Annotated in this window: 47 protein-coding genes and 1 pseudogene (1 of these 48 running past the window's edge); 20 read left to right on the forward strand and 28 right to left on the reverse strand. The window is 69.7% G+C overall.

Annotated elements, in window-relative coordinates; genetic code table 11:
• Positions 1-468 precede the first annotated feature (468 nt).
• Positions 469-672 carry a DUF1737 domain-containing protein gene (locus tag ACEUEL_RS14335; RefSeq protein WP_405706804.1) on the reverse strand — a complete coding sequence of 68 codons (204 nt, stop codon included), beginning with the start codon at positions 670-672 and terminating at the stop codon, positions 469-471.
• A gap of 17 nt (positions 673-689) precedes the next feature.
• Positions 690-1,574 carry an HpcH/HpaI aldolase/citrate lyase family protein gene (locus ACEUEL_RS14340; RefSeq protein ID WP_405706807.1) on the reverse strand — a complete coding sequence of 295 codons (885 nt, stop codon included), beginning with the start codon at positions 1,572-1,574 and terminating at the stop codon, positions 690-692.
• 621 nt (positions 1,575-2,195) lie between these two features.
• Between ACEUEL_RS14340 and ACEUEL_RS14345 the strand changes: the two genes are divergently transcribed.
• Together ACEUEL_RS14345 and ACEUEL_RS14350 are read left to right on the forward strand one after the other, a co-directional pair.
• A complete protein-coding gene (locus tag ACEUEL_RS14345) occupies positions 2,196-3,371 on the forward strand; it encodes an NAD(P)/FAD-dependent oxidoreductase (protein WP_405706809.1) in 1,176 nt (391 codons plus the stop codon).
• A gap of 235 nt (positions 3,372-3,606) precedes the next feature.
• Positions 3,607-4,512, forward strand: coding sequence for a DUF429 domain-containing protein (locus ACEUEL_RS14350; protein WP_405706811.1), 906 nt, complete (start codon positions 3,607-3,609; stop codon positions 4,510-4,512).
• A 17-nt stretch (positions 4,513-4,529) separates the two neighbouring features.
• Here ACEUEL_RS14350 and cysC read toward each other — a convergent pair whose 3' ends face one another.
• Positions 4,530-6,470, reverse strand: a complete 1,941-nt coding sequence (gene cysC / locus ACEUEL_RS14355; protein WP_405706814.1) for an adenylyl-sulfate kinase — start codon at positions 6,468-6,470, stop codon at positions 4,530-4,532.
• A gap of 10 nt (positions 6,471-6,480) precedes the next feature.
• Positions 6,481-7,287: a sulfate adenylyltransferase subunit CysD gene (gene cysD / locus ACEUEL_RS14360; protein WP_405706816.1), complete on the reverse strand. Its 807-nt coding sequence runs from the start codon at positions 7,285-7,287 to the stop codon at positions 6,481-6,483.
• A gap of 137 nt (positions 7,288-7,424) precedes the next feature.
• Here cysD and ACEUEL_RS14365 point away from each other — a divergent pair, with 137 nt between their 5' ends.
• From ACEUEL_RS14365 to cysW, 7 genes are all read left to right on the forward strand, one after another.
• Positions 7,425-7,739 (forward strand): DUF2849 domain-containing protein, encoded by a 315-nt coding sequence (locus tag ACEUEL_RS14365; RefSeq protein ID WP_405706818.1) that lies wholly within the window; start codon positions 7,425-7,427, stop codon positions 7,737-7,739.
• Positions 7,740-7,782: 43 nt separating this feature from the next.
• Positions 7,783-9,438, forward strand: a complete 1,656-nt coding sequence (locus ACEUEL_RS14370; RefSeq protein WP_405706821.1) for a nitrite/sulfite reductase — start codon at positions 7,783-7,785, stop codon at positions 9,436-9,438.
• Positions 9,425-9,943, forward strand: a complete 519-nt coding sequence (locus tag ACEUEL_RS14375; RefSeq protein WP_405706824.1) for a DUF934 domain-containing protein — start codon at positions 9,425-9,427, stop codon at positions 9,941-9,943. Before ACEUEL_RS14370 ends, ACEUEL_RS14375 begins: the two co-directional genes overlap by 14 nt.
• Positions 9,940-10,695, forward strand: a complete 756-nt coding sequence (locus ACEUEL_RS14380) for a phosphoadenylyl-sulfate reductase (RefSeq protein WP_405706826.1) — start codon at positions 9,940-9,942, stop codon at positions 10,693-10,695. The genes ACEUEL_RS14375 and ACEUEL_RS14380 overlap by 4 nt, the downstream gene beginning before the upstream one ends.
• 172 nt (positions 10,696-10,867) lie before the next feature.
• Positions 10,868-11,893: a sulfate ABC transporter substrate-binding protein gene (locus ACEUEL_RS14385; protein WP_405706829.1), complete on the forward strand. Its 1,026-nt coding sequence runs from the start codon at positions 10,868-10,870 to the stop codon at positions 11,891-11,893.
• Positions 11,894-12,099: 206 nt separating this feature from the next.
• On the forward strand, positions 12,100-12,909 hold the full coding sequence (gene cysT / locus ACEUEL_RS14390; RefSeq protein ID WP_405707571.1) for a sulfate ABC transporter permease subunit CysT: 810 nt from the start codon (positions 12,100-12,102) through the stop codon (positions 12,907-12,909).
• Entirely contained in the window at positions 12,906-13,829 is a 924-nt protein-coding gene (gene cysW, locus ACEUEL_RS14395; protein WP_405706831.1) for a sulfate ABC transporter permease subunit CysW, read from the forward strand. The genes cysT and cysW overlap by 4 nt, the downstream gene beginning before the upstream one ends.
• Positions 13,830-13,900: 71 nt before the next feature.
• Here the strand turns inward: cysW and lpdA are convergent, their stop codons facing one another.
• The 6 genes from lpdA to zapE form a co-directional block, all read right to left on the reverse strand.
• Positions 13,901-15,304 (reverse strand): dihydrolipoyl dehydrogenase, encoded by a 1,404-nt coding sequence (gene lpdA / locus ACEUEL_RS14400; protein ID WP_405706833.1) that lies wholly within the window; start codon positions 15,302-15,304, stop codon positions 13,901-13,903.
• 41 nt (positions 15,305-15,345) lie between these two features.
• Positions 15,346-15,987 carry a LysE family transporter gene (locus ACEUEL_RS14405; RefSeq protein WP_405706835.1) on the reverse strand — a complete coding sequence of 214 codons (642 nt, stop codon included), beginning with the start codon at positions 15,985-15,987 and terminating at the stop codon, positions 15,346-15,348.
• Positions 15,988-16,032: 45 nt separating this feature from the next.
• Positions 16,033-17,280, reverse strand: coding sequence for a 2-oxoglutarate dehydrogenase complex dihydrolipoyllysine-residue succinyltransferase (odhB, locus tag ACEUEL_RS14410; RefSeq protein WP_405706837.1), 1,248 nt, complete (start codon positions 17,278-17,280; stop codon positions 16,033-16,035).
• Between the two features lie 69 nt (positions 17,281-17,349).
• A complete protein-coding gene (locus ACEUEL_RS14415) occupies positions 17,350-20,316 on the reverse strand; it encodes a 2-oxoglutarate dehydrogenase E1 component (protein ID WP_405706839.1) in 2,967 nt (988 codons plus the stop codon).
• A gap of 323 nt (positions 20,317-20,639) precedes the next feature.
• The gene (mdh, locus tag ACEUEL_RS14420; protein WP_405706841.1) at positions 20,640-21,605 is read right to left on the reverse strand and encodes a malate dehydrogenase; all 966 of its coding nucleotides are present in this window, start codon (positions 21,603-21,605) and stop codon (positions 20,640-20,642) included.
• A 307-nt stretch (positions 21,606-21,912) separates the two neighbouring features.
• Positions 21,913-23,127, reverse strand: coding sequence for a cell division protein ZapE (gene zapE / locus ACEUEL_RS14425; protein ID WP_405706843.1), 1,215 nt, complete (start codon positions 23,125-23,127; stop codon positions 21,913-21,915).
• 265 nt (positions 23,128-23,392) lie between these two features.
• Between zapE and ACEUEL_RS14430 the strand changes: the two genes are divergently transcribed.
• The 3 genes from ACEUEL_RS14430 (at position 23,393) to ACEUEL_RS14440 (ending at position 27,339) form a co-directional block, all read left to right on the forward strand.
• On the forward strand, positions 23,393-24,019 hold the full coding sequence (locus ACEUEL_RS14430) for a GNAT family N-acetyltransferase (protein WP_405706845.1): 627 nt from the start codon (positions 23,393-23,395) through the stop codon (positions 24,017-24,019).
• Between the two features lie 94 nt (positions 24,020-24,113).
• On the forward strand, positions 24,114-26,609 hold the full coding sequence (locus ACEUEL_RS14435) for a DUF3772 domain-containing protein (protein WP_405706847.1): 2,496 nt from the start codon (positions 24,114-24,116) through the stop codon (positions 26,607-26,609).
• A gap of 121 nt (positions 26,610-26,730) precedes the next feature.
• The gene (locus ACEUEL_RS14440; RefSeq protein WP_405706850.1) at positions 26,731-27,339 is read left to right on the forward strand and encodes a CAP domain-containing protein; all 609 of its coding nucleotides are present in this window, start codon (positions 26,731-26,733) and stop codon (positions 27,337-27,339) included.
• A gap of 6 nt (positions 27,340-27,345) precedes the next feature.
• Here ACEUEL_RS14440 and ACEUEL_RS14445 read toward each other — a convergent pair whose 3' ends face one another.
• The 5 genes from ACEUEL_RS14445 to ACEUEL_RS14465 all read right to left on the reverse strand — a co-directional run bounded on the left by ACEUEL_RS14445 (position 27,346) and on the right by ACEUEL_RS14465 (position 34,875).
• Positions 27,346-28,506: a GNAT family N-acetyltransferase gene (locus ACEUEL_RS14445; RefSeq protein WP_405706852.1), complete on the reverse strand. Its 1,161-nt coding sequence runs from the start codon at positions 28,504-28,506 to the stop codon at positions 27,346-27,348.
• The gene (locus tag ACEUEL_RS14450) at positions 28,503-29,912 is read right to left on the reverse strand and encodes a lipopolysaccharide biosynthesis protein (protein ID WP_405706855.1); all 1,410 of its coding nucleotides are present in this window, start codon (positions 29,910-29,912) and stop codon (positions 28,503-28,505) included. Before ACEUEL_RS14450 ends, ACEUEL_RS14445 begins: the two co-directional genes overlap by 4 nt.
• A 96-nt stretch (positions 29,913-30,008) precedes the next feature.
• Entirely contained in the window at positions 30,009-31,121 is a 1,113-nt protein-coding gene (locus ACEUEL_RS14455; RefSeq protein WP_405706858.1) for a CobW family GTP-binding protein, read from the reverse strand.
• 398 nt (positions 31,122-31,519) lie between these two features.
• Positions 31,520-32,953: a D-alanyl-D-alanine carboxypeptidase family protein gene (locus ACEUEL_RS14460; protein ID WP_405706860.1), complete on the reverse strand. Its 1,434-nt coding sequence runs from the start codon at positions 32,951-32,953 to the stop codon at positions 31,520-31,522.
• Between the two features lie 134 nt (positions 32,954-33,087).
• Entirely contained in the window at positions 33,088-34,875 is a 1,788-nt protein-coding gene (locus ACEUEL_RS14465; protein ID WP_405706862.1) for a glucan ABC transporter ATP-binding protein/ permease, read from the reverse strand.
• Positions 34,876-35,030: 155 nt separating this feature from the next.
• On the opposite strand from ACEUEL_RS14465, the gene hisE reads away from it, so the two are divergent.
• The gene (gene hisE, locus ACEUEL_RS14470) at positions 35,031-35,447 is read left to right on the forward strand and encodes a phosphoribosyl-ATP diphosphatase (RefSeq protein ID WP_405706864.1); all 417 of its coding nucleotides are present in this window, start codon (positions 35,031-35,033) and stop codon (positions 35,445-35,447) included.
• Between the two features lie 158 nt (positions 35,448-35,605).
• Entirely contained in the window at positions 35,606-36,187 is a 582-nt protein-coding gene (locus ACEUEL_RS14475; protein ID WP_405706867.1) for a YqaA family protein, read from the forward strand.
• Between the two features lie 142 nt (positions 36,188-36,329).
• On the opposite strand, the gene ACEUEL_RS14480 is transcribed toward ACEUEL_RS14475, so the two are convergent.
• Together ACEUEL_RS14480 and ACEUEL_RS14485 are read right to left on the reverse strand one after the other, a co-directional pair.
• Positions 36,330-36,458, reverse strand: a complete 129-nt coding sequence (locus ACEUEL_RS14480; RefSeq protein ID WP_405706869.1) for a hypothetical protein — start codon at positions 36,456-36,458, stop codon at positions 36,330-36,332.
• Between the two features lie 136 nt (positions 36,459-36,594).
• Positions 36,595-37,590, reverse strand: a complete 996-nt coding sequence (locus tag ACEUEL_RS14485; protein WP_405706870.1) for a tyrosine recombinase XerC — start codon at positions 37,588-37,590, stop codon at positions 36,595-36,597.
• A 347-nt stretch (positions 37,591-37,937) separates the two neighbouring features.
• Here ACEUEL_RS14485 and ACEUEL_RS14490 point away from each other — a divergent pair, with 347 nt between their 5' ends.
• The gene (locus ACEUEL_RS14490) at positions 37,938-40,139 is read left to right on the forward strand and encodes a primosomal protein N' (protein WP_405706872.1); all 2,202 of its coding nucleotides are present in this window, start codon (positions 37,938-37,940) and stop codon (positions 40,137-40,139) included.
• A gap of 21 nt (positions 40,140-40,160) precedes the next feature.
• Here ACEUEL_RS14490 and ccrA read toward each other — a convergent pair whose 3' ends face one another.
• Positions 40,161-41,447 carry a crotonyl-CoA carboxylase/reductase gene (ccrA, locus tag ACEUEL_RS14495; protein WP_405706874.1) on the reverse strand — a complete coding sequence of 429 codons (1,287 nt, stop codon included), beginning with the start codon at positions 41,445-41,447 and terminating at the stop codon, positions 40,161-40,163.
• Between the two features lie 252 nt (positions 41,448-41,699).
• On the opposite strand from ccrA, the gene ACEUEL_RS14500 reads away from it, so the two are divergent.
• Positions 41,700-43,748 (forward strand): protein meaA, encoded by a 2,049-nt coding sequence (locus ACEUEL_RS14500; RefSeq protein ID WP_405706876.1) that lies wholly within the window; start codon positions 41,700-41,702, stop codon positions 43,746-43,748.
• 110 nt (positions 43,749-43,858) lie between these two features.
• On the opposite strand, the gene ACEUEL_RS14505 is transcribed toward ACEUEL_RS14500, so the two are convergent.
• Together ACEUEL_RS14505 and ACEUEL_RS14510 are read right to left on the reverse strand one after the other, a co-directional pair.
• Positions 43,859-44,272 (reverse strand): OsmC family protein, encoded by a 414-nt coding sequence (locus tag ACEUEL_RS14505; protein WP_405706879.1) that lies wholly within the window; start codon positions 44,270-44,272, stop codon positions 43,859-43,861.
• A 142-nt stretch (positions 44,273-44,414) separates the two neighbouring features.
• Entirely contained in the window at positions 44,415-44,930 is a 516-nt protein-coding gene (locus ACEUEL_RS14510; RefSeq protein WP_405706881.1) for a hypothetical protein, read from the reverse strand.
• Positions 44,931-45,435: 505 nt separating this feature from the next.
• On the opposite strand from ACEUEL_RS14510, the gene ACEUEL_RS14515 reads away from it, so the two are divergent.
• Together ACEUEL_RS14515 and ACEUEL_RS14520 are read left to right on the forward strand one after the other, a co-directional pair.
• On the forward strand, positions 45,436-45,681 hold the full coding sequence (locus tag ACEUEL_RS14515) for a hypothetical protein (RefSeq protein WP_405706883.1): 246 nt from the start codon (positions 45,436-45,438) through the stop codon (positions 45,679-45,681).
• 9 nt (positions 45,682-45,690) lie between these two features.
• Complete coding sequence (locus tag ACEUEL_RS14520) at positions 45,691-46,635, forward strand: AEC family transporter (protein WP_405706885.1); 945 nt, start codon at positions 45,691-45,693, stop codon at positions 46,633-46,635.
• A 25-nt stretch (positions 46,636-46,660) separates the two neighbouring features.
• On the opposite strand, the gene mdlC is transcribed toward ACEUEL_RS14520, so the two are convergent.
• Both mdlC and ACEUEL_RS14530 read right to left on the reverse strand, forming a co-directional pair.
• On the reverse strand, positions 46,661-48,289 hold the full coding sequence (mdlC, locus tag ACEUEL_RS14525) for a benzoylformate decarboxylase (RefSeq protein WP_405706887.1): 1,629 nt from the start codon (positions 48,287-48,289) through the stop codon (positions 46,661-46,663).
• Between the two features lie 114 nt (positions 48,290-48,403).
• A pseudogene (locus ACEUEL_RS14530) lies at positions 48,404-48,889 on the reverse strand (glutamate--tRNA ligase family protein); the annotation flags it as partial.
• Positions 48,890-48,985: 96 nt separating this feature from the next.
• Between ACEUEL_RS14530 and ACEUEL_RS14535 the strand changes: the two are divergent.
• The gene (locus ACEUEL_RS14535) at positions 48,986-49,429 is read left to right on the forward strand and encodes a hypothetical protein (RefSeq protein ID WP_405706889.1); all 444 of its coding nucleotides are present in this window, start codon (positions 48,986-48,988) and stop codon (positions 49,427-49,429) included.
• Between the two features lie 17 nt (positions 49,430-49,446).
• On the opposite strand, the gene ACEUEL_RS14540 is transcribed toward ACEUEL_RS14535, so the two are convergent.
• From ACEUEL_RS14540 to sdhC, 5 genes are read right to left on the reverse strand one after another with little or no spacing between them, the layout of a single operon-like run.
• Positions 49,447-50,463, reverse strand: a complete 1,017-nt coding sequence (locus ACEUEL_RS14540; RefSeq protein ID WP_405706890.1) for a glutamyl-Q tRNA(Asp) synthetase — start codon at positions 50,461-50,463, stop codon at positions 49,447-49,449.
• Between the two features lie 20 nt (positions 50,464-50,483).
• A complete protein-coding gene (locus ACEUEL_RS14545) occupies positions 50,484-51,266 on the reverse strand; it encodes a succinate dehydrogenase iron-sulfur subunit (protein ID WP_405706892.1) in 783 nt (260 codons plus the stop codon).
• Positions 51,267-51,311: 45 nt separating this feature from the next.
• Positions 51,312-53,147 carry a succinate dehydrogenase flavoprotein subunit gene (gene sdhA / locus ACEUEL_RS14550; protein WP_405706894.1) on the reverse strand — a complete coding sequence of 612 codons (1,836 nt, stop codon included), beginning with the start codon at positions 53,145-53,147 and terminating at the stop codon, positions 51,312-51,314.
• A 4-nt stretch (positions 53,148-53,151) separates the two neighbouring features.
• Positions 53,152-53,547, reverse strand: a complete 396-nt coding sequence (gene sdhD, locus ACEUEL_RS14555) for a succinate dehydrogenase, hydrophobic membrane anchor protein (RefSeq protein WP_405706896.1) — start codon at positions 53,545-53,547, stop codon at positions 53,152-53,154.
• Between the two features lie 15 nt (positions 53,548-53,562).
• Entirely contained in the window at positions 53,563-53,961 is a 399-nt protein-coding gene (sdhC, locus tag ACEUEL_RS14560) for a succinate dehydrogenase, cytochrome b556 subunit (protein WP_405706898.1), read from the reverse strand.
• Between the two features lie 351 nt (positions 53,962-54,312).
• On the opposite strand from sdhC, the gene ACEUEL_RS14565 reads away from it, so the two are divergent.
• A complete protein-coding gene (locus tag ACEUEL_RS14565; RefSeq protein ID WP_405706900.1) occupies positions 54,313-55,479 on the forward strand; it encodes an alpha/beta hydrolase family esterase in 1,167 nt (388 codons plus the stop codon).
• On the opposite strand, the gene ACEUEL_RS14570 is transcribed toward ACEUEL_RS14565, so the two are convergent.
• On the reverse strand, positions 55,455-56,459 hold the 3' portion of the coding sequence (locus ACEUEL_RS14570; protein WP_405706902.1) for a MaoC family dehydratase. The gene runs 45 nt beyond the window's last position; only the last 1,005 of its 1,050 coding nucleotides appear in the window; the start codon falls outside the window, past its right edge; it ends in the stop codon at positions 55,455-55,457. The genes ACEUEL_RS14565 and ACEUEL_RS14570 overlap by 25 nt on opposite strands.

Raw genomic sequence — 56,459 nt, forward strand, 5'->3', positions numbered from 1 at the left:
CTCCCGGAGATAACAGCGCCCGCAAGGACCCCGCCGCCTACGTCTCTCTTCCTTCTTCCAAACCTGTCAAACAGCCGGCGCCCGGAAGCGCCATGAGGCTTTCGCCTCTCCTATATGGGGACATCTCATCCCCACACCCTAAGGATAAACCCTCGGGCCGACCAAAACCCCTCGCCCGGCGAAGCCGGTCAATCCTGACCATTCGTCGTGAGGAGCTTCGGAGGAGCGCCAACCGGCCGTGCCGCGGCGCCCCGTCGATGGGGCGGTTTATAGGGGGGACCGCTCGTCCCTGTCAACACCCGTCGGCAGGAAAAATGACAGGCTGACGACGCTGTGAACAAGTCCCGCCATTTTCGTAAGAATGACTGACTTACCAATCACTTGGCGCCGCCGCGCCCGGGTCCGGCCGTTCTCGCCCCCGTTCCGGCCGCGAAAATCCCCGCCCGCCGGGCCCCCTCAGCGATTCGATCAGTGATCGGACAGAACCACCTCCTCGGACCACTCCCCGTCCACCTCCTTGACGATCGCCTGGCCGCAGATCACGCGGCCTTTCACCGGGTCGAAGGTGAGGGTCGGGTTCCCCTGCAGCTGCCAGCCCTTGTTGAGCGCGGCGGAGACCCGCTTGCAGAACGCCACGTCGTCCGGCCCGGTCAGGTAGCGGTAGAGCTTCATCGGCATTCCCCCAGCGTTCAGCCCCGCGCCGCGATGGCGTCGGCGAGCGCGATGCGCTTGCGGGCCATCTGCGCGTGCATGATCTCGAACATCCGCCCCTCGATCTGCACCACGCCCTTGCCGGCGTTCTCGGGCAGGTCGAACACCGCGACCAGCTTGCGCGCCTGCGCGATCTCGTCGGGCGGCGGCGAGAAGGCGGCGTTGCAGGGCTCGATCTGGTTGGGGTGGATCAGCGTCTTGCCGTCGAAGCCGAGCTCGGCCGCCTCCGCGCATTCGCGCCCGAAGCCCTCCTGGTCCTGGAAGGCGTTCCACACCCCGTCGACGATCTCGACCCCCCCGGCCCGCGCCGCGAGGATGGTGTGCGAGAGCCAGGCCAGCATCGGCGCCCGCCCGGGCACGATGCGCGTGCCGGTCTCCTTGGAGAGATCGTTGGTGCCGAGCACGAACATGGAAAGCCGGGTCTTCGGGTTGCGGGCGGCGAGCGCGATATCGAGCGCGCGCAGCACGCCGAGCGGCGTCTCGATCATCGCCCAGACCCGCAGCCCCGGCGCCGCGCCGAGCGCCTCGAGCTTATGGCCGAGAGCGATGAGCGTCTCGGGATCGGAGACCTTGGGGATCAGCACCGCGTCGGGCCCCGCCGCCACCGCCGCCGCGAGATCCTCCTCGAACCAGGGCGTATCGGTGCCGTTGGTGCGGATCACCACCTCGCGCGGGCCGAACCCGCCCGCCGTCACCGCCGCGGCCACCTGCGCGCGGGCCGCGGCCTTGGCATCGGGCGCCACCGCATCCTCGAGATCGAGGATCAGGCTGTCAGCGTTGAGCGTGCGGGCCTTCTCCAGCGCGCGGGCATTGGAGCCCGGCATGTAGAGCACGCTGCGGCGGGGGCGGATGGTCGAGCTCATGGGTCTTGATTCCGGCTTGGTCACGTTGGCGAGCATGTTCCGCAAATTTCGCCGCTTGGCGAGAGGAACATAGGGAGCAGAAGGGACGGCCGGCACACCCGGCGGTGTCTCCGGCGCCTTCCTGCCGCCGGTTCGCGCCGTCAGGCCCGGCCCTGTGCCGGGCACCCACGACTTGCCGCAGGGTTGTGCGGGACAGACATGGATGCCGGGACACGCCCGGCCATGACGAACATGAGCCGCAAGGCCTGCCTCTCCCCGCATCAAGCGCTGCGGCTGGCCGCCTCCTCCCCGTGTCATCCCGGATGGACGGAACGGCCGAGCCGGGACCGTCCCTCATCCCCGGGCTTGACCCGGGGACCCAGCCGATCCACCGGAGCCGAGGGACAGCGGGGTGGCCGGGACACGCCCGGCCATGAGGGCGAGAGCGCGGTTATCGCCGAGCCGCACGGAACGACGGGTCGGCCTCCGGGGAGCGCCGCCGCCGCGTCTCGACGGATACACCGCATGGCGCCCCGCCGGGCAGCCTCCCCGTCCCTCCTCCACCCCGACGGATTTCGCCCTTGCCGACGGCACCGCTCTGGCGGCACATCGGGGGCGCGAGCGCAGCACAGGCAGGCCGAGATGAGTGCAGACGAGACTTTCGACGTGGTGATCGTCGGCGGGGCGATCATGGGAGCGATGACCGCCTATTTCCTCACCCTCGACCCGGCCTTTTCCGGCCGCGTCGCGGTGATCGAGCGCGACGCCAGCTTCGCGCACTCCTCCACCACGCTGTCGGCCGCCTCGCTGCGCCAGCAATTCTCGATCCCCGAGAACATCCGCATGTCGCTGTTCGGGCTCGATTTCATCCGCACGGCGCGCGAGCGTTTCGGCGAGGAGGGCGAATGGGGCTGGCACGAGGGCGGCTATCTCATCCTCGCCAGCGCCGCCGGCCTGCCGATCCTCGACGCCAATCACCGCGTGCAGAAGGCCGAGGGCGCCGATATCGACCTGCTCGATGCGCAGGCGCTGGCGCGGACCTTCCCCTGGTTGCGGGTGGAGGATCTCGCCGCCGGTGCCTATGGCCGCTCCGGCGAGGGCTGGTTCGACGCCCACGCCTATCTCGCCGCCGTGCGCCGGGCGGCGAAGCGCCAGGGCGCGGTGCTGATCGACGGCGAGGTGAGCGCCATCGAGCGCGCGGCCGACCGCATCACCGGGGTTGTGCTGACGGACGGCCGCCGCATCGGCTGCGGCGCGCTGGTCAACGCCGCCGGTCCGCGCGCAGGGCGTGTAGCGGGGCTCGCCGGCATCGCCCTGCCGGTGGAGGGGAAGAAGCGCTGCGTCTTCGTCGTGCATTGCCGCACGCCGCTGCCGGGCCTGCCGCTGCTGGTGGACCCGACCGGCTTCTACATCCGCCCCGAGGGCGCCTATCATATCTGCGGCGCCCCTCCGCTCGGCGACGACCCGGACGCGGACGGCGATTTCGAGGTCGACTGGTCGGTGTTCGAGGAAGGCATCTGGCCGAACCTCGCCCATCGCATCCCGGCGATGGAGGAGCTGAAGCCCGTGCGCGCCTGGGCCGGGCATTACGAAATGAACCTGCTCGACCACAACGCGGTGATCGGCCCGCATCCCGAGGTGGCGAACTTCTATTTCCTGAACGGCTTCTCCGGCCACGGCCTGCAGCAGGCCCCCGCCGCCGGCCGCGCCATCGCCGAATGGATCACCCATGGCCGCTCGGTCTCGCTCGACCTCGCCGTCTTCGGCTATGAGCGCATCGCCGCCGGCCGGCCCCATGCGGAGCTGAACATCATCTGAGGCGGCCGCGCGGCAGGCTCGTCGCGGCCCGCACCGTGCGATGCGTCATCCCGGCCCCTCGGGTCTTGCCTTTGGCAAGCCCAAGGGCAGGCTCCGCGAAGCGAAGAGCCGGGATCGTCCGCCGGAAACCCGCAAGCGCTTCGCGAGCGATCCCGGATCGGCCCGCGGGCCGTCCGGGATGACGACATCTTGAGTCAGCATGTCCTCGCCTGCGGACGAAGAGGGAACCCCCGCCATGAGCCTGCTGCGCATCGCCGGCGTCGATGGCTGCCCCGGCGGCTGGGTCGCGGTGCGGGCCGAGATCCGGCTCGGCCCCGCGGCGGGGCCGGCTTCGGCCGGCGCGGGCGACGCGGCGGGGAGCGAGATGGGGGCGCCATCCCCCTTCCCGATCCGCCTCGCCGGCCCCGCTGGACGGACTGGTCATTCTGCACTCACTGTCCACCTCACTGCACTGACCATCCACGCCGTGCGGCTGACCCGGTTCGCTGAATTGTTCGAGAGCGAGGAGGCCCCGCAGGTCGTCGCCGTCGACATGCCGATCGGCCTGCCGGCGCGCACCGGCGCCAGGGGGCGCGCCCCCGAGCGGTTGGTGCGGCCCTTGCTCGGTGAGCGACAATCGAGTGTGTTTTCAATACCTTCGCGGGCAGCGGTCGAGGCCGGCGTCGCGCCCGGCGTGCCGGAGGACGAGCGCTACCGCAACGCCTGCGCCATCGCGCGGGCGACCTCGGAGACCGGCAGGGCGGTGGCCAAGCAGGGCTTCCACATCTTCCCGAAGATCGCCGAGATCGACGCGCTACTGCGGGAGAGGCGACAACTCGTTGATATCGTTTACGAATGTCACCCGGAAGTGGTGTTCTGGGCGATGAATGGCGGCGCGCCGCTGCCCCTCGCCAAGAAGGTGGCGAACCGCCCTCACCCGCCGGGGCTCGAATTTCGGCGCAAGCTTCTGGAAGACAAGGGTTTTCCGCCCGAACTCGTGAGCGCGACGGCGGCCCGGGCGCTGCGCGTCGGGCCCGACGATCTCGTCGACGCCGCCGCAAGTGCCTGGACCGCCTGCCGAATTGCCGCCGGGGTGGCGCTCGGCTTCCCCGACCCGCCGGAACGTGACGCCCACGGCATGCCGATCGCGATAAGGGTCTGATCCTTATCGCTATTTTGTCAAAGGCCGGCGTCGTCCGAACTGGTGCGGGCCGCCGCGATCACGCCCGCCTCGGCCAGCAGCCGCTCCAGCCGCTCGACCCCGGCGGCGACGTCCAGCCGGTCGGTCTCGATCACCAGCTCGGGCGCGACCGGGGCCTCGTAGGGCGCGTCGATGCCGGTGAAATCCTTTATTTCCCCGGCTCTTGCGCGGGCATAGAGCCCCTTGGGATCGCGCGCCTCGCACACCTCCAGCGGGGCGGTGACATGCACTTCGAAGAAGCGCTCGCCGACGATCTCGCGAACCCGCTGCCGCGCCGCGGCGGACGGTGACACCGCCGTCACGAGGACGATATTCCCGATGTTCTTCAGGACGTTGGCGACCTCGGCGAGGCGGCGGTTGTTCTCGGCGCGGTCGGCCTCGGAGAAGCCGAGATCGGCATTGAGGCCCGTGCGCAGCGTATCCGCATCGACCAGCGCCGGCTGGCCGCCGCGGTCGAACAGCCGCCGCTCCAGCGCCTTGGCGAGCGTCGACTTGCCCGAGCCGGACAGCCCCGTCAGCCACACCACCGCGCCGGAATGTCCATTTCGATCAAGGCGTTCGCGGGTCGAAATGGCGGAGGCGACCGGCGTGACGTTGCGCGCCGGCCGCGCCGCCTCGGCCCCCGCATCGGAAACCGAGATGACCAGCCCGCCACCGGCGATGCGCCCGCCGAACTCGAGCGCGATGCGCCCGGTCAACGGGTTGACGCCGTGCGGATCCGCCGCGATCGGCCGCGACAGCGCCAGCTCGATCTCCCCAACCTGATTGCGGCCGATGGCGCTCGCCTCGAAGGCGGAAAGCGCACCGGGATCAACCACATCGTGGATCACCGCCACGGTGGCGCGGGTCTCGGAAGTGGCGAGCCGGGCGGTCACCACGGTGCCCACCGCCAGCGGCTCGTCGGCCAGCCAGAACAGGCGGATGCGCAGCCGGCGCGCCGTGCGCGGCCGCGCCGCCGGGGTCGACAGGATCTCGCCGCGCTCGACGAAGATCTCTCGATCGAGCGTGATGCCGGTCGACGCACCGGCCCCCACCGAACGTGGAGCCTCGCCCGGCGCCGGCACCGGCCAGGTCTCGATCGAGCGCACCCTCGCGGTCTTGGCGGAGGGCTGGAACACCACCTCGTCGCCGACATTCAGCGTACCGGTCTCGATGCGGCCGGCAACGATGCGGCGGTCGTCGAATTTGTAGACCGCCTGCACCGGCATGCGCAGCGCCAGATCCGCCGGCGCGCGGGCCGGATCGAAACCGTCGAGCGCGGCCAGCACGGTCGGCCCGCCATACCACGGCGCCGGCACCGAGGCCGCCGAGACGCCGTCGCCGTCGCGGGCGGAGATCGGGATGACCGCCGAGGCCCGGACGCCGAGATTGTCGAGATAGGCGACGATTTCGTTCTCGATCGAGCGGAACACGGGCTCCTGCCAGCCGACGCGGTCCATCTTGTTCACCACCACGGCGACCTGCTTCACGCCGAGCAGGTGCAGCAGATAACCATGCCGCCGGGTCTGGTCGCGCACGCCTTCGGCCGCGTCGATGAGCAGCAGCGCCGCATCCGCCTGCGCCGCGCCGGTGATCATGTTGCGCAGGAACTCGGCGTGGCCTGGCGCGTCGATCAGAACGATGTCGCGCGATTCCGTCTTGAAGCGGATCTGGCTGGTGTCGATGGTGATGCCCTGGTCGCGCTCGGCCTGCAGGCTGTCGAGCAGGAACGACCATTCGAACGGCATGCCGCGCCGGGCGGAGATCGCCTTCAGCGAGTCCAGCTTCTGCGGGGTTATCCCGCCCGTCTCGAACAGCAGCCGCCCGATGAGGGTCGACTTGCCATGGTCGACATGGCCCACGATGACGATGCGCACCAGCGGACGGCTGTCCTCGGCGGTGGAGGAGCGAACGGCGTTCAGGTTCACGACGGTGGTCATGGCGTTGCCCTCACAGATAGCCGGCGACGCGCAGCCGCTCGAAGGAATCTTCGGCCTCGTGGTCCATCGCGCGGCCGGAGCGCTCCGGCACCGTGGTCTCGGCGAGTTCCGCGAGGATCTCGTCCACGGTCGATGCCGTGGAGGCGACGGGGAAGGTGATGTCCTTGTCGCCGAGCGAGCGGTACCGCTTGCCATCGCGCGAGAAATACAGCGGAATGACGGGAATTTGCTCCCGCTTGGTGTAGGCCCAGATATCGAGCTCGGTCCAATGCAGGATCGGGTGGACCCGCAGATGCGCCCCTGCCGGGAGCGTCGCGTTGAAATGGTCCCAGAACTCGGCCGGCTGTTCGCGCACGTTCCAGTCGCCTTCGAGGCCACGCGGGGAGAACACGCGCTCCTTGGCGCGGGTCGCCTCCTCATCGCGCCGGATGCCGGCGACGACCGCGTCGAAGCCGAATTTCTCCAGCGCCAGCTTCAGCCCTTCGGTCTTGCGGGCGGCGGAGCGCGTGGCGGGCGGCAGCGTGGGATCGATGCTCTCCAGCGGCGGGCAGGGCTCGACGCGCATGTCGAGGCCCCATTCGACCGATTTCGTATCCCGGAAGTCATACATTTCGGGAAACTTCTTGCCGGTATCGACATGCATGACCGGGAATGGCACATGGCCGAAGAAGGCCTTGCGCGCCAGCCAGATCATCACGTTGGAGTCCTTGCCGAGCGACCAGAGGAGCGCCATCCGCTTCATCCGGGCGAACGCCTCGCGGAAGATGTAGATGCTTTGGGCCTCGAGCTCGTCGAGACGTTCGTCGGCAGTGGACATGATGAGACCTGCGTTTCGGTCGTCGGTCACCCGCGGACCTAAATACACGTAAATTTCGTGCAATTTTTTCTTTTGCACGTTCTAAAATGGTGTTATGTGTCGATGACCCATCCGTCAACAGGAAATTGCCGCCGCCCATGACCTCGCCCCTGCAGCAGAAGATCAAGATCACCGGGCCGGTCGCGGTGACCGCCAACCGCCTGGGCGATGGCGCCGTGGTGTGGCGGACGACCCGCGGCGACTGGTCGACGCAGCTCGCCGACGCGGCGATCGTCACCACCGCGCCGGATGCGCTGAGCCTGCTGGAAGGCGCGCAGAAGCGCGACATCGATGCGGTCGGCGCCTATATTGCTCCCGTGCTGCGCGGCGACGACGGCTCGGTGCGGCCGGGCAACCTGCGCGAACAGATCCGGGTCGCCGGCCCCACCTTCGACCTGCCCGGCGCCGCCTGACGTGCCGAGCGGCACGTCCCGATAACGCAGAGAAACGCCTGCCATGTATGTCTACGACGAGTTCGACCGCACCTTCCTCGCCGAGCGCGTCGCGGAATTCCGCGACCAGGTCGAGCGCCGCCTCTCCGGCGCGCTGAGCGAGGACGAGTTCAAGCCGCTGCGGCTGATGAACGGCGTCTATCTGCAGCTCCACGCCTATATGCTGCGCGTCGCGATCCCCTATGGCACGCTGTCCTCGGCCCAGCTTCGCCGCATGGCGCATGTCGCGCGGACCTATGACCGCGGCTACGGCCACTTCACCACGCGCCAGAACATCCAGTTCAACTGGATCAAGCTCGAGGACCTGCCCGAGGCGATGGCCTCGCTGGCCGAGGTCGGCGTGCACGGCATCCAGACCTCCGGCAACTGCATCCGCAACGTCACCACCGACCAGTGGGCCGGCGCGACGCCGGAGGAGGTGGACGATCCGCGCCTGTGGGCCGAGATCCTGCGCCAGTACTCCACCGCGCACCCCGAATTCTCGTATCTGCCGCGCAAGTTCAAGATCGCCATTACCGCCGCCGGCCATGACCGCGCGGCCATCAAGGTCCACGATGTCGGGCTGCGGCTGCATCGCGGCGAGGCGGGCGAACTCGGCTTCGAGGTGCTGGTGGGCGGCGGCCTCGGGCGCACCCCCTTCATCGGCAAGTCGATCAAGCCGTTCCTGCCGGCGCAGCACCTGCTGAGCTACATCGAAGCGATCATGCGGGTCTACAACCAGTTCGGCCGGCGCGACAACATCTACAAGGCGCGCATCAAGATCCTGGTCCACGAGATCGGCGCGGAGGCTTTCGCGGCCGAGGTCGATAAGGAATGGGCCTCGATCCGCGACGGCGCGCTGAAGCTCGATGCGGAGATGATCGCCGACATCCGCCGCCGTTTCGTCTATCCCGATTTCGCCCCGCTCGCCGACGACCCGGCAGAACTGACCGCCGCGCTCGCCGATGCCCGCTTCGCCGAATGGCACCGCAACTCCGTGGCGCGCCACAAAGTGCCGGGCCACGCCATCGTGACGATCTCGCTGAAGCCGGTCGGCGCGCCTCCGGGCGACGCCACCGCGGAGCAGATGGACGTCGTCGCCGACCTCGCCGATCGCTACGGCTTCGGCGAGATCCGCGTCGGCCACGAGCAGAATCTCTGCCTTCCCTATGTCGCGCAGAAGGACCTGCCGGCGCTGTGGCATGCGCTGGACGCGGCCGGCCTCGCCACGCCGAACGTCAATCTGGTCAGCGACATCATCGCCTGCCCGGGCCTCGATTACTGTGCGCTGGCCAATGCCCGCGCCATTCCGGTGGCGCAGGAGATCGCCCGCCGCTTCGCGGACCAGGAGAAGGCGCGCGGCATCGGCCGGCTGCACGTCAACATCTCCGGCTGCATCAATGCCTGCGGCCACCACCATGTCGGCCATATCGGCATTCTGGGCGTCGAGAAGAACGGCCAGGAATTCTACCAGATCACCATTGGCGGGCGCGCCGACGAGCAGGCCCAGATCGGCACCCTGCTCGGACCAGCCGTGCCCTACGAGCAGGTCCCGGGCCTGATCGAGGACATCGTCGACGCCTATATGGAACTGCGGTCGGGTCCGCGCGAACTCTTCGTGGACACCGTGGCGCGACTTGGCGTCGAACCCTTCAAGGAGCGCGTCTATGCCACTCATTGAGAACGGCCGCCGCATCGAGGACCGCTTCGTCCGCGTCGCCGATGACGAAGCCCTGCCCGAGGGCGTTGCGGTGCTGGTGAGCGCCGACCGGCTCGTGACCGAAGGCGAGGCGCTGTTCACCCGCGGCACACCGATCGGCGTGGTCTGGCCGAACAACCGGCGGATCGAGGAGATCGCGCCGTGGCTCGACCGTCTCGCGCTCGTCGCTCTGGTGTTCCCCATCTTCCGCGACGGGCGCGCCTACAGCCAGGCCCGGCTGCTGCGCGAGCGCTTCGGCTGGCGCGGGCCGCTGCGCGCGACCGGCAACGTGCTGCGCGACCAGTTCCTGTTCCTCGTGCGCGCCGGCTTCGACCAGTTCGCCGTCACCAAGGAGGCCGATGTCGAGGCCTTCAACCCGGAAGTCCACAGCCACACGGTGTTCTACCAGCCGACCGGCGACGGGCGCCCGAGCCTGCTGCGGAGCCGGCTCGGGAGGGTCGCCGGACGCCGCGAGGCCGCGCGATGACCCAGGCTCTCTCGCCCGCGGATCTGGCGGCGGCGGGGCGGACCTCCCCGGCGTCTCCGGTCGATCCGGAGATCGCCGCTCTCGATTTGGCGCTGGCCGACGCGACGCCGACGCGCATCATCGCCGCGGCGGCCGAGACCGTTGGGACGGGGCGGCTGTGCCTGGTTTCCTCCTTCGGGACCGAGGCGGCGGCGCTGCTTGCCTATGTCGCGGAGGTCGACCGCTCGATCCCGGTCGTCTTTCTCGATACGGGCTGGCTGTTCGAGGAGACGCTGGCCTATCGCGACGACCTCGCCGCCCGGCTCGGCCTCACCGATGTGCGCTCGATACAGCCCGACCCGGCTGCGCTGGCAGCGAACGATCCCGGCCGCGACCTCTGGTTCTCCGACCCCGATGCCTGCTGCCGCATCCGCAAGGTGGAGCCGCTGGCGCGTGCCCTGAAGGGGTTCGACGGCTGGCTGAACGGGCGCAAGCGCTATCACGGCGGCACCCGCGCCGCGATTCCTGTCGTCGAGCGCGACGGCGCCCGGCTGAAGTTCAATCCGCTCGCCAATGCCGATCGCGAGGACATCGAGGGGGTCTATGAACGCCTCGGCCTGCCCCGGCATCCGCTGGTCGCGAAGGGGTTCGGCTCGGTCGGCTGCATGCCCTGCACCAGCCGGTCGGAAGCGGGCGAAGGCGTGCGCGACGGTCGCTGGCGCGGCCGCGGCAAGACCGAATGCGGCATCCACACCATGGCGCTCAAGGGCTGAGCGGCGGCGCCGCGCCTCGATGGGCTGCGTCACGCGCCAATTCTACAGCTAGAAAGCGTTATAAGATATAAATCTACTATAGATATGTATTTTATGTTGACTTGCGTCCCGGGCATGTGAAAACTCCAGGCAACCTGAAGCGCCGTCACGGCCGCCAATCGAGGAGAGATCCATGAACCGCCTGTTCGCCCGCCGCGATCTGGCCCGCTTCGCCACCGCCGCGCTGGTCGCGGTGACGCTGGCCCCGGTCGCCGCCCGCGCCGCCGACGTCAATCTGCTGAACGTCTCCTACGACCCGACCCGCGAGCTCTACGTGCAGGTCAACAAGGCCTTCGGCGAGAAGTTCAAGGCCGAGGCCGGCAAGACCATCGAGATCAAGCAGTCGCATGGCGGCTCGGGCAAGCAGGCCCGCTCGGTGATCGACGGCCTCGAGGCCGATGTGGTGACGCTGGCGCTCGCCTATGACATCGATGCCATCGCCGACAAGGGCTTCCTCGCCAAGGACTGGCAGGCCCGCCTGCCGCAGAATTCCTCGCCCTACACGTCGACCATCGTGTTCCTCGTGCGCAAGGGCAACCCGAAGGGCATCAAGGACTGGGACGACCTGCTGAAGCCGGACGTCAAGGTCGTCACGCCGAACCCGAAGACCTCCGGCGGCGCCCGCTGGAACTACCTCGCCGCCTGGGCCTATGCCCTGAAGCACAACGGCAATGACGAGGCCAAGGCCAAGGCCTTCGTCGCCAACCTGTACAAGAACGTGCCCGTGCTCGACACCGGCGCGCGCGGCTCCACCGTCACCTTCACCGAGCGCGGCGTCGGCGACGTGCTGCTCGCCTGGGAGAACGAGGCGTTCCTGTCCAAGAAGGAGTTCGGCGAGGACAAGTTCGACATCGTCGTGCCCTCGCTCTCCATCCTCGCCGAGCCGCCGGTCGCGGTGGTCGACAAGGTGGTCGACAAGAAGGGCACCCGCGCGGTGGCCGAGCAGTACCTGAAGTTCCTCTACACCAAGGAGGGCCAGGAGATCGCCGCGCAGAACTTCTATCGCCCGCGCGACCCCGAGGTCGCCGCGAAATTCGCCAAGGTGTTCCCGAAGGTCGATCTCGTGACCATCGACGACCCGGCCTTCGGCGGCTGGCGCAAGGCGCAGAAGACCCATTTCGAAGACGGCGGCGTGTTCGACCAGATCTACGCGAACTGACGCCCTCTTCCCCACGCGTTCCCGAGAGCGATCCCGACAGCGATCCGCTCGACTTGCGCCGGACCTCCCGCGGGTCCGGCGCTTCTTTGCTGAAAATCGACCCGACGCCACGGAGCCGGAGCTTGAGCGACCTCACCTTGTCCGACCGCCTTCCGGAGGGGGCGTCGCCGCGCCCGGTCGCCCGGTCGTGGCGGGCCTACAGCATCATCCCCGGCTTCGGGCTGACGATGGGTCTCACCGTGTTCTGGCTGTCGCTGATCGTGCTGATCCCGCTCGGCGCGCTGTTCCTGAAAACGGCCGAACTGACCCCCGAACGCATCGTCGCCATCCTCACCGCGACCCGCACGCTGAACGCGCTGAAGGTGTCGTTCGGCCTGTCGCTCGCCGCCGCGACCATCAATCTCGTCATCGGCGCGGTCATCGTCTGGGCCCTTGTGCGCTACGACTTTCCGGGTCGACGCCTGCTTGATGCGCTGGTCGACATTCCTTTTGCCCTGCCGACCGCGGTGGCCGGCATCGCGCTGACCACGCTCTATGCCGAGAATGGCTGGATCGGCTCCTGGTTCAGCCTGATCGGCGTGAAGATCGCCTTCACCCCGCTCGGTATCCTCATCGCCATGGTCTTCATCGGCCTGCCCTTTGTGGTGCGGACCGTCCAGCCGGTGCTGGAGGATCTCGACCATGAGCTGGAGGAGGCGGCCGCGACGCTCGGCGCCTCGCGCTGGACCACCATCCGCCGCGTGGTACTGCCTGCCGTGCTTCCCGCCGTCCTCACCGGCTATGCGCTCGCCTTCGCCCGTGCCGTCGGCGAATACGGCTCGGTGATCTTCATCGCCGGCAACCTGCCGAACGTGTCGGAAATCGCGCCGCTGCTGATCGTCATCCGGCTCGAGGAGTTCCGCTACGCCGACGCGACGACGATCGCCTCGGCGATGCTGGTCGCCTCCTTCCTGCTGCTCTTCGTCATCAACGCGCTGCAGCGCTGGTCGCAATCCCGCACCGGGAGGCTTGCATGAGCGCCGTACTCGACAGCGGCCTGCGCGAGGCCGAACTGCCCTTCACCTCGGCGCTGACGCCCCCCGCGAGCGCGCAGTCGCCGGGCGGGCGCGACGATATACGCGGCGAGGCGGCGGGCGTGAAATGGGCGCTCGTCGCCCTCGCCGCCCTCTTCATCGGCCTGTTCATCCTGCTGCCGCTGCTGAACGTGTTCGTGCAGGCGTTCTCCAAGGGCTGGAACGCCTACGTCGCCGCGCTCATCGATCCGGACGCGCTGGCCGCCATCGAACTCACCCTGCTGGTGGCGGCGGTCTCGGTCACCGCGAACACGGTGATGGGCCTCGTCGTCGCCTGGGCGATCACCAAGTTCAGCTTTCCAGGCAAGAGCGCGCTGATCACCCTTATCGACCTGCCCTTCTCCGTGTCGCCGGTGGTGGCCGGCCTCGTCTATGTGCTGCTGTTCGGCGCGCAGGGCTATTTCGGCCCCTGGCTCTCCGATCACGGGATCAAGATCATCTTCGCCTGGCCGGGCATCGTGCTGGCGACCGTCTTCGTCACCTTCCCCTTCGTCGCCCGCGAGCTGATCCCGCTGATGCAGGAGCAGGGCACCAGCGAGGAGGAGGCGGCGGTGACGCTCGGCGCCTCGGGGTGGCGGATCTTTTTCCGCGTGACGCTGCCCAACATCAAATGGGCGCTGCTCTACGGCGTGCTGCTCTGCAATGCGCGGGCGATGGGCGAGTTCGGCGCGGTCTCGGTGGTCTCCGGCCATGTCCGCGGCGAGACCAACACCATGCCGCTGCACGTCGAGATCCTCTACAACGAATACCAGTTCCAGGCGTCCTTCGCCGTCGCCTCGCTGCTCGCCTTCCTCGCGGTGATCACGCTGTTCGCCAAGACCGTGCTGGAAGCGCGCCTCGGCGGGCAGTCGCGCGGCCACTGATCGTCGCACGGCGCACAAACAAAAAGGCCGGGCACCCGCCCGGCCTTTTGCATGGGTCGCGACGCTCGCGCTCACATGTGGATGGAGCGCTTCTCCACCGCCATCGCCGCTTCCTTCACCGCCTCCGAGCGGGTGGGATGGGCGTGGCAGGTGCGGGCGAGATCCTCGGAGGAACCGCCGAACTCCATCAGCACCGCCGCCTCGTGAATCAGTTCGCCGGCCTCGACGCCGATGATGTGGACGCCCAGCACGCGGTCGGTCGCCGCATCCGCCAGCACCTTCACGAAGCCGTCGGTCTCGTCGTTCGCCTTGGCGCGGCCATTGGCGAGGAAGGGGAACTTGCCGACCTTGTAGGCGATGCCGGCGTCCTTCAGTTCCTCCTCGGTCTTGCCGACCGCCGCCACTTCCGGCGAGGTGTAGACCACCGCGGGAATGACGTCGTAGTTCACGTGCCCCGCCTGCCCGGCGAGGAGCTCGGCGATGGCGACGCCCTCGTCCTCCGCCTTGTGCGCCAGCATCGGCCCGGCGATGGCGTCGCCGATGGCGAAGATGCCGGGCACGTTGGTGCGGAAATAGTGATCGGTGACGATGCGCCCGCGCTTGTCGGTCTCGACGCCGAGCGCCTCCAGCCCCAGCCCCTCGGTGTAGGGCACGCGGCCGATGGCGACCAGCACGACGTCGGCCTCCAGCGTCTCGGCCGTGCCGCCGGCGGCGGGCTCCACCGAGACCTTCAGCGTATCGCCCGAGCTGTCGACGCCGGTCACCTTGGCGCCGAGCTTGAACTCGATGCCCTGCTTCTGGAGGATGCGCTGGAAGGACTTGGCGACATCGAGGTCCATGCCCGGCAGGATGCGGTCGAGGAACTCGACCACGGTCACCTGCGCGCCGAGCCGGCGCCACACGCTGCCGAGCTCCAGCCCGATCACCCCGGCGCCGACCACGATGAGCTTGCCCGGCACCTTGGGGAGCGCGATCGCGCCGGTGGAGGAGACGACGCGGGTCTCGTCGATGGCGATGCCCGGCAGCTTCGCCACATCCGAGCCGGTGGCGATGACGATCGCCTTCGCCTCGATGGTCTGCTTCGAGCCGTCCTCGGCCGTCACCTCGACCTTGCCGGGGGCAAGGATGGCGGCGGTGCCGCGATAGGGCGTGATCTTGTTCTTCTTGATCAGGAAGTCGACGCCCTTGGTGTTGCCCTCGACCGCCTTGTCCTTGAACGCCAGGAAGGCGGCGTGGTCGAGCTTGGGCGGCTCCACCACGATGCCGAGCTTGGCAAAATTATGCGCCGCCTCCTCGAAGAGATGCGAGGCGTGCAGCAGCGCCTTCGAGGGAATGCAGCCGATGTTGAGGCAGGTGCCGCCGAAGGTGGCGCGCTTCTCCACCACCGCGACCGAGAGCCCGAGCTGCGCCGCCCGGATGGCGCACACATACCCGCCCGGGCCGGTACCGATGACGATGAGATCGTAGGAGGACATTGGCGGTTCCTTTGGGCGGTGCCGTGACGTCTCGTGAGGGATCAGCCGGCCTTCTGGACGGCGAGGCGCATGCCGAGCAGGACGAAAGCCGCCCCGGTCACGCGGTTGAACCAGCGCCCGCACGCCTTGAAGCGACGGCGCACGGCAGGATTGGTGAAGAACAGCGTGACCGCGGCGAACCACAGGATCAGCGCGCTGGCCATGCCGATCCCGTAGAGGAACGAGATGGCGACCGGCGTCTCGGGGCTGACCAGCGTGGCGAACAGCGAAAGAAAGAACAGGACTGGCTTCGGATTCAACGCATTGGTGAGGAACCCAGCGCCGAAACAGGCCGGCAGCGACATGACGCGCCGCCCGTCGGCTTCGGCGGCGAGCGCCCCCTCGTCGATGTCGAGCGGCTTCTCGAAGAACGATTTCACGCCGAGATAGAGGAGATAGGCGACGCCGAGCCACTTGATCAGCGCGAACAGCGCCAGCGATTTCGACACGATGAGCCCGAGGCCGAGCAGCGTGTAGCTGATGTGGAACAGCAGCGACGCGCCGATGCCGAAGCTGGTGACGAGCGCCGCGCGCCGGCCATGCACGACGCTCTGGCGCACGACGAGGGCGAAATCCGCCCCCGGCGCGACGATCACCACCGCGAATACGGCCATCAGCGCCGCGAATTCGCTCACATAGTTCATCGTGTCCTCCGCCGGGCCGGCGCCCGGATCACAGGCCCGCCCGGCTCACAGATCCAGCACGAGCCGGGTCGGATCCTCCAGCGCTTCCTTGATGCGCACGAGGAAGGTCACGGCTTCCTTGCCGTCGACGATCCGGTGGTCGTAGGAGAGCGCCAGATACATCATCGGCCGGGCAACGATCTGCCCCTTCACCACCACGGGGCGCTCCTCGATGCGGTGCATGCCGAGAATGCCCGACTGCGGCGCGTTGAGGATCGGGGTCGACATCAACGAGCCGTAGATGCCGCCATTGGTGATGGTGAAGGTGCCGCCCTGCAGATCCTCGATGCCGAGCTTGCCGTCGCGCGCCTTGCGGCCGAAGGCGGCGATCGCCTTCTCGATGCCGGCGATGGACAGCTGGTCGGCGTCGCGCACCACCGGCACGACGAGGCCCTTGTCGGTGCCGACCGCGATACCGACGTGGTAGTAGTTCTTGTAGACGAGGTCCTGGCCATCGATCTCGGCGTTCACCGCCGGAACGTCCTTCAGCGCCTGGATCACCGCCTTGGTGAAGAAGCCCATGAAGCCCAGCTTCACGCCGTGCTTCTTCTCGAAGATGTCCTTGTACTGCGCGCGCAGGCCCATCACCGCGCTCATGTCGACGTCGTTGAACGTCGTCAGCATGGCGGCGGTGTTCTGCGCGTCCTTGAGGCGCCGGGCGATGGTCTGGCGCAGCTTGGTCATCTTGACGCGCTCTTCGCGCGCGGCGTCGTCGGGAGCCGAGGGCGCGCGGGCGGCGACGGGCGCCGGGGCGGGAGCGGCCGGAGCCGCCGCGGCGGCGGCGATGGCGCCGAGCATGTCGCCCTTGGTGACGCGGCCATCCTTGCCGGAACCGGCCAGCAGCGCCGGATTGAGGCCGCTCTCGGCGGCGAGCTTGGCGACCGCCGGGCCGTTGGAACCGGCCGACGCCGCGGCGGCAGCAGGAGCTGCCGCGGAAGCCGGAGCCTTCGGAGCTTCCGCCTTCGGCGCCTCAGCCTTAGGCGCCTCGGCCTTGGGCGCGGGCGCCGCGCCGGCGCCGCCGGCCCCGATCGAGCCGAGCAGCGCGCCTACCCCGACCGTCTCGCCGTCCTTGGCAATGATCTCCGAGAGCACGCCGGCCGCCGGGGCCGGCACCTCGATCGTCACCTTGTCGGTTTCCAGCTCGACGATCGGCTCGTCGGCGGCGACGGCATCGCCCGCCTTCTTGAACCACTTGCCGATGGTTGCCTCGGTGACCGATTCGCCCAGCGTCGGAACGCGGATCTCGGTGGCCATTGCTCTTGTCCTCTCGGGTGTTGCGGAACGCCTGCCGGCGCCCCGGTCGTTTCCTCTCGGCGCGATCGATCAGCCCAGCGCGTCGGCCAGGAAGGCCTTGAGCTGGGCCAGGTGCTTCGACATCAGCCCGGTCGCGGTCGCCGCACTCGCCGGGCGACCGGCATAGCGCGGACGGCTGGACGCCGAACCGACCTGCTCCAGCACCCATTCGAGATAAGGCTGCACGAAGGCCCAGGCACCCTGGTTCTTCGGCTCTTCCTGGCACCAGACGATCTCGGCCTGCTTGAAGCGGGACAGCTCGTTCACCATCGACTTCAGCGGGAACGGGAAGAGCTGCTCGACGCGGAGCAGGTAGATGTCGTCGACGCCGCGGCGCTCGCGCTCCTCGTAGAGGTCGTAATAGACCTTGCCCGAGCAGAGCACGACGCGCCGGATCTCGGCGTCGGGCTTCAGCGTGGTGGCATCGCCCGGCTTCTCGGCGTCGTCCCAGAGCAGGCGGTGGAACGAGGTGCCGGGGCCGAGCTCCGCCAGCGTCGAGGTCGCGCGCTTGTGGCGCAGCAGGCTCTTCGGCGTCATCAGGATCAGCGGCTTGCGGAAGTCGCGCTTCAGCTGCCGGCGCAGGGCATGGAAGTAGTTCGCCGGCGTCGTGAGGTTGGCCACCTGCATATTGTCCTCCGCGCACATCTGGAGGAAACGCTCCAGACGGGCGGAGGAGTGCTCCGGCCCCTGCCCCTCATAGCCGTGCGGCAGCAGGCAGACGAGGCCCGACATGCGCAGCCACTTGCGCTCGCCCGACGACAGGAACTGGTCGAAGATGACCTGCGCGCCATTGGCGAAATCGCCGAACTGCGCTTCCCACATCACCAGCGCATTCGGCTCGGACAGCGAGTAGCCGTACTCGAAGCCGAGCACCGCCTCTTCCGAGAGCATCGAATTGATGACCTCGTAGCTGGCCTGGCCCTCGCGGAGGTGGTTGAACGGGGTGTAGCGGTCCTCGTTCTCCTGGTCGATCAGCACCGAATGGCGCTGCGAGAAGGTGCCGCGCTCGCAGTCCTGGCCGGACAGGCGAACCGGGTGACCCTCGAGCTGCAGCGAGGTGAAGGCGAGCGCCTCCCCGGTCGACCAGTCGATGCCCGCGCCGTCCTCGACCACCGCCTTGCGGCGCGCGTCGAGGAAACGCTGGATGGTGCGGTGGAGGTGGAAGCCTTCCGGCACCGAGGTGATCTTGGTGGCGATGTCGCGCAGCTGGTCGAGATCGACGCCGGTGTCGCCGCGCCGCCGCGGATCGTCCTCCTCCTCGGCGACCTTGAGCCCCGCCCAGCGCCCGTCGAGCCAGTCCGCCTTGTTGGGCTTGTAGGCCTGGCCGGCGTCGTACTCGCCGTCGAGCCGGGCCCGCCAGTCGGCCTTCATCTTCTCGAACTCGGCCGTGTCGACGACCCCCTCGCGCTCCAGCTTCTTGGAGTAGATCTCCAGCGTCGAGGGGTGCTGCTTGATCGCCTTGTACATCAGCGGCTGGGTGAAGGCCGGCTCGTCGCCTTCGTTGTGGCCGAAGCGGCGGTAGCAGAACATGTCGATCACCACCGGCTTGTGGAACCGCTGGCGGAACTCGGTGGCGATCTTGGCGGCGAAGGTCACCGCCTCCGGGTCGTCGCCGTTCACGTGGAAGATCGGCGCCTCGATCGTCTTGGCGACGTCCGAGGGATAGGGCGAGGAGCGCGAGAAGCGCGGATAGGTGGTGAAGCCGATCTGGTTGTTGATGATGAAATGCAGCGAGCCGCCGGTCTGGTGGCCCTTGAGGCCGCTGAGGCCGAAGCACTCCGCCACCACGCCCTGGCCCGCGAAGGCGGCATCGCCGTGCAGCAGCAGCGGCAGCACCTGGCTGCGCTCGGCGTCGTTCAGGAGGTCCTGCTTGGCGCGCGCCTTGCCCAGCACCACCGGATCGACGATCTCCAGATGCGAGGGGTTGGCGGTCAGCGACAGATGCACCTGGTTGCCGTCGAACTCGCGGTCCGACGAGGCGCCGAGGTGGTACTTGACGTCGCCCGAGCCCTCGACCTCGTCAGGGGCCCAGGAGCCGCCCTTGAACTCGTGGAACAGCGCGCGGTGCGGCTTGCCCATCACCTGGGTCAGCACGTTCAGACGGCCACGATGGGCCATCCCGAACACGATCTCCTTCACGCCGAGATTGCCGCCGCGCTTGATGATCTGCTCCAGCGCGGGGATCAGGCTCTCGCCGCCGTCGAGGCCGAAGCGCTTGGTGCCGGTGTAGCGCACGTCGAGGAACTTCTCGAAGCCCTCGGCCTCGATCAGCTTGTTCAGGATGGCGCGCTTGCCCTCGCGGGTGAAGCTGATCTCCTTGTCCGGCCCCTCGATGCGCTCCTGGATCCAGGCCTTCTCCTCGGGATCGGTGATGTGCATGAACTCGACGCCGAGCGTCTCGCAGTAGGTGCGCTGGAGGATCGCCACCATCTGCCGAACGCTGGCGAATTCGAGCCCGAGCACGTGATCGATGAAGATCGGGCGGTCGAGGTCCGCCTCGCGGAAACCGTAGGAGGCGGGGTCGAGCTCGGGCGCCGAGCGCACCGGCTCGAGGCCGAGCGGATCGAGCTTGGCATGGAGATGCCCGCGCATGCGGTAGGCGCGGATCATCATCAGCGCCTTCACCGAGTCCCGCGTGGCCTGCTGCACCGCGACGGCGGAGAGTTCGACACCGGCCTTCTGCGCCTTCTCGCCGACCTTGGCCTCGACCTTCTTGCCGATCGCCTTCTCGACCTCGATCCAGTTGCCGTCCATGGCGGAGACGAGTTCGCCATTGGCGTGCAGCGGCCAGCCGTCCTTCTTCCACGACGCGCCGCGCGCACTCTTCTCGACGTCCGCCGCATTGTCCTTCAGCGCCGCGAAGAAGACCTGCCACTGCGGATCGACCGAGGCCGGGTCGATCTCGTAGCGGGCGTAGAGATCCTCGATCCACGCCGCGTTCGCGCCATACAGGAAAGACGTGTTGAGGAAGGCTTCGTTCAAGTCCGCGCGTGCCATCATCGGCTCCCGAAGGACCGCTACCGGTCCGCTGTAGGCGCTCAGGCCGGCACCCCACGAACGAGACCGCCCGCCGGGCATGCCGGTGTCCCGCGAGCCGGGACAGGACTTCCTATCTAGGTTTCGTGGTCGCTTCGTGAAAGCGACGCGAAAGCGGTGCAGCCCTGCATTTGCGCCGGCGCTTCGCCTTCACCCGAAACCCGATACCCGGCTCGGCGCCGGGTATCCGCATCATCGACCCGTATCGGCAAACAATCCGCTTCGATATCGGGGCAAACGCCGACAGGGTTGACGAAACGTCAACTCGGATCGGCGCGGGTCGTTCACGCCCCGAGATCGGGGGCGATCTTCTGGCACTCGGCCACGAGGTCCTCGACCGCGGCGATCGACTTGTCGAGCGCGGTGCGCTCGGCCTTGGTCAGCTCGATCTCGACGATCCGCTCGACGCCCTTGGCACCGATCACCACGGGCACGCCGAGATAGAGATCCTTGACCCCGTACTCGCCCGACAGGTGGGCGGCCGCCGGCAGCAGGCGCTTCTTGTCGCGCAGATAGGAGGTCGCCATCTCGATGGCCGAGGCCGCCGGCGCGTAGAAGGCCGAGCCGGTCTTGAGCAGGTTGACGATCTCGCCGCCGCCCTTGCGGGTGCGCTCGACGATGGCGTCGATGCGCTCCTGCGTGGTCCACTTCATCTTGATGAGATCGGGCAGCGGGATGCCGGCCACGCCCGAATAGGAGACCAGCGGCACCATGTCGTCGCCATGGCCGCCGAGCACGAAGGCGATCACGTCCTCGACCGAGACGTCGAACTCGTCGGCGAGGAAGTAGCGGAAGCGCGCCGAATCCAGCACGCCGGCCATGCCGACCACCTTGTGGGTGGGCAGGCCCGAGGCCTTCTGCAGTGCCCACACCATGGCGTCGAGCGGATTGGTGATGCAGATCACGAAGGCGTCAGGAGCGTATTTGCGGATACCCGCGCCGACCTGTTCCATCACCTTGAGGTTGATGCCCAGAAGATCGGAGCGGCTCATGCCCGGCTTGCGCGGCACGCCGGCCGTGACGATCACGACGTCGGCGCCCTCGATCGATTCGTAGCTGTTCGTGCCCACCAGCTTGGCATCGAAGCCGAGCACCGGGGAAGCCTCGGCGATATCGAGGCTTTTGCCCTGCGGCACGCCCTCGACCACGTCGAACAGGACGACATCGCCCAATTCCTTGAGACCCGCGAGGAGGGCGAGCGTTCCGCCGATCTGACCGGCACCGATCAGTGCAATCTTTGCTCGTGCCATGTGTGATCCCTGGCATTGATGAGGAAATACAGGTGCGACGGTCCGCCGCGCGGGCCTCCGATAGCCCGTCTCGCACCTCGGTTCAAGCGAAGACGCCCCCTCTCGGCCCGGTTAAGGCTAAGACTTTGCGCGTATAGTTTGGCATACTGAATACCTTGGCATTCTCACACGTCGACGACATGCGGACATCTGGCTGAAACGCAGCAGTGGCGAGGGGATATTGCCCCCGTTCCCCGCCGTGTGTCCCGCTCTTGTGACCCTCGCCGCGACGGTGCCGCGCTCCCGCCCGGACGGCTCCGGCAGGGTGTCAGGTCTCGACCAGACCGGTGGCGTTGCCGGTGGCGTGCGAGTCGCCCCGTCCATGCGGACGCGCCACGTAGTCCGCCGAGCGCATCTCGTGCAGGCGCGAGACGGTGCGCGCCCATTCGAACGCTTCCGCGCCCTCGGTGCCGCGGTAGAGGTCTTCCGGCTCGGCCGCGGCCGAGGCGACCAGCTTGACGCCGTTGTCGTACATCTCGTCGATCAGGGTGATGAACCGCTTCGCCTCGTTGCGGTTGTCCTGCCCCATCACCGGGATGCCCTCGATCACCAGCGTGTGGAAGGTGCGCGCCAGCTTCAGGTAGTCGCCCGCCCCCAGCGGGGCCTCGCACAGATCGGCGAAGGTGAAGCGCGCGGCGCCGCTGCCGGTGGAGGGCACGCGGATCTTGCGGCCCTTGACCTCCAGCGTCGCGGGATTGCCGCCATCCCGCCCGGCGATGCGCAGCCAGATCGCCTCGATGCGGGCCGCCACGTCCGCCGGCCGGTCGACGGCGTCCGGCACGTACCAGCTCCGCACCCCGTCGAGCTTCTCCATCCGGTAGTCGGTGGGCGATTCGATCCGCACCACCTCCATGTGCTGCTCGATCATCGCGATGAACGGCAGGAACAGGGCGCGGTTCAGGCCGCCCTTGTAGAGATCCTGCGGCGCCACGTTGGAGGTGGCGACCACCACGGCGCCGCAGGCGAACATCTTCTCGAACAGGCGCCCGAGGATCATCGCATCGGCGATGTCGGTGACATGGAACTCGTCGAAGCACAGCAGCCAGGCTTCCTTGGCGAGCGCGCTGCCGACGATGGTGATCGGGTCGCCTTCCTTGATCTTGCCGAGCTTCATGTCGGTGCGCACCGCATGGATGCGCTCGTGCACGTCGGTCATGAACTCGTGGAAATGGGCCCGGCGCTTGCGCTTGCGCACCGCGACGGCGCCGTAGAACAGGTCCATGAGCATGGTCTTGCCGCGCCCGACATCGCCATGGACGTACAGCCCGCGGATCGGCGGCGCGTCCACCTCGCGGCGCGCGAACAGCCAGCCGAGGGCGGATGTCTTGCGGGCGAGCCGAAAGGTGGCGATGCGCTGCTCGAGCCGGGCCAGGGCGGAAACGACCTTCGCCTGACCGGCGTCGGGCGAGATGTCCCCGGCCGCCATGCGCGCCACATAGCGCGCCGCGAGCACCGAGCCGCCGGCTTCCGCCGCGAACTCCATCGCCGCTGCCTCCCTGTTGCGCCGCACACTTAAGCGGATGACGCCGCGGCGGCAAGCCCTTGCATGGGGCCGCGCCGACGACACACCGTCCCCGCGATCGAGCCGATTGGACGCGGGAGCGCACCCTCGAGGCAATATCGCCCTTGGAACGAGGCGGCCGCCCCCGAACCGGCAGGGGAGCCATGCGGCGCCCGCAGATTGCCCATATTGCAGCGCACACATATATGCCGCGTCGCAAAAGACGCCTGACGAAAGGAGAGCAGCCATGCCGCTCCAGTCCGAAACCACCATCGAGGCGCCCGCCTCGGCCGAGCTCGCCGGCGGCACCATCCGCAAGCTGCTGCCGGGCGAGCACGGGGCGTTTCTCGATCACCTCCTGCGGCTCGATCCGCTCAGTCGCTTCACCCGTTTCGGCGCCCCGGTCAGCGACGCCGCCGTGCGCCGGCATGCCGCCAGCGTGCGCGCCGGCCGCGTGCTCGTGCTCGGCTATTTCGTCGAGGGGGTCCTGCGCGGCGCCGCCGAACTCCATGTCTTCCGCGGCCGCGGGCCACAGCCGCGCGCCGGCGAGGCCGCCTTCAGCGTCGAGCGCCCCTGGCAGGGCAAGGGCGTCGGCTCCGCATTGATGCGTCATCTCATCGTGCTGGCCCGCAACCGGCGGGTCGAGGAACTGCACATCGTCTTCCTCGCCAGCAATGGCGGCATGAAGCGGATCGCCATCCGCAACGAGGCCGACCTTCGCTTCGACGCGGACGAGGTCGTCGGCCTCGTCCACGCCCCCGGTCCGACCCCGTTCTCATGGCTGCGCGAATGGCTAGCGGACCTCTACGGCATCCTCGGCACCGCGGCCGACCATCAGGCCCGCCTGCTGCCGGGGGCACCGCGCGGACGCTGAACCGCCGTCCACGAGCGTCGCGAAACCGGCACATTGCCTTGACACTGCCGCGTTCGGAACGGACACAGGGGCGCCTTTTCCCTGGAACCCGTTCATGACGATGGCTGTCCATCGGGCGGCGGGCAGCAGCTGCCCGGCCGTTCCGCCCCCCTCCGCATCGCGCATCCCGACCGACCGACCCGGCGCAGGGAATCGCCCGCGGCAGTGGCTGGGCCTGCTGGCCCTCATGGCCCTCGCCTGGTTCGTCGCGCTTGCCGCACCGGCGGCGGCGCAGGTTCCCAATCCGGAACAGGCCGCCATTCGCGAGCGGCTGGAAGGCCAGCGCGCCATCGTCGACAGCGTCGAGGCCGGCCTCGGCCGCGACACCTTGCGCGCCAGCGACCTCGACGAGTTGCGCGCGCGGCTGGATCCCGTGCGCGGCAATCTCGACCAGGCCATCCAGGTGCTGGAGCCCCGGCTCAACGACCTCAACAACCGCGTCAAGGAGATCGGGCCGAAGCCGGCGGACGATGCCGCCCCCGAGGAAGCCTCCATCACCCAGGAACGCGAGCAGATCAGCGCCCGCGCCACCGAGGTCGACGGGCTGCTGAAGCAGATCAAGCTGCTGAAGCTACGCACCGACCAGATTTCCGATCGTATCACCAGCCGGCGGCGCGCCCTGTTCACCGATACGCTGTTCGCCCGCTCCTACAGCGCGCTCGACCCGCAATTGTGGCTGTCGGCGGCGCGTGCCCTCCCCGTGGAGTGGCGCGGCGTCAGCTATCTGCTCGGCGATTGGCGCGCCTATGCCGACACCCGCATCAGCGGCGCCGGCCAGGCGGCGATCGCCTTCGGCATCATGCTCATCATCGGCGCCGCCGTGGCGATCCGGCGCATGCTGCTGCGGCCGCTGCGCCGGTTTGAACGGGAGCAGGCCGACCACCCGCTGTCCCGCTTCCGCGCCGCCGCCCTGTCGGTACAGCTCGCCCTCGTGCGCTCCGCCACGCCGCCCGCGGCCACCGCCGCGGCGCTCGCCCTCGCCAATGCCTTCGACCTGCTGCCACCCCGCGTCGACGATATTTCGGGTGGCCTGATGCTCGCCATCGTCGTCGCCTCGGTCGGTCGGGGCATCTCCGACGCGGCGCTGGCCCCCGACGCACCGCGCCGGCGCATCGTGCCGATCGGCGACGATCGCGCCCGCCTCGTCGATCACCACGTCTCGAACGCCGCCATCGTTCTCGCGCTGGCGACCGTGCTCAACACGCTGCACCGCACCCTCGTCGCGCCGGTGGCGCTGACCGTGGCGACCAGCGCGCTGATGTCGATCATCATCCTGCTGCTGACCGCGCGGGTGATGCGCTCGCTCAGCACCGACACCGGCGACGCCGAGGAGGACGACACCTCCGTCGACGCCCACCTGCAATGGCTGCGCCTGCCGATCTGGGGCATCATCGCCGCCACCGCGGCCGCCCTCGTCGCCGGCTATGTCAGCCTCGCGACCTTCCTCGCCTCGCGCTTCGTCGTGGCGGTGGTGCTGATCGGCGCACTCTATCTGGTCATTGCGCTGATCAACGGCGTGTTCATCGACGGGCTCAACCAGAAGGGCCAGCGCACCCGCACGCTCGCCAAGGCGATCGGCATCCACGCCACCAGCCTCGAACTGCTCGCCGTCCTCGCCGCCGGCGTGCTGAAGCTGCTGGCCATCGTCATCGTCGCGGTGATGGTGATCGGCACCTGGGGCACCTCGACGGCGGATCTGCGCGACTTCGTCAGCCGCATCTCCTTCGCCTTCACCCTCGGCAGCACCACCATCTCGCTCGGCGACATCCTGAGCGCGGTGGCGATCATCGCCGCCGGCGTGCTGATGGCGCGGGCCTTCCAGAGCTGGATCTCCAGCAACATCCTGCCGCGCACGCGGCTCGATCCGGGCCTGCAGAACTCGATCTCGACCATCATCGGCTATGTCGGCTCCATCGCCGTCATCGCCGTCGCCATGGGGCAGATCGGGCTCAACCTCGAGAATATCGCCCTGGTCGCCGGCGCCCTCTCGGTCGGTATCGGTTTCGGCCTGCAGTCGATCGTGTCGAACTTCGTCTCCGGGCTGATCCTGCTCGCCGAGCGACCGATCCGGGTCGGCGACATGATCATGGTGAAGGGCGAGGAAGGCTATGTGCGGCGCATCAGCGTCCGCGCCACGGAGATCGAGACCTTCGATCGCGCCGCCGTACTGATCCCCAATTCCGACCTGATCACCGGCATGGTCAAGAACTTCACCCACGCCAACACCACCGGCCGCGTCATCGTGCCGGTGATGGTCGGCTATGATTCCGACCCCGACCAGGTGCGCGACCTGCTCGCCGATGCCGCCTGCGACCACCCGCAGGTGCTCACCTCGCCGCCCCCGCGCGTGTTTCTGGTCAAGTTCGGCGACAGCGGGCTGATGTTCGAGCTGCGCTGCGTCGTCGCCAATGTCGACTATGCCTTCACGGTGAAGAGTGACCTGCATTTCGCCGTGTTCGACCGGCTGCGCCGCGCCGGCATCGCCATCCCCTACCAGAGCTGGAGCGCCTTCCGCGGCACCCCCCATCCCGCCGGCGGTGCCGACGCATGAGCCGGCGGCGGGCCCGGGTGCCGGCCGCGCGCCGGCGTAAAGGCTCGCTCAATCTTTGCAGGCCATTCTCCGCCCGACCCGGCCATGTGCCGCACCCGCTTCCCTGGACGATCGGTTTGCCATGCGCCGCGCCTCTTTCCCGCTGCTGACCCTCACCGCCACCGCCGCCCTGCTGGCCGCCTGCAGCACGGCGCCGACCCAGACCCCGCCGAGCGGGAACCCTTCCTTCTACGACAACCTGTCGCGTGGCGGGACGGTGGATTCGGCCGCCGCCGCCGCGCTGATCTCGGATTATCGGCAAGGCAAGGGGCTGTCGGCCGTCACCGTCGATCCCGTGCTCACCCAGGTCGCCCAGAAGCAGGCGAAGGCGATGGCCGCGACCGGCGAGCTCTCCCATTCGGTCGGCGGGCGCGGCCTCACCACCCGGCTCAAGGCCGCGGGCTTCGACGGCCTGCGCGCGGCGGAGAATGTCGGCGCCGGCTATCACACCCTCGCCGAGGCGTTCTCCGGCTGGCGCGATTCCCCCTCCCATAACCGCAACATGCTGATGCCAGGCGCGACCCGCATCGGCATCGCCGCCGCGCCGGCGCCGAACAGCAAGTACAAGGTGTTCTGGGCGCTCGTCCTCGGCGTACCGGACAACCGGACGTCGGCCGGCCCGGGGCAGCCCGCCGCACCCGCCCCCGGCGAGACCTCGGTGACCCTCAACGGCGCCCAGCTGCCGCAGTGAGCCCCGTCACGGCCGGCCGCGCCACTGCCGGAATGCCAGAACGGAGGCCTTGAGCCGCGCGCGCAGCCGGCGGCGCAGCCCCTCGAGCCACCGCGCCAGCGCGAAGCGGTTGTCCGCCGGCGTGATCTCCACCAGCCAGTCGGCCATCGGCAGCCGCTCGCGCCACATCCGCTCGAAATAGGGATCGCTCACCGTCGCCAGGCTGTCGCCGACCGTGATGCCGGGATCGGCGAGGAGATGCGCGGACGCGGCGAGATCGAGCAGCACGCCCGGCGAATGGCGCGCCAGGCGCTCGTCATAGGCGGTCTTGTAGAACCACGCCTGCGGACCATCGCGCAGCAGAACCCCGACGGCGACCGTGTCCGGGGCCTGCCTCAGTTCGATCACTTCCGCCCGCCCGCGTGCCGCCAGCCGCGCCGTGCTGTCCCGGAAGAAGGCGGCGAGGCTCTCGTTCCGTCCGGCGGCCGTGCCGCGCGCGCCCTTCCAGCCGGCGGCCTCCAGCGCGAGGAAGCGCTCCAGTGCAGCGGAGACGGCCGTGCCGGTGGCGATTTCGGTCACGACCGGTCCGCCTTCGGCTTCGAGCTTGCGCCGCTGCCCCTCGAGGCGCCGGCGCCGGTGCTTCGAAAGGGCTTCGGCGAGATACCCCGCCCGTTCGGCCGGAGCGGGTTTCATCGCGGCGCGGGCAAAGGGTTCGAAACGGGCGATCCGCCGCCCGCCGGATTGCAGCGCCAGCCTCAGTGCGGCGGCGAAGGCCCCGTCCTCGACCAGATGCGGCAGCAGCAGCGCCGCCGGTGCCGGCCCCGCCGCCAGAGCCTCGATCAGCGCCGCGCAGATCGCCGGCGTGTCCGCGCCATCGACCAGCGGCGCGCCATGAGGCGCATAGGGCAGGTGATGCAGGGCGAGGCGCAGCGGCACGCCCCAGCGCGTCCGTGTCAGCCGCAGCGGCAGCACGCCGGCGAGTTCCGCCGCCGCGTCGCCGACGCGCTCGACGATCAGGAAACGCACGCCGGCGCCGCCGAGATGGCGCAGCGCCGGGAGGACATAGTCGGGGTCGGCGAAGACGTTCGGCTCGGCCGCCCGCGCTGCGAGCGCGCGCCAGTCCTGCACCCGCGTCTCCATTTCGGCGGCATCGGCCCAGCGCGCGCGATAAGCCCCCCTCGCGCTCATGCCGGGCGTCCCAATACGAAGGCGTTGAAGCCGAGCCGCCGCCGCGCCACCACCACCAGCAGCACCGATTCCAGCATGTAGGCGATGGTCGGCGCGACGGCCGCGCCCATCAGCCCGAAGCGCGGGATGAGCAGGAAGCAGAGCCCGAGATTGACCAGGAAGGCGACGGCATAGACCGCCGCGCAGGCCTTCTCCTCGCCCAGCATGACCAGCAGCCGCTCGACCGGCCCGACCAGCGCCCGCGCCAGCAGCCCCGCCGCCAGCACGAACATCAGCGGATAGCCCGCCTCAAATCCCGGCCCGAACAGGGACAGGATCGGCTTGCCCAGCGCCAGCAGCCCGATGGCGGCGGCGAGCGAGGGCCAGAACGTCCAGTGGATGGTGTCGGCGAGGAAGCGGGCGAGCTTGTCGCGCTCGCCGGCGACGTGGAAGGCGGTGAACTTGTGCGTCACCGCCGCCGCCACCGAGAAATAGACGAAGGCGACCGGCGCCAGCGTCTTGGTCGCGGCGTAGTACACCGCCACCTGGTCCGGCGGCACGAAGATCTCCAGCACGAGGATGTCGGTATAGGTCAGCAGCAGGTAGAAGCTCTCGATCATGAAGATCGGCAGCGCCACCCGCATCCACGCCCGCCGTTCATGCCGCGGCCGCGCCTTCAGCGCCGCGCCCGGCAGGTCCTCGCGCCGGGCGAGCCGCCGGTCCAGCACGACCCCCTGCCCGATCGCGGCGAGGATGGTGGCGAGCGTCGCGGCGAGGATGGCACGCGTGGCATTCACCTCGGCGCCGAGCGCGTGCAGCGTGCCGATCGCCGCGAGGATCAGGATCGGGCAGGCGATGTAGAACGGCGCCAGCGCCAGCCCCACCCAGTCATAGGAGCGGGCGATGCCGTCCTGCACTTCCGACAGCGCGTAGAACGGCAGGCAGGCGAAGGCGATCGCCAGCGGCACGACATAATAGGGTGCGATCCGCCCGCTCACCGCCCACACCACCAGCAGGCCGGCCAGCGCGATCGCCGCGCCGAGCCCGAAGGCGAGCCAGCGCGCCCCGCGCAGGAAACCGCCGAGCCGGGCCGCGTCGCCCTTCTCGGTGTATTCCGGCAGGAAGCGCTGCGCCGCCGAGCCGAGCCCGAGCGGGGCCATCAGCCCGAGCATCACCGCCCAGGTCCAGACATAGACGTAGATGCCGAAATCATAGGCGCCCATCCAGCGCGCCAGCAGCACCTGCGCGACGAAGGCCAGCGCCGCGCTCGCCACCCGCACGAGGAAGGCGGCGCCGGCCAGCCGCGTCAGCATCGAGCGCTCGCCCTCGAGGAGCTTGCCGGCCAGCCGCTTCAGCCGCGCCACGAGACCCTTGCTTGGCCCCGCGCCACCGGCATCCGCCTCATCCGTCCCGCGCTCGTCCGGCACGCCGTTCCGCCTCCGCAACCTTCGGAAGCAAGGCCCTAGCACGCGCGCCTTTAACGCTTCCTGAGATCGACCGCCGAAAAGCCGGCGGATGCGCCCTCAGCGCCGCATCGTGGCCGGCGCCAGCGGGTTGTCGGCCAGCACCAGCGGATCGGGGCGATCCGGCTGCGGCAGGCCGAGAAAGGCGTCGAACAGGCGGCGGATCACCGCCGGATCGACATCGCGCACGATCATCACGATGCGCGAGCGCCGGTCCTCGTCCGGCCAGGCGGCAAGCTGGCTCGGCGGGTGCATCACATGCTGCACGCCGTGCAGCACCAGCGGCCGCTCCGGATCCTCGGCGAGCTTCACGATGCCCTTCATGCGCAGCATCTTCGCCCCGTGCGTGCCACGCACCAGTTCCAGGAACAGGTCGAGCGCCACCGCGCTCACCGCCGCTTCGGAGACGAGGGTGAAGGCACGGATGCGGTCATCGTGGCGGTTGGGGTCGGCAGCGCCGCGCGCCGCCTCCGCGGCCGCCGCCACCTTCTCCTCGGCCAGCCAGCGGGCGACGTCGGGGATCTTGCCGGAGGGATCGTACAGCCCGGCATCGAGCAGCGCCGCCGGCCGCGCCTCGCCCCGCGCCGCGTCGAGCACCGGTGCGGCGGGGGCGAGCGCCGCGAGGCGCGCGCGCAGGCCCGCGAGCGCCGCCTGCCGCTCGGGCGTATCGACGAGATCGGTCTTGGTCAGCACGATGCGGTCGGCGATTGCCACCTGCCGCACCGCCTCGACATGGGCGTCGAGCGTCGCCATGCCGTTGACGGCGTCGACCACGGTGACCACGCCGTCGAGCCGGAAGCGCAGCACCAGATAGGGATGCGCCATCAGCACGTGCAGGATCGGCGCGGGATCGGCGAGGCCCGTCGTCTCGATCAGCACGCGGCGGAACGGCGGGATCACGCCGTTGTCCATGCGCCGCAGCAGATGCTCCAGCGCCTCGACCAGATCACCGCGCACGGTGCAGCACAGGCACCCGCTCGCAAGCAGCACGGTGGCATCGTCGAAATGCTGCACCAGCAGGTGGTCGAGCCCGACTTCGCCGAACTCGTTGATCAGCACCGCCGCGTCGGCGAGGCCGTCATCCTTCAGCAGGCCGTTCAGCAGCGTGGTCTTGCCCGCGCCGAGGAAACCGGTCAGCACCGTAACGGGGATGGGATCGGGGGCACGGGTCACGGTCGCGGGTCTCCGGGGCAGGCGTCGGGCACGATCCCGGCCGCGAGCAGACCGAGGCACCGGATCGAGGGGGAATATAGGCGGGCCCGCCGCTCCTGCCAGCACCTCGCGGAAGATGCCCGTCTCAAACGGCCGATCGTGCGCGCGAACGCGTGCTCCCTGCCACGGCATCGCAGCGAACCGCCCCCGGCACCTTGAACAGCGCGGAGCAGAGGCGGGACGCGTCGCAGGGGTCCGGCACCGCGTCAGCCCGCCGGGGCGGGCATTCTGGCGCTCTGTAGGGACACTCAGCCCGGGGCGAAAGCCCCCATGCGGCGCCAGCGCGAGAACGGCCACGAGACGGACATCGCCCAGCCGGCCGCCGGAAGCTCGGGCCGGCAACGGAATGACGGAAACGATCAGCCTGCCGGGCGCGGCGCCGGGGCGGGCGGTGGCGCGGCGGGCTGCGCCGGCGCGGTGGAGGCCGCGGGCTTGGCGGCGGGCTTCGGTGCCGCGGCGGGCTTGGGCTTTGGCGCCGGTTTGGCCGTGGCGGCGTCCGGCTTCACCGCCGCCGGTTTGGCGGCCGGCTTCGGCGCGGCGGGCTTTGCGGCCGCCGGCGGCGCCGCCGATGCGACAGCGCCGTCCTCTTCGGGCGCCATGATGCCCGGCTGCGCCGGCTTGGCGGCATCCTTCTTGGACGGCTTCGGCTTCACCGCCGGCTTGGCGGGCTTGGCCGGAGCCGGGGGATAGGCCGCATCGAGCGCCGCCTGGTTCGGGGTCGGGCCGACCCAGACCAGCACCGGCGGCATCGACGGCGGCAGGGTCTGCAGCAGGCTGGCGCCGGTCACCCGCGGGTCCATCCCGCCCATGCCGGCCGCGGCAAAGCCACGCGCCGCCGGCGCGCCGCCGTCGCCGTCGTCCTCCTCGGCTTCCGAGGCGACCTGCTTGCGCTTGGCACCGCAGACATAGGCACGCATGTCGGTCGGCTCGCCGCCCTCGTTGCGCAGCGAATCGACGGTGGGCGAGACCTGCCCGAAGATCGACCAGGACTGCTGGAAACCCTTCTCCAGCAGCAGCGCCGCCTGCTCGGTGCGCGCCTTGCCCGACGGCGTGCCGAGCACGACCGCGAGGATCCGCTTGTTGCCGCGATGGGCGCTGGCGACGAGGTTGAAGCCCGAGGCGCAGATGAAGCCGGTCTTCATGCCGTCGGCGCCGGGATAGCGGTCGATCAGCTTGTTGTAGTTGCGGATGACCCGCTTGCCGAGCTGGATCGCCGGCGTGCGGAACAGCTCCTCATGCTCGGGAAATTCGCGGATCAGCGCCCGCCCCAGCACGGCGAGGTCGCGCGCCGTGGTGATCTGGCCGGGATCGGGCAGCCCGTTCGGGTTGTTGTAGTGCGTGCCGTTCATGCCGAGCGCGGCGGCGGCGGCGTTCATCTCGTCGGCGAAGGCGGGCACACTGCCGGCGACGCCTTCCGCGAGCACCACCGCCATGTCGTTGGCCGACTTGACGATCATCATCTTGAGCGCGTTGTCGACGGTGATCTGGGTGCCCGGCTTGAAGCCCATCTTCGAGGGCGCCTGCGCCGCCGCGTTCGGCGAGACCGTGATCAGCGTCTCGCCGGTGAGCCGGCCGGCGCGGATCGCCTTGAAGGTCACATAGGCCGTCATCAGCTTGGTGACGGAGGCCGGATACCAGGGCTTGGTGGCGTCGTTCTCGATCAGCACCTTGCCGGACTCGACCTCGATCAGCAGCGAGGGAGTCGCCCGGGCGGCCAGCGGCGCGGACAGAGTGGCGAGGCCGAGCAGCGCGGCGCAGGCCCGACGGATGAAAACGGATCGAGTGTTCGTCACGCGGCTGGGTTCCGTGTTGAGGCCAGGGACAAGCGGCGGCTGCGAAGCATCGACTGCCCCATGCATACTCCGATCGACGCGCCGGATCAAAGCCGAATGGTGCGCCGCGGGGGCGGAATTGTGGCGGACGGCGGTCACGTCTCGGCGGGCGGGGCGTCGCCGGTGGCCGAACCGCCGGCCATGAACTGCGCCCGCGCCAATGCGGCAAATCGCCCGCCGACGCGCACCAGTTCCTCGAACGAGCCGGCTTCCACGATGCGCCCCGCCTCGAACACGAGGATGCGGTCGGCATTGCGCACCGTGGCGAGGCGGTGGGCGATCACAAAGGTGGTGCGCCCTTTCATCACCTCCTCCAGCGCCGCCTGCACCTTGGCCTCGGTGGCGGCGTCGAGCGCGCTGGTCGCCTCGTCGAGGATCAGCACGGGGGGATCCTTCAGCAGCGCGCGGGCGATGGCGAGGCGCTGGCGCTCGCCGCCCGAGAGCGAGCGGCCGCGCTCGCCGACGATGGTGGCGAGCCCCTCGCTCTGGCGCGCCACCAGATCGGCCGCCTGCGCCCGCTCCAGCGCCGTCGCGATCTCCGCCGCCGAGGCGTCGGGCTTGCCGACGCGCAGATTGTCCTCGATCGAGCGGTTGAACAGCATCGCCTCCTGGAACACCACGCCGATGTTCCGCCGGAGCGAGGCCAGCGTGACGTCGCGGATATCGTGCCCGTCCAGCGTGATCCGCCCCGATTGCGGGTCGAACGCGCGGTGCAGCAGCGCGAGCGCGGTCGACTTGCCCGCCCCCGTGGTCCCCACCAGCGCCACCGTCTCGCCGGGCGCGACGGCGAAGTTCACGTCGATCAGCGCCGGGCGCTTGCCGTCATAGGAGAAGGAGACGTCCTTGAACGCCACCTCGCCCCGCGCCGGCCCGAGCGTGATCGCGCCCGGGCGGTCGCGCACATGGGCGATGGTGTCCATGATCTCGAAGAACTCGGCGAGGCGCGGCGCGTCCAGCACCATGCGGTTGGCGAAGCCCACCACCTGGTCGAGCCGCCCCACCAGCATGGTGGCGAAGCCGACGAAGGTGACGATCTCGCCGATCGAGGCGAGCCCGCGCAGGTGCAGGATCGTACCGATCACGAAGATGCACAGGATGGTGAGCGTCGTCGCCGCCTTGGTGCCGACCGAGACCACCGCCCACCAGGACAGCACCGGCATCTGCGCCGCCAGCACGCTTTCCATGGTCTCCTTGAGGCCGCGCACCTCCGCCTCGACGCGGGTGAAGCTCTGGATCACCGCGACATTGCCCAGCGCGTCGGCGCTGCGCTCGGCGAGGTTCGACTGCAGCCGCTCCACCTGCCGCTGCAGCGCCTGGGTGCGGCTGACCACCCACCAGGTCAGCACGGCGAAGACCAGGAGCAGCACCACCAGCAGCAGCCCGAGCCGCCAGTTCACATAGACCGCGATCGGCAGCAGCACGACCAGCGCGACCATGCCCGCGCAATGCTCGCGGAAGAAGGCGAGCCACAGGCCCCACAGCCCGTCCGCCCCCTGCAGCATGATCTTCATCAGCCGGCCGGAATGCACCTCGCCGTGGAAGCCGAGCGGCAATTGCAGCACATGCTCGAAATAGAGCTGGATGATGCCGAGCCGGCGCCGGTGCGCGAGGCGGTCGGCGTGGAGCGCGATGGTCACCCCGGCGACCACCGTGAACAGGCCGAACAGCGCCCAGGCGCCGACCTGCGGCAGCAGTTCGTCGAAGCTCGGCACCCGGCTTGCCGCCTGCGCCCGCACCAGCGTGTCGACCACACGGCCGAACAGGATCGGCTCGGCGAACAACGCCAGCGCCAGCGCCACATTGGCCAGCGCCAGAAAGGCGGCCAGCCGTCGCTCGGGTCCGAGCGCGGCGAGGACGCGACCATAAAGACGCAGGAACGACATGGGACGGCGCCATCGCGCGGCAAGAACGACGATGCCGCATTAAGGCGCGCCCTCCCAACGCCCGCAAGTACCGTCGGCGCGGCTCTCCACCGCCGCATTCGCGCCGCGGGCGGGTCGTTATATGGCGTTCATGATCGGGACCTTAAGGTCGCAGGATGGCTGATTCGATCCGGCGACTACATCGGGCGGTGGCGGCGACGCAGCGGGGTCGCAATCCCTCGCCGCGCACCGAAAAACTGTTTGCGAAGGGACGGCCCTTCATCGCCAAGAAGCTCGCCGAGGAGGGCGTCGAGGTCGCGCTCGACGCCGTGGTCGGCGACAAGGCCGCCGTGGTGCGCGAAAGCGCCGACCTCCTCTACAATCTCGTCGTGCTCTGGGTCGACGCCGGGATCGAGCCGGACGAGATCTGGGCGGAGATGGAGCGCCGCGAGCGTCTGATGGGCATGGCCGAGAAGCTGCCCAAACCCGCGCGCCGCCGCCGCGACAGCCGGCCTTTCACGCTCGATCTGCTGGCCGACGGCCCGGTCGAGGGGCTGGCGACTGAGACCGCGCCGCCGCAGCGGGGACGGTGACGCGACGCCGCTGGCGCGTCTGTTGCATGAAGGGCCGCGCCGATTTGCCTCCGCGATCGGCCCTGTTCCTGCCCCGCCTTTGCTTCTAAAGCCGGGGCGTCCTCCTCGGCCCCCTCGCACGCGCCCTGGCGCCACGACCCCATCCTGCCGGAGTTTCCATGCTGCGCCGCCTGTACGACTGGGTGATCAACCTCGCCGAGCGCCCCTCCGCGCCCTGGGCGCTGTCCGCCGTCTCCTTCGCGGAAAGCTCGTTCTTCCCGGTGCCCCCGGACGTGATGCTGGTGCCGATGTGTGTCGCGCGGCCGGAGCGCGCCTGGTTCTACGCCGGCATCTGCACCCTCGCCTCGGTGATCGGCGGCCTGTTCGGCTATGCCATCGGCGCGCTGCTCTACGACACGCTCGGCCTGTTCCTGATCCGGCTCTACGGCTATGGCGACCGGATGGAGGCGTTTACGGCCGCCTACCAGCACTACGGGCACTGGATCATCCTGATCAAGGGCCTGACGCCGATCCCCTACAAGGTCGTCACCATCGCCTCGGGCTTCGCCCATTACAGCCTGTTCTGGTTCGTGGTGCTGTCGGTCATCACCCGCGGCCTGCGCTTCTTCCTCGTCGCCGGGCTGCTCTACTGGATCGGCCCGCCGGCCCGCGAATTCATCGAGCGCCGCCTCGGCCTCGTCACCGCGGCCTTCGCGGTGCTGGTGGTGGGCGGCTTCATCGCCGCCGTCTACGTGTTCTGAGCCACGCCTTCGGGACCCGGACGCACAAAGGCCCCGGGCGACGGTCGGCACCCGGGGCCTTCGGCGCGCGCGCTCACGAGATCGCGGGGAGGGCAATCGACCGATCGGGTTGGTCCGCCCGATCGGATCGCGCTCCTGCTGCTCAGCTTCCCTTGCTGTCGGTCACCGGCGGCTTCGCCGAGGCGTGGCCGGGGTTGCAGTCCGCAAGGGCCGTGCCGGCAACGGCAGCGGTCATGGAGAGGGCGCACAGGGCAGTCACGAGACGTTTCATGGGCACGGGTCTCCTCATCAGCTGACGATGGGGCAAGCCTACGCCCCCGTCGCGAGATGGAAAGCCCGTTCCGCCGGCAAACCGCCCTATGATGGGGCATCGGCCGCACGCCTCACGCATTCGTGCGCGGCGGCGCCTATCCGGGCACCTTGGCGCGCGGATGCGCGGAGCGCCACGCCTGCATCAGCGCGGCGGCATCGACCGCCGCGTAGATCTGCGTGGTGGACAGCGAGGCGTGGCCGAGCAGTTCCTGGATCGAGCGCAGGTCGCCCCCGCGCGCCAGCAGGTGCGTCGCGAAGGAATGGCGCAGCGCGTGCGGCGTGGCGCTGTCCGGCAGCCCCAGCGCCCCGCGCATCCGCTCCACCGCGAGCTGGACGATGCGCGGCGAGAGCGGCCCGCCCTTGGCCCCGCGGAACAGCGGCCCGTCGGCGGGCAGCTCATAGGGGCACAGCCGGACATAATCGCCGACCAGCGCCGCGACCTGCGCCAGCACCGGCACCATGCGCGTCTTGCCGCCCTTGCCGGTGACGGTGACGCTCCCGCCGGTCGCTTCAGGCGGCGCCATGCCGGCCGTCAGCCCCAGCGCCTCGGAAATACGCAGCCCCGAGCCGTAGAGCAGCGCGATCACCGCCGCGTCGCGCGCCAGCACCCAGGGCTCGCGGTCCTCGCCCGCCCGGGTCGCGGGGTCGGCGAGCGCCTTGGCGTCGTGCACCGCCAGCGGCCGCGGCAGCGTCTTCGCCAGCTTGGGCGCCCGCACCGCCGCCAGCGCGCCGACCTTGCCGAGCCCCTCGCGCTGCAGATGCCGGGCGAAGGAACGGGCGGCGGCAAGGAAGCGCACCAGCGTGCGCGGCTCGATCCCGTCCGCCCGCCGCGCCGCGATCACCGCGCGGACGTCGCGCGGGGCGAGCGCGCCGAGTTCCGCCAGCCCCGGCCGCCCGCCGAGATGACGCGCCAGCAGGCCGAGGAAGCTGGCGAGGTCGCGCGCATAGGCCTCGCGGGTCTTTGGCGAGAGCCGGCGCTCATGGGCGAGCCGGTCGAGCCAGCCCCGCGCCGCCGCGGCCACCTCGGGCGAGGCGCCCGCCATCAGCCCCGCCTCCGCCCGCGCGGCCTTCTCGACATCGCTGCTGGCCATGGCGCACCTCCGTTCTCCGGCGCATTCTGGCGACTGATTCTTAACTTTGGCCAAGCAGCAATCGGCCACCTCGGGATCACGCGACCCGTTCCTTTGACAAACGGCCGTCATGCCGAGGTGCGCCGCAAAGCGGGGCCTCGAAGCACGCACATACCCCCGGGCCTCGCCTGCCGTCGTCCCGGACGGACGAAACGGCCGATCCGGGATCGTCCGCCGAAAGTACCGCCCGTGCCGCCAACCGATCCCGGCGCTGCGGCCGGGATGACGCTGTCGCCGCGATGGCGCTATGAAGTGCGCCGGAAACGCGCCGCCGACCCGATTCCGCCGTGCCACACGAACCGGACGTCATGACCCTGCCGCCGACGAGCCCGCCCCCCGCTCCGCAGACCGTCGACGTGCTGCTGCCGCTCGGGCTCGGCGCGGCCTATTCCTATCTGGTGCCGGCGGGCATGGCGCTGGCGCCGGGCGACATCGTGGCCGTGCCGCTGGGCAAGCGCCTCATCCTCGGCTGCGTCTGGCCGCGCGCGGACACCGTAAAGCCGGTCGATCCGGCCAAGCTCAAACCCGTCGCGAAGAAGCTCGCCGTGCCGCCGCTGCGGCCCGAACTCGTCGAGCTGATCGCCTGGATCGCCGACTACACGGTCGCCCCGCCCGGCATGGTGCTGCGCCTCGCGCTGCGCCACGACGAGAGCGCCGGCGTCCAGCGCGAGCGCACCGGCGTGCGGCTGGGCGACACCCGCCCCGCCCGGCAGAGCGCCGCCCGCACCCGGCTGATCGCGGCGCTCGCCGACGGCCTGCTGCGTTCCAAGGCCGAGGCGGCGCGCGAGGCCGGCGTCTCCACATCGGTCGTCGACGGGCTCGTCGACGAGGGCGTGCTGGAAACCGTGGTGCTGCCGCCCGAGCCGGCGGCGGAGACGCCCGATCCCGATCACGCCGCGCCCGATCTCAGCCCTGCCCAGCGGGCCGCGGCCGACACGCTGGTCGCGGCCGTCGAGGCGCGCGCCTTCCGCGTCCATCTCCTCGACGGCGTCACCGGCTCCGGCAAGACCGAGACCTATTTCGAGGCCGTGGCGGCGGCGCTGAAAGCGGGGCGGCAGGTGCTGATCCTGATGCCGGAAATCGCGCTGACGAAAGCGTTCCTCGACCGTTTCGCGTCGCGCTTCGGCGTCCGCCCCGCCGAATGGCACTCGGCGGTCGGCTCGAAGCGCCGCGCCCGCGTCTTCCAGGGGGTGGCGAACGGCGAGGTGAGCGTCGTCGCCGGCGCCCGTTCGGCGCTGTTCCTGCCGTTCCGCGACCTCGGCCTGATCATCGTCGACGAGGAGCACGACCCCGCCTACAAGCAGGAGGACGGGATCCGCTACCACGCCCGCGACATGGCCGTGGTGCGCGCCCGCCTCAACGGCGCCCCCGTCGTGCTCGCTTCCGCCACGCCCTCGATCGAGACCGAGGTGAATGCGAGGCGCGGGCGCTACGCCCGGCTCACCCTGCCCGAGCGCTTCTCCGGCAACCGCGTGCCGCGTCTGGAGCCGATCGACCTGCGCCGCGAAGGCCCGCCGCGCGGGCGCTGGATCGCCCCGCGCCTCGCCACGGAAATGCAGAAGACGGTGGAGGCCGGCGGCCAGGCGCTCTTGTTCCTCAACCGGCGCGGCTACGCCCCGCTGACGCTGTGCCGTGCCTGCGGCCACCGCATGCGCTGCCCGTCCTGTTCCTCATGGCTGGTCGAGCATCGCTTTCGGCGGCGGCTCGAATGCCACCAGTGCGGCTATGTCAGCCCGGTGCCCCCAAGCTGCCCCGCCTGCCACGAGCCGGACACGATGATTCCCTGCGGCCCCGGCGTCGAGCGCCTGCAGGAGGAGGTCGCGCAACTGATGCCGCAGGCGCGCACGCAGGTGCTGTCGAGCGACCTCACCGGCGGCGTCGAGCGGCTGCGGCTGGAGCTGGAGGCGGTGGCGCGCGGCGAGATCGACGTGGTGATCGGCACCCAGCTCGTCGCCAAGGGCCACAATTTCCCCGGCCTCGCGCTGGTCGGCGTCATCGATGCCGATGTCGGCCTCGGCCATGGCGATCCCCGCGCGGCCGAGCGCACCTTCCAGCTGCTGCACCAGGTGGCGGGCCGCGCCGGGCGCGCCGCTGTCGAAGGCCGCGCCTTCCTGCAGACCTACATGCCCGAGCACCCGGTGATGCAGGCGCTGATGGCCGGCGACCGCGACGCCTTCTACGACACCGAGATCGCCACCCGCGAGGCGGCGGCGCTGCCGCCCTTCGCCCGCTTCGCCGCGCTCATCGTCTCCGCCGCCGACGCCCATGCCGCGCAGGCTTATGCCCGCGCGCTCGCCGCCTGTTCCCCTCGCGTTGATGACGTGCGCGTGCTCGGCCCGGCCGAGGCGCCGCTCGCCTTGGTGCGCGGGCGCCACCGCTTCCGCCTGCTGGCCCGCTCGGCCCGCGGCTTCGACCTTTCCGCCTATGTCCGCGCCTGGATGGCGGCGGCGCCGAAGCCGAAGGGCGATCTGCGCGTCGAGATCGACATCGACCCGCAGAGCTTCCTGTGAGCCGGCCTCCGCCGGTCCGGGTCAGCCGCCCGTCCCCGCCTCGATCACGTCCTCGAGCGTGCGCAGCCCCGAGCGCGGGGCGTTCACCAGCACCGCCATATTGCCGGGCGCGTGCTGGTTCTTCCACATCTTGGTGTGCGCCACCGGGATGCGGGCCCAGGGGAACACTTCCGACATGCAGGGGTCGACGCGGCGGTCGATGATGAACTGGTTCGCCGCGCTCGCCTGCTTCAGATGGGCGAAATGCGAGCCCTGGATGCGCTTCTGCCGCATCCACACATAGCGGGCGTCGAAGGTGATGTTGAAGCCGGTGGTGCCGGCGCAGAACACCACCATGCCGCCGCGCTTGGCGACGAGGCACGAGACCGGGAAGGTCTGCTCGCCGGGATGTTCGAACACGATGTCGACGTCGCGCTTGCCGGTGATGTCCCAGATCGCCTTGCCGAACTTGCGCGCCTCCTTGGTCCAGGCGACGTATTCCGGCGAGTTGACCGTGGGCATCTGGCCCCAGCAGTCGAAATCCTTGCGGTTGATCACGCCCTTGGCGCCCAGCGAGAGCACGTAGTCGCGCTTGGTCTCGTCGGAGATCACGCCGATGGCGTGCGCGCCCGAAGCTGCCACCAGCTGGATGCCGAACACGCCGAGCCCGCCCGAGGCGCCCCACACCAGCACATGGTCGCCCGGCTTCACCCCGTGCGGGGCGTGGCCGAACAGCATGCGGTAGGCGGTGGCCAGCGTCAGCGTGTAGCAGGCGCTCTCCTCCCAGGTGAGATGGCGCGGGCGCGGCATCAGCTGGCGCGCCTGCACCCGGCAGAACTGGGCGAAGGAACCGTCCGGCGTCTCGTAGCCCCAGATCCGCTGGGAGGAGGAGAACATCGGGTCGCCGCCGTTGCACTCCTCGTCGTCCCCGTCGTCCTGATTGCAGTGGACCACCACCTCGTCGCCGACCTTCCAGCGCTTCACCTTGGTGCCCACCGCCCAGACGATGCCGGAGGCATCCGAACCGGCGACATGGAACGGCGCCTTGTGCACGTCGAAGGGCGAGATCGGCTGGCCGAGGCCGGCCCAGATACCGTTGTAGTTCACGCCCGCGGCCATCACGAGCACCAGCACGTCGTTCTCGCCGAGCTCCCAGGTCGGCACCACCTCGAGCTTGAAGCTCTCCTCCGGCGGCCCGTGCCGTTCGCGGCGGATGGTCCAGGCGTGCATCTTCGCCGGCACATGGCCGAGCGGGGGGATTTCGCCGATATCGTAGAGATCCTTGAGGACCGGACCCGTCCCCGTGCTGATCGTCGCTGGCTCGGCCATGTCGCGTACTCCCTGAACGACCGTTGGCTGCGGTGGACCGCGTTCGGCGCGGTTTCTGGCAGCGCAGCATAACAAAGCCCCACTCGGAAGCGAGAGCCCAGCGCCGCCGGCCTCTCGTCCTTTCGTCGGAAGGGCGGACGGCGGCACCCCACTCGGGCGAAGGGCTTATTGCACCGCGAAACGAGGTGAGAAACAATCGCCTCCGAACGGGAGAGACAATCCCGCCGCGACAGCATGCGCCGGAGGACGACCATGGCCGACACCACGACCCGCGAGGCAGCGGCCCGCGCCATCGCCCCCGGCCCGTCCGGCAACCACGGCAGGCCCCCGCGCGACAAGCCCTGGCTGTTCCGCACCTATGCCGGACATTCCACCGCGGCGAAGTCGAACGAGCTCTACCGATCCAACCTCGCCAAGGGCCAGACCGGCCTCTCCGTCGCCTTCGACCTGCCGACCCAGACCGGCTACGACAGCGACCACCTCCTCGCCCGCGGTGAGGTCGGCAAGGTCGGCGTGCCGATCTCGCATCTCGGCGACATGCGCACGCTGTTCAGCGAGATTCCGCTGGCGAAGATGAACACCTCGATGACCATCAACGCCACCGCCCCCTGGCTGCTGGCGCTGTACATCGCGGTCGCCGACGAGCAGGGCGCCGACCGCGCCGCGCTCACCGGCACCACCCAGAACGACATCCTGAAAGAATATCTCTCGCGCGGCACCTATGTGTTCCCGCCCGCGCCCTCCATGCGGCTGACCCGCGACGTGATCCTGTTCACGACCCGCGAGCTGCCGAAATGGAACCCGATGAACGTGTGCTCCTACCACCTGCAGGAGGCCGGGGCGACGCCGGTGCAGGAGCTCGCCTTCGCGCTCGCCAACGCCATCGCCATCCTCGACGGCGTCAAGGCGAGCGGGGAGACCGACGCGGCGACCTTCGGCGAGGTGGTCGGGCGCATCTCCTTCTTCGTCAATGCGGGCCTGCGCTTCGTCACCGAGATGTGCAAGATGCGCGCCTTCGTGGAGCTGTGGGACGAGATCTGCACGCAGCGCTATGGCATCACCGACCCCAAGCAGAAGCTGTTCCGCTACGGCGTGCAGGTGAATTCGCTCGGCCTTACCGAGCAGCAGCCGGAGAACAACGTCTACCGCATCCTGATCGAGATGCTGGCGGTGACGCTGTCGAAGAACGCCCGCGCCCGCGCCGTGCAGCTTCCCGCCTGGAACGAGGCGCTCGGCCTGCCGCGCTCCTTCGACCAGCAATGGTCGCTGCGCATGCAGCAGGTGCTGGCCTATGAGACCGACTTGCTCGACTATGGCGACATCTTCGAGGGCTCCGCCGAGATCGCCGCCAAGGTCGCCGAGCTGAAGGCGGCCGCGAAGGCCGAGGTCGACGCCATCCTCGCCATGGGCGGGGCCGTCGCGGCGATCGAGAGCGCCTACATGAAGCGCCAGCTGGTCGAATCGAACACCGCCCGGCTGGAGGCGATCGAACGCGGCGAGCAGGTGGTGGTCGGCGTCAACCGCTGGACCGATACCGAGCCCTCCCCGCTCACCACCGGCGAGGGCGCCATCCTCACCGTCGCGCCCGAAGTCGAGGGCGAGCAGATCGCCCGGCTCAACGCCTGGCGCGCGGCGCGCGACGGCACGGCGGTGGCGGCGGCTCTGGCCGACCTCGCCCGCGCCGCGAAGGAGGGCCTCAACATCATGCCGGCCTCGATCGCCTGCGCGAAAGCCGGCGTCACCACTGGCGAATGGGGCTCGGCCCTGCGCGCCCGCTTCGGCGAATACCGCGCCCCGACCGGCGTCGCCTCGACCGCCCGCCAGCAGCCCGGCGACCTCGACGAGGTGCGCGCGCATGTGCAGGCGGTGTCAGGCCGGCTGGGGCGGCGGCTGAAATTCGTCGTCGGCAAGCCCGGCCTCGACGGCCATTCCAACGGCGCCGAGCAGATCGCCGTGCGCGCCCGCGACGCTGGCATGGACGTGACCTATGAGGGCATCCGCCTCACCCCGGCGGAGATTGTCGAGGCGGCGGCGCGCGACGGCGCCCATGTCGTCGGCCTCTCCATCCTCTCCGGCTCGCATGTGCCGCTCGTGTGCGAGACGCTCGATCTCCTGCGCGCGACAGGGCTCGGCCATGTGCCGGTGATCGTCGGCGGCATCATCCCGCCGGAGGACGCCGCCGCGCTGAAGGACTACGGCGTCACCGCCGTCTACACGCCGAAGGATTTCGAGCTGAACCGCATCATGGCCGACATCGTCGCCATCGTGGATCGGGCGAGCGAGCCGGAGGCGGTGGGCTAGAGTGCGATCCGATCAGATTGAATCAATCTGATCGGCAAATCGCCCTCTAATCCATTGATAGAGAACGCGTGAGCCGATCGGCTTGCGGCGCAAGCCGATCGGCGCGTGCTCTAGCCAGCCGGTCGGGCGACGGTGACGGGCACGCCGCGCGCCAGCGAGTTCGCGACGGTGGAATCCGCCCGCACCCGCGCGACGAGGTCGTCGAGATCATCGGCCGGATCGGCGCTGGTCACCGCGATCGCAGCCTCGGCGCCGCGGGCCAGCAGCGGCTCACCGTCAAACTCGACGCTCACCTCGACGGCAAGGGATGTCAGCGTGATACCCATGGCGTGCGCGACGTAATGCAGGTCGTTGCACAGGCACCCGCCGATGGCGAGCGCCAGCAGCTGCCCGCCATTGAAGCCGAGCCCGGTGCCGCCGGCCCTCCCCTCGGGCCGGTCGACCACGACGCTGTGCATGCCCGCCCGGCCGAGAGCGGCGCCGCTATCGGGAACCCCGCGGAACGAGACGCTCACGCGTGTCATCGCCGGCCTCCGGACCGCGGGGCGAAGGCTGAGCTGCCCCCGCCGGAAGGTGCGCCGCCGATCCGGGACCGAGGCGTGCGGAGAGATAGAACCCTCCGGCGGAGCCGGTCTCCGCCGGAGGAAGCCTGGCGGGAATCCCGCCTCAGGGCTTGCGGGTGCAGAGCAGCACCATGGCGGCCTGCGAGCCCTTCGGCTTGAAGTTCGCCGCGCGCACGCTCACCGGCTTCACCTCGCCGCCCTCGGCGTCACCGATATAGGCGTTCACCATTACCTCGTCCTCGGCGCAGCTGTGCTCGCAGCCGGCCGGCGAGAAGCACTCGTTGCGGATCACGACGCGCACCACGCCGGGCACCTCGGAACCGGGCGCGCCCGCCGCGCCGGCGGGACCGGCCGGGCCGGCCATGCCCGCGGGGCCCGCAGTGCCGGCCGGACCGGCAGGACCCGCGGGGCCGGCCGGACCGACGGGACCGGCGACGCCCGCAGGACCGGGCGGGCCGGCGGGACCGGCAGGCCCGACCGCGCCGGCAGGACCCGCCGGGCCCGCGGGGCCGGCCGCGCCGGCCGGGCCGGCGGGACCCTGCGGCCCGGGCGTCGGCTCGCCGCAGGCCGACAAAAGCAGAGCGGACATCAGCAGCACACCGCTGAAGCGCAGATTCATGACAAACCCCTGATCGATTGGATGGCGGACATAGGCGTGGTGCGTTGTCGTTGGCCTTGAAAAGGGCAGGCCAGCGTGCCGCCGAAGCTCCGATGCGTCAACCGCTTGGTGCGGTTCCGGGACACCTTCCGCGGGCGATTCGCGCGTCGGATTGACGGGGTTCGGAACCCGGCCTAGCTTGCGCCTCCCATGATGCACGCGGAATTCCGGATGAGGGGCGTCTGCGCCCCGCTGGCACGGCGAATTCGCGGCCCGGCCGATCACCTCGGCCGGGACGACTGACGCCGCCTGCCCTGCCCGTCCTTTCCACGGATTTCGCGCCATGACCGCCGCACCCGGCTTCGCCACGTCTTCGCTTGTCACGTCTTCTTTTGTCACGTCTTCGCTTCCGACGTCGTCTCCTGTCACCTCGTCCGTTGCTGCGGCCGGCCCCGCCGCCGGTGAACCTGCCCGGGCGGGATCGCGGCAGGCGCCGGCGCCCGATCGCGAGCGCCACCGCCTGCTGGTGGAGGCGGCTGCCGATCCCAACGTCCTGCTCCGGCTGCTGGAGCCCTTCGCCATCTACGACGTGATGCCCGCCGCGCTGCGCCTCGACACGCCGGCCGCGACCCTCCACGCGGAGATCGTCTTCGACGCGCCGGCCGCCGTCGCCGAGCGGCTGCGGGCGCGCATCGAGGCGATGGTGCCGGTGCATCGCGCGCGCCTGCTCGCACCCGCCGCCGGCGAGGCGCCCGCCGACCTCGCCGCCTGAGGCCCCGCCGTGCTCGAACAGTTCAGCGTCATCGCGCTCATCGTCGCCCCGGTCTTCGCGCTGATCGGCGTCGGCTACGGCGCGAGCCGCACCGGGCTGCTCGGCGAGCGCGCGGCGGACGGGCTGTCCGAATTCGTCTTCGGCCTCGCCGTGCCGGTGCTGATATTCAAGACGCTGACCGAGGTCGCCGTTCCCGCCACCGGCCAGCCCTGGGGCTACTGGATCGCCTATTTCGCCGGCGCCTTCGGCGTCTTCGCCATCTCGATGTTCGCCGCGCGCCGGCTGTTCGGGCGCAGCCATGCCGAGGCGGTGGTGTTCGGCTTCTGCGCCGGCCAGGCCAACACCGTGTTCATGGGCGTGCCGCTGATCCTGAAGGCGTTCGGGCCGGAGGGCGCGGTGCCGCTGTTCCTGCTCATCGCCATCCACCTGCCGGTGATGATGCTGGTGGCGACCCTGCTGGCCGAGGGCGTCGGGCGCGGCCTGTCCGGCCCCGCCTTGCTGAAGCTCGGCCGCGCCCTCGCCTTCAACCCGATCCTGATCGGCATCTACGCCGGCGCGCTGGCCAAGATCGTCGGCTTCGTGCCCTCGGGGGTGCCGAAGCAGACGCTGGACCTGCTCGCCGCCGCCGCCTCGCCCTGCGCGCTGGTCTCGCTCGGCCTCGCGCTGCACCGCTACCCAATCCGCGGCGACTTCGCCCCCTCCGCGATGCTGGCCGGGCTGAAGCTCTGCATCCACCCCGCGCTGGTGTTCCTGCTGGTGCAGGTGCTGCCGATGCCGAAGGTGTGGGGCCAGGTGGCGGTCGCCTTCGCCGCGATGCCCTGCGGCGTCAACGCCTATCTCCTCGCCCAGCGCCACAAGGCCGGCGTCGCCGCCACCGCCAGCGCCGTCTCGCTCTCGACCGTGGTGAGCCTGTTCACCGTGACGGTGTGGTTCCTCATCCTCGGGGTGAGTTGAACCGGGCTCAGCGCGGAGCCCTGCATCAGATCAGCGGTGGAATCGCAGGATCGATCGGGACCTCGATGATGGTCGGGCCGTCTGCCTCGAATGCCGCGGCCACCTTCGTCTTCAGCGTATGGAGGTCGGCGATCCGCTCGGAAGCGCAGCCATATCCCTTGGCAAGGCTGACGATATCGATGCCGGGAATGTCGAGGCCGGGCACGCCAGGCGTCTCCTCCAGCACGGCGAATGATTTGAGGATGCCGTACTCGCCATTTCGCAGCACAAGCATCACCAGCGGCAGCTTGTTCTGCGCGGCAGTCCAGATGCTCTGCACCGAATACTGGAACGAGCCGTCGCCGATAATCAGCATCACGGGACGCTTCCGGCCGGTGTCGCGCTCCCCGAGGGCGATACCGACCGAGGCCGGAAGATTCCAGCCGAGGCCGCCGCTGGCGAAGGTGAAGAAGGTCGCCGGCTCCGTGATCGGCCAATGCGTGTGCAGGTCGGCGAGGTTGGAGGGCGATTCCTCCACCAACACCGTGTGCGGCAGCCGCACCTCGGCCAGAGCCGCGAAAACCTCGGCGGCGGTCGGAACGCCGCTCGCCGATACCTCGACCTCCGGCGCCGGATGCGGCGCCATACGATGCGGCTGCCTGGGTTTGTCCCCGCCCGCCGCGCGGGCCGTCACCAGATCGACCAGCGCCTTGGTCGCGAGCACGGCATCAGCGACGAGGCTGTCGCCCACCGGCGCGCGCGAGGTCTCTGCCGGGTCATCGCTGATATGCAGCAGCTTCATGCCCGTCGGCAGATAGTCGCCCGCGACATAGGGGTAATAGCGGAACACCGGCGCGCCGATGACGATGGCGACGTCATGCCCCTCCAGCTTCTTGCAGAGCGGGGCGATGGCGAAGGGCAGACCGCCGGCATAGAGCGGATGGTCCTCGGGAAAAGGGCATCGCTCGCTGGCCGGCGCGGCCCAGACAGTGGCGTCGAGCTTTTCGGCGAGAGCGACCGCATCGGCCCAACCGGCGCCCCTGTCGATGGCGGCCCCGAAGATCAGGGCCGGATTCGCGGCGGCCGACAGGATAGTGGCGAACTCCTTCATCCGCTCGGGGTCCGGCGCCACCCGCCGGCTCACCGTGCGCACCACGGCGGGGGTCGAGAACGGCTTATCCCAGTCGTCGAGCGGCAGCGAGAGGAAGACCGGCCCCTGCGGGGCCTGCAGCGCGGTGGCGTAGGCCCGCATGAAGGCGGCCGGCACATCCTCGGCGCGGGCCGGCTCATAGGCCCACTTCACCCAGGGGCGCGGGAGCATGGTGGAATCGACATTCGTCAGCCACGGCTCCATCAGCAGCATGTCGCGGGTTTGCTGGCCGGCAGTGACGATCAGAGGCGTCTTGTTGAGGCTGGCCGTGATCAGATTGCCCATCGCATTTCCGAGACCGGCGGCGGTATGCACATTTACGATGGCGGGTTTGCCGGTCGCCTGCGCATAGCCGTCCGCCATCGCAATCGCCGAGGCTTCCTGAAGTGCCAGATGATAGGTGAAGTCCGAAGGGAATTCCTTGAGGAAGGTCTCCTCGGTCGAGCCCGGATTGCCGAAGAACGTCGTCAGGCCAAGCTCTCGCAGCAGGTTATATGTTACTGAGCGTACCGTCGAAGCCACCATTACATCCTCTCGTCGCGCCGCCCGCCGAATACCGTTACGGAACATAGGGGCCGTAACCTCAAGCTTTCTCAATTCGCGGGTAAACTCAAGCCGAAGCCGCAGGGCGATAGGATTCTAGGTTTCCGGCGTGCCAACGCGTTCCCGGCTATCCGAGAAAGCCAGGCGCGCGATGTCGCCGGCACTCGCCCCGGCGGCGCGAAGGTCGCGCAGGCTCACCGACCCCAGCGACTTGGACAGTTTCCGCCCGTCGCCGCCGCGCAGCAATGCGTGGTGGTGATAGCGCGGCGTGGGAAGGCCCAGCAGGACCTGAAGCAGCCGGTGCACGGAGGTTGCGGCGTAAAGGTCCTGCCCGCGCACCACGTCGCTGACGCCCTGCAACGCATCGTCCACCACCACCGCGAGGTGATAGCTGGTGGGGGTGTCCTTGCGCGCGATCACCACGTCGCCCCAGGCAGCAGGGTCGGCCGGCACCGGCACGCCCTTCTCGTCCCACGCCAGCGTGCCGCCGCCCGCGGCGAGCCCCGCCGCCAGCGCCGCGTCCATATCGAGGCGCAGCGCATAGGCGGCGCCCGCCGCCACCGCCAGCGCCGTCTCGCTCTCGACCGTGGTGAGCCTGTTCACCGTGACGGTGTGATTCATGGTGCTGCGGGTGGGGTAGGCTCGGCTAGGCCGCATCGACACGCAAGGCGCAAGGGAATGAAACTCAGCGCTTTCCTGGGTGAGCCGATCTGGACCCTTCTCCGGCAAAAGCCCTTCGATACCTGGGAAATCGTGAGGTCGACGGACGACGCTTGCGCGCCGCCTTGCGTGGATTACGTTTTCGTCGGGCAAGGCGTGTCGGTCGTCTGCGATGCCGATGAGACGATCACCACCATATTCATTGAGACTGGCAATCGAGCCGCCTCCGACGGCCTGCCACTCGATCATCTCTTTCACTGGGGCCGCTCCCGGGTTCTCGGTCACTTCGGGCCGCCGTCGCGAAGCGGGGGCGGCCGCCATGATTCGATGCTGGGGCTTCTGGGCGCATGGGACCGGTTCGAAGGAAGCGACTACACGACTCATCTCGAATATGAGGTGGCGCTCGATCGTGTTAAGCGGGTCACGCTGATGCGACCCGACGTGGTCCCCCGGCTAGGTTAGTCGCCGCGTTCCTTCCCCTATCTTAACGCCCGCGCCCGCACCTCCTGCGGCGTTGCGCCGGCGGCCCTCAGATCCGCGATCCCCGTGGAGCGCAGGCTCTTCGAGAGCTTGCGCCCTTCGCCATCCAGTACCAGCCCGTGATGGGCGTAGCTCGGGGCGGGCAGGCCGAGCAGGTGCTGCAGCAGGCGATGGATGGCGGTGGCAAAATAGAGGTCGCGCCCGCGCACGACATGGGTGACGCCCTGCAGCGCGTCGTCGACCACGACGGAGAGGTGATAGCTGGTCGGCACCTCCTTGCGCGCCAGCACCACGTCGCCCCACGCGGCCGGATCGGCCGCGACGGTGACGAATTCGGCCGGATCGGCCGCGACGGTGACGAACTTGGCCGGATCGGCCGCGATCGTGGCGAAACCGGCTGGATCGGCGGAGCCGTCGGGATCGGCGACGGCGGCGCGCGCCTCCGCCGGGATGGCGCCGGCCATCGGCCCGGCCCAGTCGCCCCGATCGGCCAACGCCCCGCCCTCGCGCCAGCAGAGCCCGTGCCCGGCGAGCGCCACGGCCTTCGCCATGTCGAGCCGCAGCGCGTGCGGTTCGCCCGCGGCGCGGCGACGCGCCCGCTCGGCGGCGCTCATCGAATCGCGGGGAAAGGGAAACAACGGCGCGCCATCCGGGTCGGCGGGCCAATCGGGGCGCGCCGCCACCGCGCGGGCGATCTCGGCGCGGGTCTCGAAGCTCGGATAGACGAGGTCCAGCGCCTCCAGCCGGTCGAGCGCAGCGGCATAATCGGCCATATGCTCGGACTGGCGCCGCACCGGCCGCTCCCAGTGGAGCCCCAGCCAGGCGAGATCCTCATAGATGGCCGCCTCGAACTCGGGCCGGCAGCGGGTGGGATCGATATCCTCGATGCGCAGCAGGAAGCGTCCGCCGCGCGCGCGCGCCATGGCCTCGTTCAGCAGGGCTGAACGGGCGTGGCCGAGATGAAGCCGGCCATTCGGGCTGGGCGCGAAGCGGAAGGCGGGGCGGGCGTCGCTCATCGCCCGCCTCTTGTACCGCCTCAGAACTGGCGCGCCACCATCATCTTCTTGATCTCGGCGATCGCCTTCGCCGGGTTCAGCCCCTTCGGGCAGGCCTTTGAGCAGTTCATGATGGTGTGGCAGCGATAGAGCCGGAACGGGTCTTCCAGATTGTCGAGCCGCTCGCCGGTGGCCTCGTCGCGGCTGTCGATCAGCCAGCGATAGGCCTGCAGCAGCACGGCGGGACCGAGATAGCGGTCGCCGTTCCACCAGTAGCTCGGGCAGGAGGTCGAGCAGCAGGCGCACAGGATGCACTCGTAGAGCCCGTCGAGCTTCTCGCGGTCGGCGCGCGACTGCGGCCATTCCTTCTCCGGCTCCGGCGTCTGCGTGTGCAGCCACGGCTCCACCGAGGCGTGCTGGGCGTAGAACTGGGTGAGGTCCGGCACGAGGTCCTTCACCACCGGCATGTGCGGCAGCGGGTAGATCTTCACCACACCGCCCGACACTTCGTCCATGCTCTTGAGGCAGGCGAGCGTGTTGGTGCCGTCGATGTTCATCGCGCAGGAGCCGCAGATGCCCTCGCGGCAGGAGCGGCGGAAGGTCAGCGTCGGGTCGATGGTGTTCTTGATGTAGATGAGCCCGTCGAGCACCATCGGCCCGCAATCGTCGCGGTCGACATAATAGGTGTCGACCGCCGGGTTCTTCCCGTCGTCCGGGTTCCAGCGGTAGATCTTGTACTCGGTCACCCGGCTCGCGCCGGCGGGCTTCGGCCACACCGTGCCGCCCTGGATCTGCGAGTTCTTGGGAAGGGTAAGCTGGACCATGGCGACGTTTCCCTGCGCGGCCGGGCCGCGAGCGGACGGAAGGGCTCAATACACCCGCTTGCGCGGTTCGATGTACTGGATGTCGTTGCTCATCGTGTAGGTGTGCACCGGGCGGTCGTCGAGCCGCACCGCGCGGGTGTCGAAATCGACGAAGGCCAGCGTGTGCTTCATCCAGTTGTGGTCGTCGCGCTCGGGATAGTCCTCGCGCGCATGGGCGCCGCGGCTCTCCGTGCGGGCGGCCGCGCCTTCCATGGTGACGGCGGCGAGGCAGATCAGATTGTCGTATTCCAGCGTCTCGATCAGGTCCGAGTTCCACACCAGCGAGCGGTCGGTGACGCGGATGTCGTCGGTGCCGGCGAACACGTCGGCGATCAGCTTGCGGCCCTCTTCCAAAACCTCGCCGGTGCGGTAGACGGCGCAGTTGTTCTGCATGACCTTCTGCATCGACAGCCGCAGCTCGGCGGTCGGCGTCCCGCCGGCGGCGTTGCGGAAGCGGTCGAGGCGGGACAGCGCCAGCTCGGCCGAATCCGCCGGCAGTTCGCGCTGCTTGTCGCCGGGGGTCAGCAGTTCGGCGCAGCGCAGCGCCGCCGCGCGGCCGAACACCACGAGGTCGGTCAGCGAGTTGGAGCCGAGCCGGTTGGCGCCGTGGATCGACACGCAGGCGCATTCGCCCACCGCCATCAGGCCGGGCACCACATGGTCGGGGTTGCCGTCCTTGCGGGTCACCACCTCGCCGTGGAAGTTGGTCGGGATGCCGCCCATATTGTAGTGCACGGTCGGCAGCACCGGGATCGGCTCCTTGGTCACGTCGACGCCCGCGAAGATGCGCGCGCTCTCCGAGATGCCCGGCAGGCGCTCGGCGAGGATCGCCGGGTCGAGATGGTCGAGGTGCAGGAAGATGTGGTCCTTGTTCTTGCCGACGCCGCGGCCCTCGCGGATCTCCATGGTCATGGAGCGCGAGACGACGTCGCGGGAGGCGAGGTCCTTGGCCGAGGGGGCATAGCGCTCCATGAAGCGCTCGCCCTCGGAATTGGTGAGGTAGCCGCCCTCGCCGCGGGCGCCCTCGGTGATCAGGCAGCCCGATCCGTAGATGCCGGTGGGGTGGAACTGCACGAACTCCATGTCCTGCAGCGGCAGGCCGGCGCGGAGAACCATCGCATTCCCATCCCCCGTGCAGGTGTGCGCCGAGGTGGCGGAGAAATAGGCCCGGCCATAGCCGCCGGTGGCGAGGATCACCGTCTGCGCCCGGAAGCGGTGCAGCGTGCCGTCGTCCATCTTCAGCGCGACGAGGCCGCGGCAGCGCCCTTCCTCGTCCATGATCAGGTCGAGCGCGAAATACTCGATGTAGAACTCGGCGTCGTGCTTCAGCGCCGCGCCGTAGAGCGTGTGCAGGATGGCGTGGCCGGTGCGGTCGGCGGCGGCGCAGGTGCGCTGCGCGGTGCCCTTGCCGTAATCGGTGGTCATGCCGCCGAACGGGCGCTGGTAGATCTTGCCGGCCTCGGTGCGCGAGAACGGCACGCCCCAGTGCTCGAGCTCGTAGACGGCGGCGGGGGCGTGGCGCACCAGATATTCGATGGCGTCCTGGTCGCCCAGCCAGTCCGACCCCTTGACGGTGTCGTACATGTGGAAGCGCCAGTCGTCCGGGCTCATATTGCCGAGCGCGGCGGCGATGCCGCCCTGCGCGGCCACCGTGTGCGAGCGGGTCGGGAACACCTTGGTGACGCAGGCGGTGCGCAGCCCCGCCTCCGAGCAGCCGACCACCGCGCGCAGCCCCGCCCCGCCGGCGCCGACCACCACCACGTCATAGGTGTGGTCGATGATCGGGTAGGCCGCGCCGGCGCGCGCCGCGGAAGCCCCGTTCCCGTTGGTGGACCCGGCCATCGGCTCAGCCTCCGAAACTGATCTTGAGGACCGCGAAGGCGCAGGCGACGCCCACCGCGATCGTGAAGAAGGTGTTGGCCATGAGGGCGAGCACCTTCACGCCCTCCTCATGGATGTAGTCCTCGATCACCACCTGCAGGCCGAGGCGCATGTGGATCAGCGCGGACAGCAGCATCAGCAAGGTGAGGATGGCGATGCAGGGATGGCCCAGCGTCGTCACCACCTCGGTGTGGCTGGCGCCGGCCAGCGAGACGACGACGACGAGGAAGCCGAGAATCAGCGGGATGTTGGCCAGCGCGGTGAGGCGCTGCTGCCAGAAATGCTGGGTGCCCGAACGGGCGGAGCCGAGCCCGCCGACACGGCGGCGGGAGGTGCGCATCGAACCCTGGTCGGTGGCCATCGCTCATTATCTCCGTCAGCGGACCAGCACGACGACGATCCACAAAAGGATCGTCAGCACGATCGAACCGCCGATCGTGGCCTTGGCGAACAGTTCGCGGGCTTCCGGGCCGAAGCCGTTGCCGGTGTCCCAGATGAAATGGCGTACGCCGCCGAGCATGTGGTGGATCAGCGCCCAGGAATAGCCGAACAGCACCACCTTGCCGATCAGGCTGCCGAGCACGGCATTGGCGGTCGCGAACGCCGCCGGCGAGGTCGCCGCCGCCACCAGCCACCACGCCAGCAGCAGCGTGCCGACATAGAGGGCCACCCCCGTGATGCGATGCACGATGGACATCATCATCGTCAGCATCGGGCGATAGATCTGGAGGTGCGGAGAAAGGGGGCGGTTGGCCGCGCCGGGCATGTCGGACATGCGAAGGTCCTCAACGATCTGGGGTTTGCCTACCGGAAACGATAGCAGATCGCAATCATTCCAAAGGAGATCCCTATCAATTTTTGTGCGTCGCAACCCGAGGGTGCCGACGGAACCGGCACGCAGCCTATCCGTCCCGGCGCCGCCGTGCATCCCGCGCCGCGGCAGGGGCGCCCTGCACCGCGCGCAAGGCTGCGGACCCGCCGCCACAGGGCGCCGCAAACCGGATGCGCCGCCGCGCCGGCTCTCGCCATGCCGCCGCGCCGGCGCTAGCCTTGCCTTGGTACCGCCCGATTGCGCGGTTTCAAGCGGGCGGCATTACCAGTGCGGCGAGCGGCGACGGCTGAGGACATGAACGGCAGCGGACCCCGAACGTTCCTGTGCCTGCTGCTCGCCCTCCTGGCGCTGGCCGGGACGGTATCGCTGGCCGGCGCGCAGGAGCGCACGCTGTCGGTCGGCGGCCTGAAGCGCGACTACATCCTCCACACACCCGCGAACGGCTCCACCGGGCCGTGGCCGCTGGTCATCGCCCTGCACGGCGCCTGGCAGCCGGCGAGCGTGCTGCGCTCCTATCTCGACCTCGACGCCATCGCCGACCGCGAGGGCTTCGCCGTCGCCTATCCCAAGGGCATCAACCTGTTGTGGAACGACGGGCGCGGCTCGGTGGCCGGCATCATGCCGATCATCCAGAAGCGCGACGACGCCGCCTTCGTCTTCGCCGTGCTGGACCAGCTCGTCGGCGAGGGCGTCGCCGATCCCGGCCGCGCCTATCTGATGGGCTTCTCCAACGGCGCCTTCCTCACCGCCTTCGTCGCCTGCCGCTATCCCGGGCGGTTCAAGGCCTATGCGACGATGATGATGACGGCGCCCCAGCGCTACGCCGAGACCTGCAAGCCCGGCCAGCCGATCCCCATGCTGATCATGAACGGCACCTATGATCCGGTGGTGCCGATGTTCGGCCGCCCCACCCCGGGGGCCGAGCTGATGTCGGCGGAGGACAGCGCCGCCTTCTTCGCCCGGCTCAACGGCTGCGGCGCCTCCACCACCGCCACCGCGCCCCACACGAAGATCTGGCGTTGGGAGAACTGCGCGCGCGGCTCCGCCGTGCTCTATTACGAGGTCGAAGGCGGCCACCAGCCGCCCGCCAAGACCACCGGCGCCATGGACGCGCTGGCCTCGCTGGTGCTGGGCCCGCGCCGCGGCGGGCTCGACGCGCCGGACGAGATCTGGACCTTCTTCAAGCGCTACGGCACGCCGGGAACCGCGCCCGCGGGCGGCCCGGGCCGCATCGCCGCCGGCACGCCCGCCGCGACCGGCCCGGCCGCGCTGGCGGCGCCCGGCGCGGTGCCGCCGGTCCTCGCCGTGCCCGGCCCGGCGGCCGAGCCGCCGCCCGCCGCGCCTCCGCCGCCCCCGGCGATCTCGGCCTTTGCCGAGGGCTACCTGCCCGCGGACGTGCGCACCAACATCCCGCTCCCCGTCCCCTCGCCGCTGCGTCAGCGCACGATCAGCACCCAGTAGTCGAGGTCGAGCAGCACGGCCGGGTCGTAATCCTCGCCGTTCTTCAGCGGGAAATCGGCGCAGGGGCGGTCCTTCGTCGCGATGGTGCGCACCCGGAGCGCCCCGACGTCGGAACGATCCGGCAGTTCCTGCTTGTCGAGGATCTCGCTCCACGCGAACACCGTGCCGCCGGCGAACAGCGGCGCGACGTGCCGCCCCGCATTGATGCCGGCGACGTGGAAGGCGTTGCCCAGCCCGTTGAAGGTCAGCGCGCGGGCCAGCGAGATGACGTGGCCGCCATAGATCAGCCGCCGGCCGAACCGGCCCTGCCCCTCGCTCCACTGGTTGAAATGCACCTTCGCGGTGTTCTGGTAGAGGCGGGTCGCGATCATGTGCTCGGCTTCCTCGACCGTCACGCCGTCGGCATGGTCGATCTTCTCGCCGATCGCATAATCGTCGAACCGCCACGGGCTGCCGGCCAGCGCCGGGTCCCAGGCCTCGGTGATCAGCTCGGGCACCGCCTCGCCGAGCTCGGACGGCGCCAGCGCGGCCGGAAGCTCCGGCACCACCGCGGGGCCGACCTCGGCGTCGGCGTCGCGCTTCCTCACCATCACCCAGCGCACATAGTCGAGCACCTGCGTGCCCTCCTGGTTGAACCCGCCCGAGCGCACATAGACGACGCCCGACTGCCGGTTCGAGGTCTCGCGCAGGCCGATCACCTCCGATTCGGCGCTGAGCGTGTCGCCGGGATAGACCGGGGCGAGGAAGCGGCAGCCGGCATAGCCGAGATTGGCCACCGCGTTCAGCGAGATGTCCGGCACGGTCTTGCCGAACACGGTGTGGAAGACCAGCAGGTCGTCGACCGGCGCGCACGGGTAGCCCACCCCCATCGCGAAGGCGTCGGAGGACTGCAGCGCGAAGCGCGAGCCGAACAGCGCCGCATAGAGCGACACGTCGCCCTCGGTCAGCGTGCGCGGCGTCGCATGGCGAATCGCCTGCCC

The sequence above is a fragment of the Ancylobacter terrae genome, assembly GCF_045108345.1.
GTDB lineage: Bacteria > Pseudomonadota > Alphaproteobacteria > Rhizobiales > Xanthobacteraceae > Ancylobacter.

What these genes read in the sequence shown, in the direction of transcription:
- ACEUEL_RS14335 (WP_405706804.1), bottom strand. Translation starts at nt 672, where the DNA reads ATGAAGCTCTACCGCTACCTGACCGGGCCGGACGACGTGGCGTTCTGC.
- ACEUEL_RS14340 (WP_405706807.1), bottom strand. Translation starts at nt 1,574, where the DNA reads ATGAGCTCGACCATCCGCCCCCGCCGCAGCGTGCTCTACATGCCGGGC.
- ACEUEL_RS14345 (WP_405706809.1), top strand. Translation starts at nt 2,196, where the DNA reads ATGAGTGCAGACGAGACTTTCGACGTGGTGATCGTCGGCGGGGCGATC.
- ACEUEL_RS14350 (WP_405706811.1), top strand. Translation starts at nt 3,607, where the DNA reads ATGAGCCTGCTGCGCATCGCCGGCGTCGATGGCTGCCCCGGCGGCTGG.
- cysC (WP_405706814.1), bottom strand. Translation starts at nt 6,470, where the DNA reads ATGACCACCGTCGTGAACCTGAACGCCGTTCGCTCCTCCACCGCCGAG.
- cysD (WP_405706816.1), bottom strand. Translation starts at nt 7,287, where the DNA reads ATGTCCACTGCCGACGAACGTCTCGACGAGCTCGAGGCCCAAAGCATC.
- ACEUEL_RS14365 (WP_405706818.1), top strand. Translation starts at nt 7,425, where the DNA reads ATGACCTCGCCCCTGCAGCAGAAGATCAAGATCACCGGGCCGGTCGCG.
- ACEUEL_RS14370 (WP_405706821.1), top strand. Translation starts at nt 7,783, where the DNA reads ATGTATGTCTACGACGAGTTCGACCGCACCTTCCTCGCCGAGCGCGTC.
- ACEUEL_RS14375 (WP_405706824.1), top strand. Translation starts at nt 9,425, where the DNA reads ATGCCACTCATTGAGAACGGCCGCCGCATCGAGGACCGCTTCGTCCGC.
- ACEUEL_RS14380 (WP_405706826.1), top strand. Translation starts at nt 9,940, where the DNA reads ATGACCCAGGCTCTCTCGCCCGCGGATCTGGCGGCGGCGGGGCGGACC.
- ACEUEL_RS14385 (WP_405706829.1), top strand. Translation starts at nt 10,868, where the DNA reads ATGAACCGCCTGTTCGCCCGCCGCGATCTGGCCCGCTTCGCCACCGCC.
- cysW (WP_405706831.1), top strand. Translation starts at nt 12,906, where the DNA reads ATGAGCGCCGTACTCGACAGCGGCCTGCGCGAGGCCGAACTGCCCTTC.
- lpdA (WP_405706833.1), bottom strand. Translation starts at nt 15,304, where the DNA reads ATGTCCTCCTACGATCTCATCGTCATCGGTACCGGCCCGGGCGGGTAT.
- ACEUEL_RS14405 (WP_405706835.1), bottom strand. Translation starts at nt 15,987, where the DNA reads ATGAACTATGTGAGCGAATTCGCGGCGCTGATGGCCGTATTCGCGGTG.
- odhB (WP_405706837.1), bottom strand. Translation starts at nt 17,280, where the DNA reads ATGGCCACCGAGATCCGCGTTCCGACGCTGGGCGAATCGGTCACCGAG.
- ACEUEL_RS14415 (WP_405706839.1), bottom strand. Translation starts at nt 20,316, where the DNA reads ATGGCACGCGCGGACTTGAACGAAGCCTTCCTCAACACGTCTTTCCTG.
- mdh (WP_405706841.1), bottom strand. Translation starts at nt 21,605, where the DNA reads ATGGCACGAGCAAAGATTGCACTGATCGGTGCCGGTCAGATCGGCGGA.
- zapE (WP_405706843.1), bottom strand. Translation starts at nt 23,127, where the DNA reads ATGGAGTTCGCGGCGGAAGCCGGCGGCTCGGTGCTCGCGGCGCGCTAT.
- ACEUEL_RS14430 (WP_405706845.1), top strand. Translation starts at nt 23,393, where the DNA reads ATGCCGCTCCAGTCCGAAACCACCATCGAGGCGCCCGCCTCGGCCGAG.
- ACEUEL_RS14435 (WP_405706847.1), top strand. Translation starts at nt 24,114, where the DNA reads ATGACGATGGCTGTCCATCGGGCGGCGGGCAGCAGCTGCCCGGCCGTT.
- ACEUEL_RS14440 (WP_405706850.1), top strand. Translation starts at nt 26,731, where the DNA reads ATGCGCCGCGCCTCTTTCCCGCTGCTGACCCTCACCGCCACCGCCGCC.
- ACEUEL_RS14445 (WP_405706852.1), bottom strand. Translation starts at nt 28,506, where the DNA reads ATGAGCGCGAGGGGGGCTTATCGCGCGCGCTGGGCCGATGCCGCCGAA.
- ACEUEL_RS14465 (WP_405706862.1), bottom strand. Translation starts at nt 34,875, where the DNA reads ATGTCGTTCCTGCGTCTTTATGGTCGCGTCCTCGCCGCGCTCGGACCC.
- hisE (WP_405706864.1), top strand. Translation starts at nt 35,031, where the DNA reads ATGGCTGATTCGATCCGGCGACTACATCGGGCGGTGGCGGCGACGCAG.
- ACEUEL_RS14475 (WP_405706867.1), top strand. Translation starts at nt 35,606, where the DNA reads ATGCTGCGCCGCCTGTACGACTGGGTGATCAACCTCGCCGAGCGCCCC.
- ACEUEL_RS14480 (WP_405706869.1), bottom strand. Translation starts at nt 36,458, where the DNA reads ATGAAACGTCTCGTGACTGCCCTGTGCGCCCTCTCCATGACCGCTGCC.
- ACEUEL_RS14485 (WP_405706870.1), bottom strand. Translation starts at nt 37,590, where the DNA reads ATGGCCAGCAGCGATGTCGAGAAGGCCGCGCGGGCGGAGGCGGGGCTG.
- ACEUEL_RS14490 (WP_405706872.1), top strand. Translation starts at nt 37,938, where the DNA reads ATGACCCTGCCGCCGACGAGCCCGCCCCCCGCTCCGCAGACCGTCGAC.
- ccrA (WP_405706874.1), bottom strand. Translation starts at nt 41,447, where the DNA reads ATGGCCGAGCCAGCGACGATCAGCACGGGGACGGGTCCGGTCCTCAAG.
- ACEUEL_RS14500 (WP_405706876.1), top strand. Translation starts at nt 41,700, where the DNA reads ATGGCCGACACCACGACCCGCGAGGCAGCGGCCCGCGCCATCGCCCCC.
- ACEUEL_RS14505 (WP_405706879.1), bottom strand. Translation starts at nt 44,272, where the DNA reads ATGACACGCGTGAGCGTCTCGTTCCGCGGGGTTCCCGATAGCGGCGCC.
- ACEUEL_RS14510 (WP_405706881.1), bottom strand. Translation starts at nt 44,930, where the DNA reads ATGAATCTGCGCTTCAGCGGTGTGCTGCTGATGTCCGCTCTGCTTTTG.
- mdlC (WP_405706887.1), bottom strand. Translation starts at nt 48,289, where the DNA reads ATGGTGGCTTCGACGGTACGCTCAGTAACATATAACCTGCTGCGAGAG.
- ACEUEL_RS14535 (WP_405706889.1), top strand. Translation starts at nt 48,986, where the DNA reads ATGAAACTCAGCGCTTTCCTGGGTGAGCCGATCTGGACCCTTCTCCGG.
- ACEUEL_RS14540 (WP_405706890.1), bottom strand. Translation starts at nt 50,463, where the DNA reads ATGAGCGACGCCCGCCCCGCCTTCCGCTTCGCGCCCAGCCCGAATGGC.
- ACEUEL_RS14545 (WP_405706892.1), bottom strand. Translation starts at nt 51,266, where the DNA reads ATGGTCCAGCTTACCCTTCCCAAGAACTCGCAGATCCAGGGCGGCACG.
- sdhA (WP_405706894.1), bottom strand. Translation starts at nt 53,147, where the DNA reads ATGGCCGGGTCCACCAACGGGAACGGGGCTTCCGCGGCGCGCGCCGGC.
- sdhD (WP_405706896.1), bottom strand. Translation starts at nt 53,547, where the DNA reads ATGGCCACCGACCAGGGTTCGATGCGCACCTCCCGCCGCCGTGTCGGC.
- sdhC (WP_405706898.1), bottom strand. Translation starts at nt 53,961, where the DNA reads ATGTCCGACATGCCCGGCGCGGCCAACCGCCCCCTTTCTCCGCACCTC.
- ACEUEL_RS14565 (WP_405706900.1), top strand. Translation starts at nt 54,313, where the DNA reads ATGAACGGCAGCGGACCCCGAACGTTCCTGTGCCTGCTGCTCGCCCTC.